This is a genomic window from Streptomyces sp. NPDC006435 (assembly GCF_040612315.1).
GTDB lineage: Bacteria > Actinomycetota > Actinomycetes > Streptomycetales > Streptomycetaceae > Streptomyces.
The window spans coordinates 1-57671 of record NZ_JBEXPY010000019.1; the positions used below are offsets into that span (position 1 = coordinate 1).

At 73.8% G+C, this 57671-nt stretch carries 44 protein-coding genes (1 of these 44 running past the window's edge); 17 read left to right on the forward strand and 27 right to left on the reverse strand.

What is annotated here, in order from left to right:
• Positions 1–134 precede the first annotated feature (134 nt).
• The 5 genes from ABZZ04_RS19605 to ABZZ04_RS19625 form a co-directional block, all read right to left on the reverse strand.
• The gene (locus tag ABZZ04_RS19605) at positions 135–365 is read right to left on the reverse strand and encodes a phosphopantetheine-binding protein (RefSeq protein ID WP_356933463.1); all 231 of its coding nucleotides are present in this window, start codon (positions 363–365) and stop codon (positions 135–137) included.
• A gap of 3 nt (positions 366–368) precedes the next feature.
• Positions 369–1001: an isochorismatase family protein gene (locus tag ABZZ04_RS19610; protein WP_356933464.1), complete on the reverse strand. Its 633-nt coding sequence runs from the start codon at positions 999–1001 to the stop codon at positions 369–371.
• A gap of 13 nt (positions 1002–1014) precedes the next feature.
• Positions 1015–2757 (reverse strand): (2,3-dihydroxybenzoyl)adenylate synthase, encoded by a 1743-nt coding sequence (locus ABZZ04_RS19615; protein ID WP_356933465.1) that lies wholly within the window; start codon positions 2755–2757, stop codon positions 1015–1017.
• Positions 2754–3959, reverse strand: coding sequence for an isochorismate synthase (locus ABZZ04_RS19620; protein ID WP_356933466.1), 1206 nt, complete (start codon positions 3957–3959; stop codon positions 2754–2756). The genes ABZZ04_RS19615 and ABZZ04_RS19620 overlap by 4 nt, the downstream gene beginning before the upstream one ends.
• Before the next feature lie 97 nt (positions 3960–4056).
• A complete protein-coding gene (locus tag ABZZ04_RS19625) occupies positions 4057–4908 on the reverse strand; it encodes a 2,3-dihydro-2,3-dihydroxybenzoate dehydrogenase (protein ID WP_356933467.1) in 852 nt (283 codons plus the stop codon).
• 143 nt (positions 4909–5051) lie between these two features.
• Here ABZZ04_RS19625 and fhuB point away from each other — a divergent pair, with 143 nt between their 5' ends.
• The 3 genes from fhuB (at position 5052) to ABZZ04_RS19640 (ending at position 9097) form a co-directional block, all read left to right on the forward strand.
• Positions 5052–7355 (forward strand): Fe(3+)-hydroxamate ABC transporter permease FhuB, encoded by a 2304-nt coding sequence (fhuB, locus tag ABZZ04_RS19630; protein WP_356933468.1) that lies wholly within the window; start codon positions 5052–5054, stop codon positions 7353–7355.
• 61 nt (positions 7356–7416) lie between these two features.
• Positions 7417–8661 (forward strand): enterochelin esterase, encoded by a 1245-nt coding sequence (gene fes, locus ABZZ04_RS19635; protein WP_356933469.1) that lies wholly within the window; start codon positions 7417–7419, stop codon positions 8659–8661.
• A 34-nt stretch (positions 8662–8695) separates the two neighbouring features.
• Positions 8696–9097 (forward strand): SgcJ/EcaC family oxidoreductase, encoded by a 402-nt coding sequence (locus ABZZ04_RS19640; protein WP_356933470.1) that lies wholly within the window; start codon positions 8696–8698, stop codon positions 9095–9097.
• Positions 9098–9156: 59 nt separating this feature from the next.
• Here ABZZ04_RS19640 and ABZZ04_RS19645 read toward each other — a convergent pair whose 3' ends face one another.
• The 3 genes from ABZZ04_RS19645 to ABZZ04_RS19655 are packed head-to-tail and all read right to left on the reverse strand — an operon-like array spanning position 9157 to position 18061.
• Positions 9157–10635: a DHA2 family efflux MFS transporter permease subunit gene (locus ABZZ04_RS19645; RefSeq protein ID WP_356933471.1), complete on the reverse strand. Its 1479-nt coding sequence runs from the start codon at positions 10633–10635 to the stop codon at positions 9157–9159.
• A complete protein-coding gene (locus tag ABZZ04_RS19650; RefSeq protein ID WP_356933472.1) occupies positions 10632–10844 on the reverse strand; it encodes an MbtH family protein in 213 nt (70 codons plus the stop codon). The genes ABZZ04_RS19645 and ABZZ04_RS19650 overlap by 4 nt, the downstream gene beginning before the upstream one ends.
• Positions 10845–10852: 8 nt before the next feature.
• Positions 10853–18061: an amino acid adenylation domain-containing protein gene (locus tag ABZZ04_RS19655; protein WP_356933473.1), complete on the reverse strand. Its 7209-nt coding sequence runs from the start codon at positions 18059–18061 to the stop codon at positions 10853–10855.
• Positions 18062–18210: 149 nt separating this feature from the next.
• Here ABZZ04_RS19655 and ABZZ04_RS19660 point away from each other — a divergent pair, with 149 nt between their 5' ends.
• Positions 18211–19383: a M20 family metallopeptidase gene (locus tag ABZZ04_RS19660; RefSeq protein ID WP_356933474.1), complete on the forward strand. Its 1173-nt coding sequence runs from the start codon at positions 18211–18213 to the stop codon at positions 19381–19383.
• Between the two features lie 63 nt (positions 19384–19446).
• Here the strand turns inward: ABZZ04_RS19660 and ABZZ04_RS19665 are convergent, their stop codons facing one another.
• A complete protein-coding gene (locus ABZZ04_RS19665) occupies positions 19447–20448 on the reverse strand; it encodes an ABC transporter substrate-binding protein (protein ID WP_356933475.1) in 1002 nt (333 codons plus the stop codon).
• 154 nt (positions 20449–20602) lie between these two features.
• Here ABZZ04_RS19665 and ABZZ04_RS19670 point away from each other — a divergent pair, with 154 nt between their 5' ends.
• Together ABZZ04_RS19670 and ABZZ04_RS19675 are read left to right on the forward strand one after the other, a co-directional pair.
• On the forward strand, positions 20603–21394 hold the full coding sequence (locus tag ABZZ04_RS19670; protein ID WP_356933476.1) for an ABC transporter ATP-binding protein: 792 nt from the start codon (positions 20603–20605) through the stop codon (positions 21392–21394).
• A 139-nt stretch (positions 21395–21533) separates the two neighbouring features.
• Complete coding sequence (locus tag ABZZ04_RS19675; RefSeq protein ID WP_356933477.1) at positions 21534–22118, forward strand: TerD family protein; 585 nt, start codon at positions 21534–21536, stop codon at positions 22116–22118.
• A gap of 34 nt (positions 22119–22152) precedes the next feature.
• Here the strand turns inward: ABZZ04_RS19675 and mgtA are convergent, their stop codons facing one another.
• Positions 22153–24837, reverse strand: coding sequence for a magnesium-translocating P-type ATPase (gene mgtA / locus ABZZ04_RS19680; protein ID WP_356933478.1), 2685 nt, complete (start codon positions 24835–24837; stop codon positions 22153–22155).
• Positions 24830–25183, reverse strand: coding sequence for a metalloregulator ArsR/SmtB family transcription factor (locus ABZZ04_RS19685; protein ID WP_356933479.1), 354 nt, complete (start codon positions 25181–25183; stop codon positions 24830–24832). The genes mgtA and ABZZ04_RS19685 overlap by 8 nt, the downstream gene beginning before the upstream one ends.
• Before the next feature lie 222 nt (positions 25184–25405).
• Between ABZZ04_RS19685 and ABZZ04_RS19690 the strand changes: the two genes are divergently transcribed.
• Both ABZZ04_RS19690 and ABZZ04_RS19695 read left to right on the forward strand, forming a co-directional pair.
• Entirely contained in the window at positions 25406–25672 is a 267-nt protein-coding gene (locus tag ABZZ04_RS19690) for a GlsB/YeaQ/YmgE family stress response membrane protein (RefSeq protein ID WP_283855987.1), read from the forward strand.
• 325 nt (positions 25673–25997) lie between these two features.
• The gene (locus tag ABZZ04_RS19695) at positions 25998–26423 is read left to right on the forward strand and encodes an ATP-binding protein (protein WP_356933480.1); all 426 of its coding nucleotides are present in this window, start codon (positions 25998–26000) and stop codon (positions 26421–26423) included.
• A 147-nt stretch (positions 26424–26570) separates the two neighbouring features.
• Here the strand turns inward: ABZZ04_RS19695 and ABZZ04_RS19700 are convergent, their stop codons facing one another.
• Positions 26571–27422 carry an MHYT domain-containing protein gene (locus tag ABZZ04_RS19700; protein ID WP_356933481.1) on the reverse strand — a complete coding sequence of 284 codons (852 nt, stop codon included), beginning with the start codon at positions 27420–27422 and terminating at the stop codon, positions 26571–26573.
• A gap of 418 nt (positions 27423–27840) precedes the next feature.
• Between ABZZ04_RS19700 and ABZZ04_RS19705 the strand changes: the two genes are divergently transcribed.
• Positions 27841–28596 carry an alpha/beta fold hydrolase gene (locus tag ABZZ04_RS19705; RefSeq protein ID WP_356933482.1) on the forward strand — a complete coding sequence of 252 codons (756 nt, stop codon included), beginning with the start codon at positions 27841–27843 and terminating at the stop codon, positions 28594–28596.
• On the opposite strand, the gene ABZZ04_RS19710 is transcribed toward ABZZ04_RS19705, so the two are convergent.
• From ABZZ04_RS19710 to ABZZ04_RS19720, 3 genes are all read right to left on the reverse strand, one after another.
• Complete coding sequence (locus ABZZ04_RS19710; RefSeq protein WP_356933483.1) at positions 28544–29335, reverse strand: peptidoglycan-binding domain-containing protein; 792 nt, start codon at positions 29333–29335, stop codon at positions 28544–28546. The genes ABZZ04_RS19705 and ABZZ04_RS19710 overlap by 53 nt on opposite strands.
• A gap of 80 nt (positions 29336–29415) precedes the next feature.
• On the reverse strand, positions 29416–30813 hold the full coding sequence (locus ABZZ04_RS19715) for a ferredoxin reductase family protein (protein WP_356933484.1): 1398 nt from the start codon (positions 30811–30813) through the stop codon (positions 29416–29418).
• 525 nt (positions 30814–31338) lie between these two features.
• Entirely contained in the window at positions 31339–31896 is a 558-nt protein-coding gene (locus ABZZ04_RS19720; RefSeq protein ID WP_356933485.1) for a hypothetical protein, read from the reverse strand.
• A gap of 77 nt (positions 31897–31973) precedes the next feature.
• Between ABZZ04_RS19720 and ABZZ04_RS19725 the strand changes: the two genes are divergently transcribed.
• Complete coding sequence (locus ABZZ04_RS19725; protein WP_356933486.1) at positions 31974–32666, forward strand: response regulator transcription factor; 693 nt, start codon at positions 31974–31976, stop codon at positions 32664–32666.
• Positions 32663–34081, forward strand: a complete 1419-nt coding sequence (locus tag ABZZ04_RS19730; protein WP_356933487.1) for a HAMP domain-containing sensor histidine kinase — start codon at positions 32663–32665, stop codon at positions 34079–34081. Before ABZZ04_RS19725 ends, ABZZ04_RS19730 begins: the two co-directional genes overlap by 4 nt.
• 38 nt (positions 34082–34119) lie before the next feature.
• On the opposite strand, the gene ABZZ04_RS19735 is transcribed toward ABZZ04_RS19730, so the two are convergent.
• The 3 genes from ABZZ04_RS19735 to ABZZ04_RS19745 all read right to left on the reverse strand — a co-directional run bounded on the left by ABZZ04_RS19735 (position 34120) and on the right by ABZZ04_RS19745 (position 37961).
• A complete protein-coding gene (locus tag ABZZ04_RS19735) occupies positions 34120–34290 on the reverse strand; it encodes a hypothetical protein (protein ID WP_356933488.1) in 171 nt (56 codons plus the stop codon).
• 240 nt (positions 34291–34530) lie between these two features.
• Positions 34531–36789, reverse strand: a complete 2259-nt coding sequence (locus tag ABZZ04_RS19740) for a PAS domain-containing protein (protein WP_356933489.1) — start codon at positions 36787–36789, stop codon at positions 34531–34533.
• Between the two features lie 179 nt (positions 36790–36968).
• Positions 36969–37961: a lytic polysaccharide monooxygenase gene (locus ABZZ04_RS19745; RefSeq protein WP_356933490.1), complete on the reverse strand. Its 993-nt coding sequence runs from the start codon at positions 37959–37961 to the stop codon at positions 36969–36971.
• Positions 37962–38318: 357 nt separating this feature from the next.
• Between ABZZ04_RS19745 and ABZZ04_RS19750 the strand changes: the two genes are divergently transcribed.
• Entirely contained in the window at positions 38319–39374 is a 1056-nt protein-coding gene (locus ABZZ04_RS19750) for a biotin/lipoate A/B protein ligase family protein (RefSeq protein ID WP_356933570.1), read from the forward strand.
• A gap of 185 nt (positions 39375–39559) precedes the next feature.
• Here the strand turns inward: ABZZ04_RS19750 and ABZZ04_RS19755 are convergent, their stop codons facing one another.
• Entirely contained in the window at positions 39560–42157 is a 2598-nt protein-coding gene (locus ABZZ04_RS19755; RefSeq protein WP_356933491.1) for a SpoIIE family protein phosphatase, read from the reverse strand.
• A gap of 148 nt (positions 42158–42305) precedes the next feature.
• Positions 42306–43787, reverse strand: a complete 1482-nt coding sequence (locus tag ABZZ04_RS19760; protein ID WP_356933492.1) for an amidase — start codon at positions 43785–43787, stop codon at positions 42306–42308.
• A 279-nt stretch (positions 43788–44066) separates the two neighbouring features.
• Between ABZZ04_RS19760 and ABZZ04_RS19765 the strand changes: the two genes are divergently transcribed.
• Both ABZZ04_RS19765 and ABZZ04_RS19770 read left to right on the forward strand, forming a co-directional pair.
• A complete protein-coding gene (locus tag ABZZ04_RS19765) occupies positions 44067–44729 on the forward strand; it encodes a hypothetical protein (RefSeq protein WP_356933493.1) in 663 nt (220 codons plus the stop codon).
• On the forward strand, positions 44726–45832 hold the full coding sequence (locus ABZZ04_RS19770) for a nucleotidyl transferase AbiEii/AbiGii toxin family protein (protein WP_356933494.1): 1107 nt from the start codon (positions 44726–44728) through the stop codon (positions 45830–45832). Before ABZZ04_RS19765 ends, ABZZ04_RS19770 begins: the two co-directional genes overlap by 4 nt.
• Here ABZZ04_RS19770 and ABZZ04_RS19775 read toward each other — a convergent pair.
• Positions 45816–46169: a hypothetical protein gene (locus ABZZ04_RS19775; RefSeq protein WP_356933495.1), complete on the reverse strand. Its 354-nt coding sequence runs from the start codon at positions 46167–46169 to the stop codon at positions 45816–45818. The two genes, ABZZ04_RS19770 and ABZZ04_RS19775, sit on opposite strands and share 17 nt — an antisense overlap.
• Positions 46170–46440: 271 nt before the next feature.
• On the opposite strand from ABZZ04_RS19775, the gene ABZZ04_RS19780 reads away from it, so the two are divergent.
• Together ABZZ04_RS19780 and ABZZ04_RS19785 are read left to right on the forward strand one after the other, a co-directional pair.
• Positions 46441–47214: a hypothetical protein gene (locus ABZZ04_RS19780; RefSeq protein WP_356933496.1), complete on the forward strand. Its 774-nt coding sequence runs from the start codon at positions 46441–46443 to the stop codon at positions 47212–47214.
• Positions 47215–47385: 171 nt separating this feature from the next.
• Complete coding sequence (locus ABZZ04_RS19785; protein WP_356933571.1) at positions 47386–48699, forward strand: MFS transporter; 1314 nt, start codon at positions 47386–47388, stop codon at positions 48697–48699.
• Positions 48700–48732: 33 nt separating this feature from the next.
• On the opposite strand, the gene ABZZ04_RS19790 is transcribed toward ABZZ04_RS19785, so the two are convergent.
• From ABZZ04_RS19790 to ABZZ04_RS19805, 4 genes are all read right to left on the reverse strand, one after another.
• A complete protein-coding gene (locus tag ABZZ04_RS19790) occupies positions 48733–50283 on the reverse strand; it encodes an NCS1 family nucleobase:cation symporter-1 (protein WP_356933497.1) in 1551 nt (516 codons plus the stop codon).
• 198 nt (positions 50284–50481) lie between these two features.
• A complete protein-coding gene (locus tag ABZZ04_RS19795) occupies positions 50482–51501 on the reverse strand; it encodes a TIGR03842 family LLM class F420-dependent oxidoreductase (RefSeq protein WP_356933498.1) in 1020 nt (339 codons plus the stop codon).
• A 148-nt stretch (positions 51502–51649) separates the two neighbouring features.
• Positions 51650–53041, reverse strand: coding sequence for a dihydropyrimidinase (gene hydA, locus ABZZ04_RS19800; RefSeq protein WP_356933499.1), 1392 nt, complete (start codon positions 53039–53041; stop codon positions 51650–51652).
• Positions 53042–53177: 136 nt separating this feature from the next.
• Positions 53178–53333, reverse strand: a complete 156-nt coding sequence (locus ABZZ04_RS19805) for a hypothetical protein (RefSeq protein WP_356933500.1) — start codon at positions 53331–53333, stop codon at positions 53178–53180.
• Positions 53334–53725: 392 nt separating this feature from the next.
• Between ABZZ04_RS19805 and ABZZ04_RS19810 the strand changes: the two genes are divergently transcribed.
• Complete coding sequence (locus ABZZ04_RS19810; protein ID WP_356933501.1) at positions 53726–55612, forward strand: alkaline phosphatase family protein; 1887 nt, start codon at positions 53726–53728, stop codon at positions 55610–55612.
• Positions 55613–55773: 161 nt separating this feature from the next.
• Here the strand turns inward: ABZZ04_RS19810 and ABZZ04_RS19815 are convergent, their stop codons facing one another.
• Both ABZZ04_RS19815 and ABZZ04_RS19820 read right to left on the reverse strand, forming a co-directional pair.
• On the reverse strand, positions 55774–57057 hold the full coding sequence (locus ABZZ04_RS19815) for an aspartate aminotransferase family protein (RefSeq protein ID WP_356933502.1): 1284 nt from the start codon (positions 57055–57057) through the stop codon (positions 55774–55776).
• Positions 57054–57671 carry the 3' portion of a nitrilase-related carbon-nitrogen hydrolase gene (locus ABZZ04_RS19820; RefSeq protein ID WP_356933503.1) on the reverse strand. The gene runs 225 nt beyond the window's last position, so 618 of the gene's 843 nt are visible here — the last part of the coding sequence; the start codon falls outside the window, past its right edge; it ends in the stop codon at positions 57054–57056. Before ABZZ04_RS19820 ends, ABZZ04_RS19815 begins: the two co-directional genes overlap by 4 nt.

Consider the following 57671-nt stretch of genomic DNA (forward strand, 5'->3'; position numbering starts at 1 on the left):
TCCCGGGTAGGCCCCCGGGGCCCCCCCCCACCCTCGGCCCGTCGGGCGTCCCCCCCGCCCCCCGGTGGGCGCGCTGGTGGGGCCGGCCCGACGGCTGTTCGGGGATGTGGCGCTTCCCGGGCGGGGAGGGCCGATCAGGCGGTGGCCTTCAGGAGTTCGGCCCAGGCCTCCACGGCCGGGCGCTCGGTGAGGTCCGCGACGGCTATGTCGATGCCGTGCGCCTCGCGCCAGCGGCCGACCAGGGCCATCAGGCGGATGGAGTCGAGTCCGTAGTCGACGAGGTTCTCGTCGTCGGGGATGTCGTCGACGGGCTCGCCCAGGATGTCGGCGATGTCCTCGCGCATCTGCTGCAGGGTCAGTGCCACGGGTCAGATCCCTTCCAGGACGGTGTCGGCGGTGGTGACGACGGCGCACCGGCCGGCGGCCCAGCGCAGGGCCATGGCGTGTTCCTCGGCCGAGAAGTCCGCCACGGCGTCGGCGACGACGAAGGCCTGGATGTCGCGCATCCAGGCGTCGCAGGCGGTCATCAGCACGCCGATGTGGGCGTAGACGCCGGTGACGACGAGCTGGTCACGGCCGAGGGCGGTCAGCCGGTCCGCCAGGTCGGTGCGGGCGAAGCCGCTGTACTTCCACTTGGTCACGACCACGTCGTCCGGGCCGGGCGCGACGGCTTCGGCGATCGCCGCGGCCGTGGGGTCGTCCGGCAGGCCGGAGCCCCAGAAGTCCTGCTGCAGGCCGCGTTCCTCCCGGGTCTGCCCGCCCGGCTGGGCGGTGTAGAGGACGGGGATGCCGAGTTGCGCCGCACGCTCCTTCAGGGCGGCGACGCCCGCCAGGAGTTCCGGGACGGGGGACGCCTCGACGTCGTAGGCGGAGAGGAAGTGGTTCTGCAGGTCGTGCACGAGGAGGACCGCGCGGGCCGGGTCGACCTTCCAGTCGACCCGGTTCGCCGGCAGATCCGCGGCGGCGGGCATGGGGTACGGGGTGATCCTGGGCAGGGCCATGTGGGTGTCTCGTTCAGTCCTGTGCGGGGGCGGACGGCCGGGGAGCGGCCGGTTCGGGGGCGGTGGCGGGGGGTTCGGGGGCGGTGGCGGGGGGTTCGGGGGACGGGGCGTCCGTGCCCGCCGTGCGGGCGGCCGGCTCCGCACCTGCGTGGGCGGCGGCCCGGAGGTCCTTCTTGGAGATCTTGCCGACCCCGGTCTGCGGGAACGCGGTCACGAACTCGACGCGGTCGGGCACCTTGTAGGCGGCCAGGCCCCGTTCGCGGACGAAGCGTTTGACGGCCACCGGCTTCAGCGGCTCGGCGCCGGCGCGCAGGATGACGTAGGCGCAGGTTCGTTCGCCGAGGTAGGGGTCCGGTTCCCCGACCACGTTGGCGTCGTGGACGGCGGGGTGGGCGAGGATGTGGTTCTCGACCTCCTCCGCGGCGATCTTCTCGCCTCCCCGGTTGATCTGGTCCTTGGCCCGGCCCTCCACGACCAGGTGGCCGGTTCCGGTGCGGCGGACGATGTCGCCGGTGCGGTAGAAGCCGTCCGGGGTGAAGGCGCGGGCGTTGTGCTGGGGCGCGTTCCAGTAACCGCGGATGGTGTAGGGCCCGCGGGTCAGCAGGTGGCCGGAACTGCCCGGGGGCAGGTCCTCGTCCGCGTCGTCGACGATGCGGATCTCGTCGTCCGGGGAGATGGGGCGGCCCTGGGTGGTGACGACGGTCTCCTCGGGGTCGTCGAGGCGGGTGTAGTTGACCAGCCCCTCCGCCATGCCGAACACCTGCTGGAGCGTGCAGCCGAGGGCCGGGCGGACCCGCCGTGCGGCCTGCTCGCTGAACTTGGCGCCGCCGACCAGCAGGACGTCCAGGCTGCTCAGGTCGTACGGGGTGGTGGGCGCCGCCTCGGTCCAGATCAGGGCGAGCGGCGGGACGAGACCGGTGATGGTGACGCGTTCCCGTTCGATCAGCGGGAAGGCCGTCTCGGGGCTGGGGCGGGGGCAGAGCACGACCCGGGCTCCCGCGTACAGCGCGCCGAGCGTGCCGGGCGAGGACAGCGGGAAGTTGTGGGCGGCGGGCAGGGCGCACAGGTAGACGCTGTGCTCGTCCACCGCGCAGATCTCGTTGGAGCCGCGCAGCGAGTAGATGTAGTCGTCGTGGGTGCGCGGGATCAGTTTGGGGATGCCGGTGCTGCCGCCGGAGAGCTGGAGGAAGGCCAGGTCCCCGGGTTCGGGCCCGTCGAGCGGCACGGGGTCGGTGTGCACCGCGTCCAGCGGCTCGAAGGGGCCCGCGTCCGGCCCCGCGACGAACACATGGCGCAGGGTGGGGACTTCGGCCCGGACCTTCGCCGCCAGCTCCCGGTAGTCGTAGCCGTCGTGCTCCCCGGCGATCACGTAGGCGGCGGCCCCGGTGAACTCGCAGAAGTAGCCGATCTCCGACTCGCGGTGCGCGGGCAGCGCGAAGACCGGCAGTGCGCCGATCCGGAAGAGGGCGAAGATCACCTCGAAGAACTCGGCGATGTTGGGGAGTTGCACGACCACCCGGTCGCCCCTGCCGATGCCCCGGGCGAGCAGCCCGGCGGCGAGCCGGTCGGCCCGGACGTCGAGTTCGCCGTAGGTCCGGCGGGTGCCGGCGGCCGGGTCGACGATCGCGACGCGGTCGGGGTGGGCGGCGGCGCGCCCGCGCAGCACGGCGCCGAAGGTCTCGCCGCGCCAGTGGCCCGCCGCGCGGTAGCGCTCGGCGTACTCGGCGGGCCAGGTCGGGGTGGGGTGGACGATCACAGCCGGGCCCCCACGGCGCCGAGGAAGGTGCGGAACTTCGCGGCGGTCTCGGCGGTCTCCGCCTCGGGATCGGAGGCGGCCACCACACCGGCACCGGCGTACAGGCGCAGCGAGGTGGGTTCCGCCTCGGCGCAGCGGATGGTGACGACCCATTCGCCGTCGCCGTCGGCGTCCCCCCAGCCGACCATGCCGGTGAAGAAGCCCCGGTCGAAGCCCTCGCTCTCCCGGATCACCCGGCGGGCGGTGTCGGTGGGGGTGCCGCAGACGGCGGGGGTCGGGTGCAGCGCGCAGGCCAGTTCGAGGGCGGCGGTGTCCGGGGAGCGGAGCCGGCCCGTGACGGTGGTGGACAGGTGCCACATGGTGGCGGTGCGCACCAGGGTGGGCCGGACGGGGACCGTCAGGTCGGTGCAGTACCGGGCGAGGCTCTCCTCCACCGCGTTGACCACGACGGCGTGTTCGTGCAGGTCCTTGGCGGATTCCAGGAGGGCGGCGGCGCGTCGTACGTCCTCGGCGAGGTCGTCGCTGCGCGGTACGGAGCCGGCCAGCGGGTTGGCGACCACGCGGGAGCCGTGCCGGGACACCAGCAGTTCGGGGCTGGCGCCGAGCAGGGTGCGGTCGGGTCCGGTGGGCAGGGCGAAGGTGTAGCCGGAGGGGTCTCGGCGGGCCAGTCGCTGGAGCATGGCGGCGACGTCGAACGGGTCGGTGGCGTCGATCCGCAGGGTGCGGGCGAGCACGACCTTGCTGAACTCGCCCTTCCACATGCGCTCGACGGCGGCGGCGACGGATGCCGCGTACTGCTCGGGCGCCGGTTCCTGGTGGACCGTCATGTCGGTCCGGGAGGGCGGGTCCGCGGGCAGTGCGACCAGCGGGTCGGCGGTCAGCGGCGGCGCGGTGTGCAGGACGGCCGGCACGGCGAGCGCGGCGGGGGCGTCCTGGTCGAAGGGTATGGCGCCCATGACGAGGGGGGCGGTGTGCCCGGCGGAGCGGGCCGCGGCGAGGGTGGCGGCCACCCGCAGGGCCGGCGGGCGCTCGTCGTGCGGCACCTCGCTGTGCACTCCTTCGCCGAGCAGGGTGCGTGTCGGGGTGCCGAGGAAACGGGCGCCCGGGACATAGGAGTTGAGCAGGCCGGTGGCCACGCCCACGGCGGGGTGGTCCGGCTCGGCGAGGGTGTGGGACGCGGCGACTTGTGGTGCCGTCGACACGATGGCTCCGTTTCTCGCACGTCCGGCTGCGGGCGCGGGCGCGCGGTGCGGGGGGTTCGGGGGTGTTCGGTGCGCGGGATGTGCGCGGGGAGGACGGTCAGCGAAGGGTCGCGCCGCCGTCGACGTAGAGCTCCTGCATGGTGATGTGCCGGGCCGGGTCCGACACCAGGAACAGGACCGCCGCGGCGATGTCGGACGGGTCGGCGATCCGGCCGAGCGGGATGCCCGTGCGGTACGCGGCCGGGTCGCCGTCGATGACCCGGCGGGGCGCCTCGGGGTCCTGCCACAGCGCGCGTTGCATGGCGGTGTCGGTGGAACCGGGGGCGACCACGTTGCACCGGACGCCGGTGCGGGCGAGTTCCAGGCCGAGGCATTTGGTGTACATCGCCGAGGCGGCCTTGGACGCCGCGTAGGCGCCCATGTGCACCCGGGGCACGCCGGCGGCGTTGGAGCCGACGGTGACGATGCTGCCGCGGCCGCGGGCCGCCATGCCCGGGGCGACGGCCCGTGCGGTGTGGAAGACCCCGGTGGTGTTCACGGCGAAGGTGGCCGCCCAGTCCTCGTCGGACAGTTCGGCCGCCGGGCCGGGGCGCAGGATGCCCGCCACGTTGACCAGGATGTCCAGCGGGCCGTGCCGGGTGGTGACCGTGTCGACCACGGAGTGCACGGCCGCGGCGTCGGTGACGTCCATGGCGTACGGGGTGATGCCGCCGGGTTTCGACCCGCCGTCGACCACGGCGCGTTCGGCCGTGGCGTGTTCGGTCGCGAGCGCCTCGACGCCCTCGGCGCGGCGGTCGGTCGCCGCCACGTGGGCGCCCTGTGCGGCGAGCGCACGGGCGACGGCCGCGCCGATGCCCTGGCCCGCTCCGGTGACCAGGGCACGGCGGCCGGCGAGAGTTCCGCTCCCGCCCGGGGCGCCGTTGTGGCTCCCGGTGTTTCGTTCCGCCATGGGCACGGAAGCGTCGGATATGACTTCGGACACGACTGACCCCCACTTCGTAAGGCAAGCCTAACCTTATTCGAGCAAAGTTGACAGCCACCCGTCATTCGACCGGCGACCTCGGCTTTCTATGGTTAGGCTAACCTCACTTCATGCACATACGGCATTCCGAGGTCTCCCGCTCCGACGGACAAGAGGGCGGAAACACAGGGACGTTGACGGTGGGGGCCGAGCGGCCCTCCCCCACCGCCCCCGTGGCCGGAACGGAACGCCGTCCCGCAGCCGAGCCCTCCCGGCGCCGCACCGGAGCGGTGATCGCCGGTTTCGCGGCCGCCCTCGTCCTGCTGTGCGGCGTCTCGCTGTGCGTCGGCGCGGGCGAGGTCGGTCCGGGCGGGGCGCTGGACTATCTGCTGAATCGTCACGGTGCCCGCTCGGACAGCCGTCTGGCCCTGGTCATCGGAGATCTGCGGCTGCCCCGCACGCTCACCGCCGTCCTGGTCGGGGCGGCCCTGGGCGTGGCGGGCTGTCTGCTCCAGGCCGTGACCCGCAACCCGCTCGCCGAGACCGGCCTGCTGGGCGTCAACGCGGGCGCCTCGCTCGGTGTGGTGGCCGGCATCGCTCTGCTGGGGCTGAATTCCGGTTACGCCTACCTGGTGTGCGCCTTCGTCGGCGCGGTGGTCGCCAGCGGTCTGGTGCTGCTGATCGCGGGCCGGGGCAACGGCAGCTCCCCCATGCGGCTGGTGCTCGCCGGTTCCGCGCTGGGCGCCACCTTCGGCGGGCTGACCAGTGTGATCCTGGTCAACTCCGCCGAGACCTACGACCGGTTCCGGTTCTGGGTGCTGGGCTCCCTGGCCGGGGTGGACGGGTACGGGGAGCTCGGCCGGCTGCTGCCCGTGCTCGTCGTCGGTTTCGTGGTGGCGCTGCTGGTGACCCGGCCGCTGTCGGCCCTCGCCCTCGGCGACGACCTCGCCCGCGGCCTCGGCCACCGCCCCTCGGTGATCCGCACGACGGTCGCGGTGGCCGTGACCCTGCTCACCGCCGGCGCGGTCGCGCTGGCCGGGCCCATCTCCTTCCTCGGCCTCCTCGCCGGGTTCCTGGCCCGGGCACTGGCCGCCACCCGGCCCGCCGCCCGGGTGGTGCTGGCCGGGCTGATCGGTGCCGGTGTGCTGACGGTGGCGGACGTGGCGGCCCGGGTGGTGTCCCGGCCGTTCGAGGCGCCGGTGTCGGTGATCGTGGCGCTGATCGGCGCGCCGGTCCTCATCGGCATCGTGCGCTCGCGGCAGTTGACCGCGATGGGCATGACCGAACCGGCCGCCGACGGCGCCCCCTCGAAGCCGGGCCGGACCCTCGTACCGGCCGGACTCACCGGCGCCCTGCGGAAACTGCGGCCCGCCCGGACCGCCAAGAAGGCCGGGGCGCTCGCGTCGGGCACGGCGGTCCTGCGCCGCGGCCCGCTCTCCCTGCTGGTGCACCGGCGGCCCGCGCTCGCCGTGCTCGCCCTCGCCGCGCTGGCGGTGGTGGCCGTCGTGCTGTCCGCGTACGCGGGCCAGAGCGACATGGGCGTGGTCCGCACCTTCCGCGCGGTGTTCGGGCAGGGCGACCGCTTCGACGTCCTGCTGGTGCAGAAGTTCCGGCTCGGCCGGATCGTCGCCGGGCTGGCCGCGGGCGCGGCCCTGGGGCTCGCCGGCTGTCTGACCCAGACGCTGGCCCGCAACCGGCTCGCCACCCCCGAACTGCTCGGCGTGAACGACGGTGCCACCGCCGCCGTGCTGCTGTCGGTGACGCTCAGCGCCACCGGCACCTTCGGCGACTGGTGGGCCGGGCCGCTCGGGGCGCTGGCCGCCGTGCTCGTCGTCACCGCCGTCTCCGGCGGCCTCGGCACCCGCGGCTACCGGGTGCTCGTCGTCGGCCTCGCGATGTCGGCCCTGGCCTCCGCCGTCACCCAGGTGGTGCTGTCCCGCCGCTCCCTCAACTCCGCCGGTTCGCTGTACGTCTGGACCTCCGGCAGCCTCAACGGGCGCGGCTACTCGGTGGCGGTGCCCGTACTGATCGGGCTCGTCGTCCTCGTCCCGGCGGCCCTCGCGGTGGCGCGGCACCTGGCCGTGCTGCGCTTCGACGACGTGACCGCGACCTCGGTGGGCGTCCACCCGAACCGGGTGCGACTGGTGTGCATGCTGCTGGCCGTGGCCCTCGCCGGCCTGGCGGTCGGGGTGTGCGGCCCGGTGGCGTTCGTCGCGCTGGCCTCCCCCGTCATCGCCACCCGGCTCGCCGGTCCGCTGCGGGTGCCGCTGGTCGCCTCGATGCTGACCGGTGCGGTGCTGACGGTGGCCGCCGACACCGTGGGGCGGATCGTCTTCTCCGGCTCCGAACTGCCGGTGGGCGTGGTGACCACGGTGCTCGGCGGGCCCTTCCTGCTGTGGGTGCTGCTGGGCCGGTCCGCCGCCACCCGGGTGTGAGCCGCCACCGCCTCCGCACGAGCCGCACGACTCCCACGACCCGCACGAAAGGCAGACGAACGTGACCGCTCTCCCCAGCCCCGCCCTGCGGACCCTGCGCGACGGGGTCCGGGCCGGGGTGCCGGACGCCGAGGCGGAGTTCTGGCTCCGCGCCGGACGGACGGGCACCCCGCTGGTCGAACCCGACCCCGAGGGCGACCCGGCCCACCGCCTGGTCACCTTCGTCTGGCGGGACGACCCGGACCGGCCCGCCACGGACGTCCTGCTCCTGGTGCACACCGTCACCGACCGGGACCGGCACGCCGGTGACCTGACCCGGCATCTGATGCGGCGCGTCGAGGGCACCTCCGCATGGGCGCTCTCCCACCGGCTGCGCGCCGACCACCGCGCCTCGTACCAGTTCCTGCCCGGTCACGGCACCCGTGAGGAACTGCTGCGCACCGACCGGGTGTCCTGGCGGGCCGCGCTGGACCGGGCCCTGCCCGATCCGCTCGGCCCGGCGCCCCTCCTGCCGTCCCACGGCGGACGCCGGCCGGCCTCGGTGCTGTCGCTGCCCGACGCCCCGCCGCAACCGTACGTCGCCGACGACGGCCCCGTGCCGCGCGGGACGTCGACGGAGCACGAGGTCGACGGCCGCCGGGTGACCGTCCGGCTTCCGGCGGGGCACGGGGCCCCGGTGGCCCCGCGGGCGGTCGTCGTGCTGCTCGACGGCGAGATGTGGGGGCCGGTGCTGGACGCCGGCGGCATGCTGGACCGGATGCACGCCGCCGGATCGCTGCCGCCGACCGCGGCGCTGTTGGTGGACACGATGAGCGCCCGGATGGACGACCTGAGCTGCAACGGGGCGTTCGTGGACTGGCTGGCGGACACCCTGCTGCCGTGGGCGGAGGCGGAGTTCGGCGCGCCGGTGCGGCCGGGGCGGACCGTGGTGGCCGGGCAGAGCGCGGGCGGACTGACCGCCGCGTTCGCCGCGTTCCGGCGCCCCGACCGGTTCGGCCTCGCGGTGTCGCAGTCGGGGTCCTTCTGGTGGCCGGACGACGACCCCGACAGGGGCGCGGAGTGGCTCACCCGGCAGTACGCCTCCGGCCACCGGCGGCCGGTCCGGCTGTGGCTGGAGGTGGGCGTCCAGGAGTGGATGCTCCTCGCGGAGAACCGCCGGCTGCGCAACGTGCTGCGCGCCCGCGGCTACGACGTGACCTACCGGGAGTTCAACGGCGGCCACGACTACGCCTGTTGGCGCGGCGGCCTGGCCGACGCCCTGGTGGACCTGCTGGGCGGCCCGCGACGGGCGGGGAACGGCTGTTGACCTCAATCATGGTCGAGGTTGCAGGGTGGTCCGCATGACCACCGACACCGTGCCCGCCGCGGACATCGAAGCCATCGAACGGATCGTCGCCACCGTCGAGCGCACCCAGCGTGCCAAGGACGCGGACGGCTTCCTCGCCCTCTTCCACCCCGACGCCCTCTGGACGACCGCGCACGGCAAGGTCCTGGTCGGCCTCGACGAGATCGCCGCGTTCACGCGCGCCGTGCTGCCGGCAGCGGACTGGGACGGCCAGGTCACCTACGAGGTCGTGCACACGCGGTTCCTGCGGCCCGACGTGGCCGCCGTGAAGATCCGCCAGGTGTACCACGCGCCCGAGGGCGACTCGGAGGGCTCGCCGCTCTACGTCATGACCCGACGGGACGACGGCCATTGGCTGCTGCACGTCGGCCAGAACACCGAGGTGCGCACCGGCTGACGTGCCACGGGCGCCCCGCGATCGGCTCGCGGGGCGCCCGTGCGCGGGGCGGCGGGCCGTCAGGGGGCGGCCATCGGTTCCGGGCTCCCGGCTCCGCCGGATGCCCCGTCGTCCAGCTGCGGGGGCTGCGGTGCCGTGCGCGGAAGCCGCAGGGCGAGCAGGGCCGCCAGGGCCACCAGGGCGGCCGTGGCCCACACCGCCGTACGGAACGGACCGGCGTCCATCGTGGTCCCCGCACCGTGCGCGCCGCCGCCGACCAGGGCCGCGCACAGTGCGATGCCGAGGGCACCGCCCAGGGTGCGGACGATCTGGAAGAGACCCATCGCCTGGCCCATGTCGGGCGGCGCGACGGTCTCGAACCCGGCGATCTGCACGGTGAGCACGGCCGTTCCGAGCACCAGCCCGATCAGGAACATCAACGCCCGCACCGCCCAGCCGTTCTCCGCCGTGCCCGGCACCGCGAGCGCGCCGAACACCGCGGCGGCCAGCAGCAGTGCGGTCACCACCAGGCGGCGGGGGCCGAGCCGGGGCAGCAGCCGGTCCACCGTCTGCGAGGCCAGCATCAGGCCGATCGCCTCGGGGAAGACGCTCAGCCCGGCGTCCAGCGCGGAGCCGCCCAGGGCGGCCTGGAACAGCAGCGGGACGACGAACAGCACGCCCATCAGCCCGGCCGCGGTCAGGGCGGCCAGCGCGGCGGCCGTCCCGTAGTACCGGTCGCCGAACAGCCGCAGCCCCAGCAGGGGTGCCGGGGCCCGGCGTTGCTGGACGACGGTCGCCACCAGCAGTGCCGTGCCCAGCACCGCGCCCAGCACGACCGGGGGGTCGGACCAGCCGTGCGCCGGGCCGAAGCCGAGCGCGTAGGTGAGCAGGCCGAGGGCGGGCGTGGCGAGCCAGAAGCCCGCCCGGTCGAACGGGCCGGCGGTGCCCTCGACGTGCTCGCGCAGCCCGATCGCGCCGAGCAGTACGGCGGCCACGCCGACCGGCACGTTGACGAAGAACAGCCAGTGCCAGGAGAGGTGTTCGGTGAGCAGGCCGCCGAGCGGCGGACCGAGGGCGGGCATCAGGGCCGTCGGCACGATCAGCACCTTCGACAGTTTGACCCGCTCCGGCGGGGCGAACGCCCGGAACAGCAGCGTCATGCCCACCGGGGTCAGCAGTCCGCCCGCCAGGCCCTGCAACGCGCGCGCCACGACCAGTGCCGGCAGGTTCCAGGCCAGTCCGCACAGCGCGGAGGCCGCGGTGAAGACGGCCAGCGAGCCGAGGAAGACCCGTTTGGTGCCGTACCGGTCGCCGAGCCAGCCGGCCACCGGCAGGGCGAGCGCCAGGGCGACCAGGAACGCCGTCTCGACGGTGTTGGCCGCCGAGACGGGCCGGTCGAAGTCCTCGGCGATGGTGTAGAGGGCCGGGTTGACGATGGTCGAGTCCAGGCCGTTCATGCACATCGCGGCCACGTAGACCAGGACCACGGCGAGCCGGGGGCGGATGCGCGGCGTCGGCAGCAGTCCGCCCCGACCGGTACGGGATTCGGGTGCGGTCACCGGGACAGCAGCCCGGTGTCGTGCGCGGTGATCCGGTCCAGCGCCTCCTGGCGCGGGCACGGCCCGTGGACCGCCGTCCAGCCGGCCGGCACGTCGGCGAACTCGGGCCACAGCGAGTACTGGCGCTGTTCGTTGACGAGGACGAGGAAGGCGTCGGCCCCGCCGTCGGCGTCGAAGGGGTTGACGGGTGCGTCGCTGTTCACGGCCATCGGGGGTGTCACTTCTCCAGGTCGGTCAGGCGGTCGGCGACCACGCGGGCGATGTGCGCGATCGGTTCGGGCAGGGTCATGTCCTTGTGCGAGCAGGCGACGTCCGTGTTGTCGATGCGCCCGTTCACGTACGGCGTCCAGGTGTCCGGGGTGAGGGTGTCGTCGATGGTGTCGACGGTCGCGCGGAAGAACAGCACGTCGGCGTCGAGGCGCCGGTGGTCGAAGCCCCGGACGAGGTGGTTGGTGTTGAGGTAGATCCCGGCCAGCGACTCCAGCGTGCCGGTGGTCAGCGCGGCCAGCGGGCTGCCCTCGCGCTGGAGCACCTCGATCACGTGGTCGGTGGTGAGCGGCTTGCCCTCCATCGCGTCGGGGCCGTGACCGCCCATCGCCAGCAGGGACTCCATGGCCTCTGCGTGGTCGGGCACGGGCAGGTCGCGGAAGCCCTCGGCCGGGTAGGCGTCGAGGATCGCGAGCAGTTCGACCTCCTCCCCCAGGTCCTGGAGCCGGGTGGCCATGGCGTGCGCGATGATGCCGCCGGTGGACCAGCCGAGCAGGCGGTACGGTCCCGCGGGCTGCACCTCCCGCATCCGGGTCACGTAGTGCGCGGCCAGTTCCTCCAGGGAGGCGGGCAGCGGCTCGTCGGCGGTGGCCGGGCCGACGCCCTGCGCCTGGAGGCCGTAGATCGGCACGTCGGCGGGCAGGTGGCGGATGAGTCCGGCGTAGCACCAGCTCAGTCCGCCCGCCGGGTGGACGCAGTACAGGGGCGCGCGGTCGCCGTCGCGGGCGGGCCTGAGCGGCAGCAGGACGTCCAGCGGGTCGTCGTGGCCCGCGCCGTCCGGGGCCGCGTCCAGGGCGGCGACCAGGGCTGCGACCGTGGGCGACCGGAAGACGGTGCCGATGGAGACCTCGGTGCCCAGGGCCGCCGTGACACGGGCGGCGAGCCGGACGGCGAGCAGCGAATGGCCGCCCAGGTCGAAGAAGTTGTCGTCGACGCCGACCCGGTCCGCGCCGAGCACCTCGGCGAACAGCGCGCACAGCTGCTCCTCGCGCGGACCGCGCGGGGCGCGGCCCCGGGCGTCGCCGACGGGACGGCCGGGCGCGGGCAGCGCCTTGCGGTCCAGCTTGCCGTTGCTGGTCAGCGGCAGCCGCTCCAGTTCGATCACGGCGGACGGCACCATGTGCACGGGCAGTTCGCGGGCCGCGTGCTCGCGCAGCCGGGCCGTCAGGTCCGGGTCGGCCCCGGCGGCGGGTACGGCGTAGGCGACGAGCCGCTTGTCGCCGGGGACGTCCTCGCGGACGACCACGGCCACGTCGGCGACCCCCGGGCGGGCGGCCAGGACGGCCTCGATCTCGCCGAGTTCGATGCGGAAGCCGCGGATCTTCACCTGGTGGTCGGCGCGGCCGAAGTACTCCAGGGTGCCGTCGGCGCGCCGGCGGGCCAGGTCCCCGGAGCGGTACATGCGGGTGCCGCTCTCGCCGAACAGGTGGGCGTGGGGGTCGGCGACGAAGCGGGTCGCGGTGAGGTCGGGCCTGCCGAGGTAGCCGGCCGCCACGCCCTGCCCGGCGACGTACATCTCCCCCGTGACACCGGGCGGTACCGGCTGGAGCCGTTCGTCGAGGACGTAGACGCGCAGGTCGGGGATGTTGACGCCGATGGTGGAGGAGGTGGCACCGGCAGCGGTGGTCCGGTCGAGGGGGAAGTGGGTGACGTGCACGGTGGTCTCGGTGATGCCGTACATGTTCACCAGGACCGGCGCGTCGTCGGCGTGCCGGGCGTACCAGTCGTCGAGGCGGCCCAGTTCCAGTGCCTCCCCGCCGAACACCACGTAGCGCAGGGCGAGTTCGTGTCCGGGGTGTTCCCGGTCGGCGGCGGCGAGCTGGTAGAAGGCGGAGGGCGTCTGGTTGAGGACGGTCACCCGCTGCGCGGCGAGCAGCCGCAGGAAGGCGTGCGGGTCACGGCTGGTCAGGTGCGGTACGACGACGACCTTCCCGCCGTGCAGGAGGGCGCCCCACAGCTCCCAGACGGAGAAGTCGAAGGCGTAGGAGTGGAACAGCGTCCACGCGTCGTCCGGGCCGAAGCCGAACCAGTGGTCGGTGGCGGTGAACAGCCGGGTGACGTTGTGGTGGGTGACCACGACGCCCTTGGGGCGGCCGGTGGAACCGGAGGTGTAGATGATGTACGCCGGGTCGTGGGGGGTCAGCGGGCGGACCCGTTCCGCCTGGGTGAGCGGGCCGGTGGCGTGTGCGGCGGTGTCGCCGTCGACGGTGACGACCGGCAGGTCGTGGCCGGGCAGCCGGGGTGCGGTGGCGGTGTCGGTGACGACGGCCGCGGGGCGGGCGTCGTCCAGCATGTACGCCAGCCGGTCGGCCGGGTAGTCGGGGTCCAGCGGCAGGTAGGCGGCGCCGGCGAGGGAGACCGCGAGCAGGCCGGTGACCAGTTCGGCGGAGCGCGGCAGGGCGAGGGCGACGACGGAGCCGGGGCCGATGGAGCGGGCGGCGAGCAGCCGGGCCAGGCGGTGGGCGCGGGCGGAGAGTTCGGCGTAGGTGAGGGTGGTGTCCTCGTGGCTGACGGCGATCCGGTCGGGGTACCGGCGGGCGGCCTCCTCGTAGCGGTCGGCGAGGGTGGCCGGGGCGGCGGGGGCGGTGGGCAGCGGCTGGGCGTTGCCGTCGACCAGGGCGCGGCGGCGCTCGTCCCCGCTCAGCAGCGGCAGCAGGCCGAGGGGGGTGTCGGGGGCCTCGGCGGCGGCGGTGAGCAGCCGGGCGAGGCGGTCGGCGAGGGCCTGGGCGGTGGGGCGGTCGAACAGGTCGGTGCGGAATTCCAGGAAGCCGCCGATGCCGCCGCCGGTCAGTTCGCCTGCGTTGAGGGTGAGGTCGAACTTGGCGGTGCCGGAGGTCATGGTGGACAGCCGGGCGGTGGTGCCGGGGCCGAGCGGGAAGGCGGCGTCCGGGACCGACTGCCAGGCCAGCATGGTCTGGAAGAGGGGGTGGCGGGCGAGGGAGCGGGCCGGGTTGAGCGCCTCGACGAGGTGGTCGAAGGGCAGTGCGTCGTGCTCGAACGCGGCCAGGGTGCCGGTCCGCACCCGTGCCAGCAGTTCCCGGAAGGTGGGGTCGCCGGAGGTGTCGGTGCGGAGCACGACGGTGTTGGTGAAGAAGCCGACGAGGGCGGCGGTGGCGTCGTCGTCGCGTCCGGCGACGGGGGTGCCGAGCGGGATGTCGGTGCCGCAGCCGTGCCGGGTGAGCAGGGCGGCCAGCCCCGCCTGGACGGCCATGAAGACGCTGGTGCCGGTGGTGCGGGCGAGGGCGGCGAGGGCCGTGTGCGCGGCGGTGTCCAGGGCGAACGGGACGGTGTCGCCGTCGGTGGAGGAGACCGGCGGGCGGGGCCGGTCGGTGGGCAGGTCGAGCTGGTCGGGCAGACCGGCCAGGGCCCGCTTCCAGTGGTCGAGCTGGGCGGTGGCGAGCGGGGTGGGCCGGTCGGGGGTGCCGAGCCGGCGCCGCTGCCATGCGGTGTGGTCGGCGTACTGCACGGCCAGGGGGGCGAACTGCGGTGCGTGTCCGGCGAGTCGGGCCCGGTAGGCGGTGGCGAGGTCGTCGGCCAGCGGGGTGGTGGAGGCGCCGTCGCCGGCGATGTGGTGCAGCACCAGCATCAGGGTGTGCCGGTCGTCGGCCTCGGTGAACAGGGTGGCGCGCAGCGGGATCTCGTGGGCCAGGTCGAAGGCGTGGCGGGCGGCGGCCGTCAGGTCCTCGCCGTCGGCGGCACGGTGCGTGCGGGGCCGGGCCGCCGGGTCGTCGGGGGCCAGGATGTGCTGCCGGGGCAGGCTGTCCGGGCCGTCCCCGGGGACCGGGTAGACCGTCCGCAGGGTTTCATGACGTGCCGTCAGGTCGGCGAGGGCGGCGGTGAGCGCGTCCTCGTCCAGGGTTCCCTCGACGGTGAGGACGAGCGGGATGTTGTACGTCGGGGAGGGCCCCTCCAGCCGGTGCAGGAACCACAGCCGCTGCTGGGCCGGGGACAGCGGCAGTTCGCCGGTGCGGGGCACCGGGGCCGGTGGTGTGTCGTCGGCGGGGGCGCCGGTGTGGCGGGTGCGGACCAGGGCGGCGAGGGCGGCCGGGGTGGGTTCGCGGAACACGTCGGCGACGGAGACGGGCACGTCGAAGGCCTCCCGCAGCCGGGCGGCGAGCCGGGCCGCGAGCAGCGAGTGGCCGCCCAGGTCGAAGAAGGAGGCGTCGGGCGCGGCCTGTGCCTCCTGGCCGAGCAGGTCGGCGAAGAGTCCGCGGACGACGTCGGTGTGCGGGTCGGCGGGGTGGGTGCCGGCGGCCGGGGCGGTGGTGGTGGCGAGCGGTGCGGGGTCGGGCAGCGCGCGGTGGTCGAGCTTGTCGTTGGCGGTGCGCGGCAGCGCGTCGAGCAGGGTGACCGCGGCCGGGACCATGTGCGCGGGCAGTTCGGCGGCGAGGTGGTCGCGCAGGGCGGCCGGGTCGGCGGCGGCGCCGGGGCGCGGGACGGCGTAGGCGAGCAGCCGCTTGCCGCCGGCCGCCTCGCGGGCGATGACGGCGGCCGCGGCGACGGCCGGGTGGGCGGCCAGGACGGCCTGGATCTCGCCGAGTTCGATGCGGAAGCCGCGGATCTTGACCTGGTCGTCGGTGCGGCCGAGGAATTCGACGGTGCCGTCGGGGCGGCGGCGCACCAGGTCCCCGGTGCGGTACATCCGGCCGCCGGCGTCGCCGTGCAGGGCGCCGTAGGGGTCGGCGACGAAGCGCTCGGCCGTCAGGTCGGGGCGGCCGAGGTAGCCACGCGCCAGGCAGGCGCCGGCGACGTACAGCTCGCCGGGCACGCCGTCGGGGGCGGGGCGCAGGGCGGTGTCGAGCACGTAGAGGCGGGTCGCGCGGACCGGGCTGCCGTCGGATCCGGGGCCGGTCCAGTGGCAGGCGTCGACGGTGGTCTCGGTGGGGCCGTACAGGTTGAGCGGGTGGACGCCGTCGGTGGTGGCGAGGCGGTGCCACAGCGGTGCGGGGACGGGTTCGCCGCCGACGACGAGGACGGCGGGCCGGTGGTGGCCGTCGGCGAGCAGTCCCTCGGCGAGGAGCGCCTCGGCGTACGAGGGGGTGACGTCCAGGTAGTCGACGAGGTGGGTGTCGACGTGGGCGGTGAGGGCGGCCGGGTCGCGGTAGGTGGCGTCGTCGAGCAGGTGCAGTTCGTGGCCGTGGACCATCCACAGCACCGGGTCCCAGGAGGCGTCGAAGGCGAAGGAGGCGCTGTGGGCGACCTTGAGCCGGGTGCGGCCGGTGCGGGCGACGGCGGGGGCGATGTGGTCGGTGCCGTGTCCGGCGTACAGGTTGGCGAGGGAGGCGTGGGTGACGACCACGCCCTTGGGGCGGCCGGTGGAGCCGGAGGTGTGGATGATGTAGGCCGCGTCGGTGGGCGCGGGGGTGGCGGCGGGGCGGTCGGCGGGTGCGTCGCGAAGGGCCCGGACGGTCCCGGGGGCGTCGATGTCGATGACGGGCAGGCCGTGTCCGGGCAGCCCGGCCAGTGCCTCGGTGGTGCCCAGGACGCAGGCCGGGCGGGCGTCCTCCAGCACGGCGAGGGTGCGGGCGGGCGGGTGGCCGAGGTCGAGGGGCTGGCAGACGCCGCCCGCCTTGAGGACCGCGAGCAGGGCGGTGATCATGCCGGTGGAGCGGGGCAGGGCGAGCGCGACGGGGGTCTCGGGGCCGACGCCGTGCGCGGCGAGGTGGTGGGAGAGCCGGTCGGCGGCGGCGTCCAGTTCGGCGAAGGTGAGGGTGTCCGTGCCGCAGCGGACGGCGGTCTCGTCGGGGGTGCGGGCGGCCTGTGCGGCGAACTCCTCGGGGACGGTGGTGGTGCGGGGCTCCTCGGAGCGGCCCGCGGTCGCCCGGCGTATCCCGTCCTCGTCGAGCAGGTCGAGGGTGGCGACGGGGCGGTGCGGGTCGGTGAGCAGCAGCGCGGTCAGGTTGTCGAGGCAGCGCAGGAGCGTGGTGCCGTGCCGTTCGGTGTCGGCGGCGGTGTAGCGGTCCGGGGCGGCCTCCAGCACCAGGGTGATGGTGTCGTCCGGGCCGGGCCAGGCGCCGACCGCGAGGTCCTCGACCGGGCCCGCGGCGAGGTTGCGGACGGTGCCGGACGGTCCGCCGAGGTCGAGCGGGGCGCCGTCGTGGGGCTTGATGTTGACCATCGGTCCGGTCAGCGGTGCGGTGGGGGCGGTCAGGCCCAGGTCGCGGCGCAGGTCGGCCTGCGGGTAGCGCTGGTGGCGGCGGACCCGGCGGATCTCCAGCACGACGCGGCGCAGCAGTTCGGCCGCGGTGTCCTCGGGGCGGACGGCGAGGCGCAGCGGGAGGACGTTCACGGTCATCGCCGGGGTGCGCAGCGCGGCGGGGGTGCGGCGGTTGGTCACGGGCAGGCCGAGGACGACGTCGCGGGTGCCGGTGAGCCGGTGCAGGTGGACGGCGGTGGCGGCGACGACCAGTTCGGCCCAGGTGGCCCGGACGGTCTCGGCGGCGCGGGCGACCGTGCCGGCGGGCAGCCGGGCGGCGTGCCGTCGCGGCCGGGCGGCCGGGGCGGCGTCCCGGTCGGGTCCGGCGGGCGGGGCGAGCGTGACGGGGACGGCGCCGGCCATCCGTCCGCTCCAGAACTCCCGGTCGGCGGCGTACTGTTCGCCGTTCAGGTACGCCTGTTCCTCCGCGACGAGTTCGCGCAGCGGGGCGAACCGGCACTCCGGGGCCTCCTGTTCGCCGGCCGCGTACAGCTCGGCGACCCGGTTGCCGATGAGCGTCAGGGCGTAGGCGTCGACGGCCATGTGGTGGATGCGCTGGTACCACCGGTACGAGGTGTCGCCGACGCGCAGCAGGGCCTGGGTCATCAGGCCGTCCGGTGCGTCGAGGCCGACGGGCCGGGACAGGTCGGTGTCGATCCAGCGCCCGGCCTCCTCCTCGGGTGCCCCGTGGCCGCGCAGGTCGATCCGGTGCAGCCGGAGGGTGTGGGCGGGGTCGGGGTACTGGGCGGGGGCGCCGTCCGTCTCGGTGATCCGCAGCCGCATGGTGTCGGCCTCGGCGACGGTGCGGCGCAGCGCGCGTTCGAAGCGTTCCTCGTCGAGGGCTCCGTCGATCTCCACGACGTCCGCGGTGTGGAACTCGGTGCCGCCCGGGGCGAGCTGTTGGGCGTAGTGGATGCCGCTCTGCGCGGTGAGCAGGGGGAACGACTCCGGACGCTCGTTCATCTGGGGACAACTCCTCGGTTGTGAAAGCCTTGCCGCGCAGTGGGCCGCCAATGACTTAGGCAAGCCTAAGCTAAATACTCGCACGGCATGTCCGCGTGTGAACTTCACGACGCGGGGCAGTGCGACCGCACCCACCGGAAGAGGAACCGATGACCGACCCGTACGACGACGCCGCGCCCGCCCTCCGGGACGTCAAGTCCCGCATACGCAAGGGGATCGAGCAGGAGGGCGACGCCCTGCTCGACCTCAGCCGCCGCATCCACGGCCACCCCGAGACGGCGTTCGACGAGCACCGGGCGGCCGCCTGGTGCGCCGAACTGCTGGGCGCGCGGGGCTTCGCGGTGACCGCCCCGGTGTACGGGCTGGACACCGCGTTCGAGGCCACCGCGGGCAGCGGCCCGCTCACGGTCGCGGTGGTCTGCGAGTACGACGCCCTGCCGGACCTCGGGCACGCCTGCGGCCACAACCTCATCGCCGCCGCCGGGGTCGGCGCCGCGCTGGGCCTCGCCCCGCTGGCGGACGAACTCGGCCTATGTGTACGGGTGCTGGGCACCCCGGCGGAGGAACGCGGCGCGGGCAAGGCGCTGATGCTCCGCGAGGGCGCGTTCGACGGCGTCGACGCCGCCATGATGGTGCACCCGTGCCCGTTCGAGGTCGCCGACTTCCGGTCGTTCGCGCTGGGCACCCTGTCGGTGACGTACACCGGCCGGTCCGCGCACCCGAGCCTGAATCCGCACGAGGGCCGCAACGCCGCCGACGCGCTGACCGTGGCCCAGGTGGCCATCGGCCTGCTGCGCCATCAACTGCCGCCGCAGTGGCGGGTGCACGGCATCACCACGGAGGCCGGCAGCTCCCCCAACGCGATCCCGGACCGGACGCGCGCCGAGTACGAGCTGCGCGCGCTGGCGGCCGAGGACCTGACGGAGCTGCGCGACCGGGTGGAGGCGTGCTTCCGGGCGGGCGCGCTGGCGACCGGGTGCGAGGTGACCCTGGAGCGCCCCGAGCCCGACTACCTGGACTTCCGGGGCGATCCGGAACTGATCCGGCTGTGGACGGCCAACGCCCGCGCGCTCGGCCGTCCGGAGCCCGTGGAGCGGACCCCGTTCGCCTGCACGGACATGGGCAACGTCTCGCACGCGGTGCCCGCCATCCACCCGGTGCTCGACATCAGCGGCGGGGCCTGCGGCCCGCACGAGGCCGCCTTCGCCGAGGCCGCACTCTCGCCCGCGGCCGAACGGGCGCTGCTGGACGGGGCGACGGCGATGGCGTGGACGGCCGCGGACCTCGCCGGGGCGCGCCGGGACGGCGAGCGCACCGCCTGAGACGTGCCGGACGCGGGCCGGCCGTACGTCGAGCACGGCCGGCCCGCACCGGGTGACGCGACGTCAGGAGGCGTTCAGGGCCTTGGTGATGTCCTTGACGACCTCGTCGGCGGCGAGCGGGCCGCCGCGGGTCGACCAGACGGAGCCGTTCACCGTCACCACGTGGCCCTCCTTGACCGCGTTCAGCTCCTTGTACGCGGCCTTGGACTGCACCTCCTTCAGCGCCTGCTCGCCGTCGGAGGTGAGGGTCGACAGGAACAGCCAGTCGCCGTCGATCTCGTTGATCTTCTCCAGGCTCAGCGACGGCGTGTGCGCGTTGCCGTCCTTGTTCTGCGTCTTGGGCCGCTTCAGGCCCATCTCCAGCGCGATGCCGCTGGCGAACTGCTTGTTCTCCATCCAGCTGGGCCCGTCCGGGTTCCAGCGGACGATGGAGACCTCGGCGCCCTTGTTCCCGCCGAGCTTCTCGCCTGCGGCCTTCGCGGCGCTCTCGTGCTCGGAGATGACCTCGTTGGCCACGTCGAGCTTGTTCAGGGCGTTGCCGATGCCGCGCAGCGACAGCTTCCAGTCGTCGGTCGGCGCCATGGTGACGAGGGTGGCGGGGGTGATCTCGCGCAGCTGCTTGAGCACCTGCTCGTCCTGCATGTCACCGGCGAGGATCAGGTCGGGCTTGGCGGCGACGACCTTGTCCATGACCGGCTGGAGCAGGTTGCCGACGATGTCGATGCCCTCGACCTTGTCGGCGAGGTAGGCCGGCGGCTTGTTCAGGCCCTGGCCGTTGGTGATGCCGACCGGCTTCACGCCGAGCGCGAGCACCGCGTCGAGCTCCTCCTGAGTGAGGGTCACGATCCGCTTGGGATCGGCCGGGACCTCGACGGCGCGGCCGGTGGCGTCCTTCACGGTACGGGTGGCCGATGCCGCGGAGTCCTTGCCCGATGCCCCCTTGGTGTCCTTGTCGCCGGAGTCCGCACCGCAGCCGGTCACGAGGAGCGCGGCCGCACCGATCGCGGCGGCGACCCGGGCCGCGCGACGCGGCAGGATCAGGGAGGAACGGCTGGACAGGGTCATGGGAACTCCACGGTTCACGGAAACGTACGAACTGCGCGGAGGGCAGGCCGATGGCTCACAGCCGCCTCAACACCCCCCGCCGCGATGACTAAGGTTAGCCTTACCTCATGCTCACCGGGCAAGGGGCCCTCGTCATTTCGAAAGGGCGGTCCAGATGGAACTGCGCACCGAGCAGCTCATTGCCGGATATTCCGGGCGTACGGTTGTCGACCGCGTCGACGTGACGGCACCTTCGGGCCATGTGGTCGCGATCGTCGGGCCGAACGGCTGCGGGAAATCGACGTTGTTGCGCTCGATGGCCCGGCTGCACGCCCCGGAGTCGGGCCGGGTGCTGGTCGACGGCGAGGACCTGTGGCGGATGCGGCAGCGGGAGGCCGCGCACCGCATCGCCCTGCTCCCCCAGGCCCCGCAGGCGCCGGAGGCGGTCACGGTGGCGGGCCTGGTCCGCTACGGGCGCCACCCGCACCAGGGCCTGTTCCGCCAGTGGTCCCGCGACGACGAGCGGGCGGTCGAGCGCGCCCTGTCCGCCACCGGGACCGCCGCGCTGGCCGACCGCCGGGTCGAGGAACTCTCCGGCGGCCAGCGGCAGCGGTGCTGGCTGGCCATGGCACTGGCCCAGGAGACCCCGGTCCTGCTGCTCGACGAGCCGACCAGCGCACTCGACATCGGGCACGCCGTCGAGGTCCTGGACCTGGTGCGGCAGATAGCCGCCGACGGCCGCACCGTCGTCATGGTCGTCCACGACCTCGCCGCCGCCGCCCGGTACGCCGACACGCTGATCGCCATGCGGGACGGCCGGGTCCTCGCCTGCGGCACCCCGCGCGAGACCATCGACGCCGAGCTGGTGAGGGAGTTGTACGGCGTGGAGGCCGAGATCCTGACGGCCTCGTCGGACGGATCGCCGGTGGTGGTACCGGTGGCGACCCCGGCCGCCGTCCCCGCCTGACCGGGCGGCGCCGCCCGCCCGCACCGGCGTCCGCGGCGGCGTGCACGACCGGCGGCGGGCGGACCGGGTGTGCGGGCCCCCGGGAGCTCCGGGCACACTCTGTATGTCGCGTTACCGCCAGCAAAGGGATGATCCACGCATGATTACGCTCAAGAAGGAAGACGGCCCGGCGGACCTGGACGGAGTGACCCATCTGTCCATAGGGGTGTCCTGGGACCCCACCGCGGGGAGCAGCGGCGGAGTGATGGGGATGCTGCGCCGCAAGTCCGGGACGGACCTGGACCTGATCGCCATCGCGATGCAGGGCGCGGACCCGGTGCGTCTGGCGGGCCTCGACTCCCTCGACCCGATGGGCAACGGCTCGCTGCTCCACAGCGGTGACAACCAGACCGGGCGCGGGGACGGCGACGACGAGACGGTGACGGTCGAGTTCGCGCGCCTGCCGGAGAACATCACGTCGATCGTGTTCGTCGCCGCCGCGTACAAGCGGGGCAGCTCCTTCCAGAAGGCGCGCAACATCAGCTTCAAGGTGTACGACGCGACGGGCGGCAGCTCCCAGCAGGTCGCCGACATCTGGCCGAGCCTGCTCACCACGGACAACGGCTGCGCGGTGGCCAAGGCCATGCGGGTCGGCAACGCCTGGAAACTCGAAGTGATCAACACGACGGGGAAGATCAAGCAGGGCAGCGAGCACGCGCTGATGCGCTTCGCCATCAGCAAGTAGCCCCGGCCGGCCCACGCGTCCGGCGGCGGACGGTCTACGGCCCCGCGTCGCGGTTCCCCCGGCGGACGGCGATCGCGAGGGCCGCCGCGTACAGACCGAGCACCGCCACGAGCAGCGGGTAGTAGAGGGCGGGCAGCGCCGTCATGCCCAGGGGCGGGCCGAGCGGGGAGAGCGGCAGCAGCAGCCCGGTGACGGCGAGTCCGGCGGCCGCCCTGCCGACCGGGCCGCCGCCGCGGCCCCCGGCGGTGCGTCGGCCGGTCCGCAGGAGAACCATCACCAGGGCCTGGGTGAGCAGGTTCTCGGTGAACCAGCCCGAGTGGAACACCGCCTCGTCGTCCGCGCCCCCGGGCCCGTACAGGGCGAGGGCGAGCACCCCGAAGGTGGCCAGGTCGGCGACGGCGTTGAGCGCCCCGAAACCGGTGATGAAGCGGAGCAGGTCCCGCGGGCGCAGCGCCGTCGGGCCCCTGAGCGCGGCGGGTGCGGGCCGGTCGTAGGAGAAGGTGAGCTGGGCGGCGTCGAAGCACAGGTTCTGGACGAGGGCCTGGGCCGGGAGCATCGGCAGGAAGGGCAGCAGGAGCCCGGCGAAGAGCATGGCGATGACGTTGCCGAGGTTCGAGGACAGCGTGATGCGCAGGTACGTCGCGATGGTGACGCCGCTGTGCCGACCCGCCGTGATCGCGTGGTCGATCGCGGTCAGGTCCTTGCCGCGGCCGGCGAGGATCACGTCGGCGCTCTCGCGGACCATGTCGACGGCGTCGCGCGGGCAGATCCCGACGTCGGCCGCGTGCAGCGCGGGCAGGTCGTTGACGCCGTCCCCGAGGAATCCCGCGGTGCGGCCCGCGGCCCGCAGCGTGGTGACGATGCGGGCCTTGTGCTCGGGGGTGCAGCGGGCGAAGACGGTGGTGCGGTCGGCGAGTTCGGCCAGTTCCGGGCCGGTGAGCCCGTCGATGCGGTCGGCCGTGCACACCTCCCCCGGGTCCAGCCCCAGGTCCCGGCAGGCGCGGGCCGCGGTGCCCGGGTGGTCGCCGGTGAGCACCTTGACGGCGACGCCGCGGTCGGCGAGGACGCGCAGGGCGCCGGCGGCGGAGGGGACGAGTTCCTCGCGCAGGGCGACGAAGCCGACGAAGGTCAGGCCGCGTTCGTCGGCGGGGGTGTACGGGCGGTGCCTGGCGGGGCGTTCGGCGGTGGCGACCGCCAGGAGCCGCAGCCCGTCGTCCGCCCGGCCCGCCGCGAGCCGGAGCAGCCGCCGGCGCCGGTCGTCGTCGAGGGCGCACCGCTCCAGCACGCTCTCGACGGCGCCCTTGACGACGAGCGTGTCCGTGCCGAGCCGGCCCGGTACGCGCACCACTGCGGTGGAGAGGCGGCGGGCCGGGTCGAAGGGCACGGCCGCGATCCCGTCGTGGGCCTGCGCGTCCTGCACGTCGGCCGCGTCGAGGACCGCCTCGTCCAGGGCGTCGGGGACGGGCAGGTCGGCGAGTTGCAGCGTCCACCAGGCGTTCACGGCGGCCCAGCGCAGGACCTCGGGATCGTCCCGCCCCTCGGCGTCCAGTCCGCGCACCACGACGGGGCGGTCCCGGGTGAGCGTGCCCGTCTTGTCCAGGCACAGCACGTCGACCGCGCCCAGGTCGTGCAGCGCGGGCAGCCGTCTGACGATCACTCCGTGGGCGCGGGCGAGGAGCGAGGCGCCGCGGGCCAGACAGGTGGTGACGACGACCGGCAGCATCTCCGGGGTGAGCCCCACCGCCACCGCCACCGCGAAGGGCAGCGTCTCCAGGCCCCGGCCGCGCAGGGCGGCGTTCGCCATCAGCACCAGCGGCGGCGTCACCAGCATGAACCGGATGAGGGTCCAGGAGATCCCGTGCACGGAACGGTCGAAGGCGCTCGGGCCGCGCGGGTGCACGAAGTCGTGCGCGGCGGCGAACCGGGTGCGCGCCCCGGTCGCCACGACCACCGCGGTGCCGCTGCCCGACATGACGCTGCTGCCCTGGAAGCACGACTGCGGCTCGCCGAACGGCCCGTGCTCCGGCGCCCCGCTCCCGGACCCGCCCGGCGCACCGCTCCCCGGCCGGCCCGGCGCGTCGACGGGGTACTTGGCGACCGGGGCCGACTCGCCGGTCAGCGCCGCCTGGTTCACGCTCAGGCTGTTCGCGCGCAGCAGCCGTACGTCGGCGGGGACGAGGTCCCCGGGCCCGAGCCGGACCACGTCCCCGGGCACCAGCTGGTCGACCGGGATCTCGCGCGGCACCGGGGCCGCGTCCGGCCCCGTGCGGCGCACCACCGTGGCGGTGGTCGCCACCAGTTCCCGCAGTCCCGCCATCGACCGGTCGGCCCGGTGCTCCCCGGCCGACCGCAGCGCGCAGCTCACCACCACGAGCACGGTGATCACACAGGCCGGGCCCCAGGACGCGACGGCCACGGACACCAGTCCCAGGCAGAGCAGCACCGCGGTGAACGGGTCGCGGAGGCTGTGCAGGAACCGGCCGGGCCACGACACCGTCCGCCGGGCGGGCAGGGTGTTCTCGCCGTACCCGGCCAGGCGTGCCTCGGCCTCCTCGTCCATCAGGCCGTGGGGTCCGCTGTCCAGTGTGCGCAGCACCTGGAGCGAGGTGGGGCCCGCCGGGGTGCCGCCGGCCCCGGGGGCATCGGCCGGTGCCGGAAGGGCCCGCGACGGGAACGGCACCACCAGGCCCCGCCCCTCGGTCGCGGAGGTCTCAGGCACCGGTCCGGCGGAGTGTGCGCGAGGGCGTAGCGGCGGCGCGTGCGGCCAGCCGGCCGACCATCATCCGCACCACGGCCACCACGTCGGGGTCGTCCACGAAGTACACCATCCGCCGGCCGTCGCGGCTGGAGCGGACGAGCCCCGCGAGCTTCAGTTTCGTCAGGTGCTGGCTGACGGCGGGCAGCGCACCGCCCACCCGCTCCGCGAGTCCGGTCACGTCGCTCTCGCCCTGGGCCAGCGCCCACACGATGTGCAGCCGCGCCGGGGACGCCAGCAGTCCGAAGGACGCGGCAGCCTCCGCGAGCACCTCGGCGGGCGGGTCCTCGAAGCCGTCGACGTCCGTCACCACCGTCGTCCCCTTCTCTTCCCGGATCGTTTGCGGGCCCAAGTCTAGGCAGTGCCCGACGGCCGCCGTCCGGCCGCACGGGGACGCGGGACCGCCGCGGAGCAACCACCCCCGCCCGCCCCGCGTCCTCACCATCGTCCGTACAGTTGCGCAACCATGCAATGCACTCGCCGGCCGGGGCCGTTCCCGCCCCGGTGCGGCCCGATGAGGGGAATGACGAACGTGGGCATCATCAGCTGGATCATCCTCGGCCTCGTCGCCGGAGTCATCGCCAAGATCCTGCTTCCCGGCCGCGATCCCGGCGGCCTGATCGGGACCACCCTCATCGGTGTCGCCGGTGCCTTCGTCGGCGGCTGGCTCTCGGCGCACTTCTTCGACCGGCCGGTGGAGAAGGAGTTCTTCGACCTGACCACCTGGGGAGCGGCGATAGGCGGCTCCCTCGTCCTGCTCATCGGTTACCGCCTCCTCTTCGGCAACTCGCGGAACTGACCGGGGAGCGCACTTCCCCGGGCCGGTGCCCCACCGGCCCGCGCCCCGTGGACGCGCCGCCCGGCCCGGCGCGGCGCCCCGGGGCCGCGTTCTCGAACATCCGATCATGCACTCCGGTGCCGTGACCGACCGCTCGGCCGCCGTCGTTACCTCTGCGGAGTTCCCGCAACGGGCGACTTCGCCGGAGCGACGACGGGTGGTGCGGACGGATGCGTGCAACAGGTGCGGAGGTGCGGCCGACGTGCCGGGTCGGTACGCGGCGCGAGGCGTCGTGCGTGTCGCACCGCCCGGGAGCGGCCGGCGGCACCGGGCCGGAACGCGCGTGATGCTGCGTCTGCCCGCGCACCCGGACCACCTCTCCTGGGCCCTGCCGTCGATCCGCGGATCGGTGCAGGCGGCCCGGGACCGTTCCGGCCAGTGGCTGCACCGGGCCGGCATCGCACCGGACTCCACCCTCTTCGACGCGGCCCTCCAGGTGGTGGCCGAGCTCGTCTCCAACGCCGTGCAGCACGCCGACCTCTCACCGGACGTGCAGGTCTCCCTGGCGCTGGAGGGATACCTCCTCACGATCTCCGTCGGGGACCAGGACCCGCGTCCGGTTTCCCTGGAGGGCCTCGCGCCCCGGCAGGGCCTCGCGATGGTGTCCGGCCTCGCGCGCGACTACTCCGGCGACGTACGGACCGAGCCCGCCTGCGACGGGCCCGGCAAGAGCGTCATCGTCCGGTTCGCGCTGCTCGGCGCGATCGAATGAGCCGGGGCCCGGCCCCGGCCGGGTTCCCGCCGTGCCCGGCCGGGTCAACAGGGGAGGGGCCGTCCCGCGCGCATGACGCACGGTACGGCCCCGGCCCGGCCGGGCGCGGCCCCCTCCGGTACCACCGGAAGGAGCCGCGCTCCCCTCCTACGGCCTGCCCACCCGCTGCCTTCCGGACGTACGCCTCCCGGCCGTACGCCTTCCGGCCCTCCCCGCGGGCCCCCCGGAGGACGGGGACGCGTCCGGGTCCTCCCACTCCTCCCCCAGCATCAGGACGGGGTCGAACATCACCACCGCCGCGGCCACCACCAGGAACACGGCCGGTCCCAGCAGCATCGGCACGAGCAGTTCCGTGCCGGTCATCCCGCCGCCGCCGTGCGACCCGTGGCCCTCCCCGAGTTCCACGTTCAGCGCGGCCATGCCCGTGTAGTGCATCGCGGCGACCGCGACCCCGAAGATCAGGCTCGCCCGGAGGCTCGCACGGAACCCGTACGCGGACATCGCGGACCACAGTGCCGCCGTCGCCGCGACCACCGCGATCACCACGGACAGCACCACCAGGGGCACGGAGTAGCTGATCCCCGACCCCACGTGCATCGCGGCCATGCCCAGGTAGTGCATGCCCGCGATGCCCAGTCCCATCAGCAGCCCGGCCGTCAGCAGCGCCGGCCGGCGCGCCCCCAGGTAGCTGACGGCGAAGATGCCGATGCCCACGACGACGACCGCCACCACCAGGCTCGCCGCGGTGAGCGTGCCGTCGTAGGTGACGGAGGATTCCGCCACGCTGAAGCCGAGCATCGCGATGAAGTGCATCGTCCAGATGCCGACGCCGATCGACGTGGACCCGAGCGCGAGCCATCCCGCCTTCGCGACGCCCTTGCTGTGCATCGACCGGTTCGTGCACCGGAGCCCGAGGGCCCCACCCAGCCAGGCGACGAGGAACCCGGCGACCGGAGTCACGAGACCCTGACTGAAACCATCCACGGTCGCGGACGCCATCGCTCCGCTCCTCCCTTGCCCGACCCGTGCGCGAACTCCCCTTCGAAGCCCCGCCCGACGACGATAAGCGGACGCGATGGCCGAAAACCCACCCTCATGCATAACTGAATCATCACGAAAGACAGTGGTTGATCTTGAATCCGCCTTCATGTGATATCGCGCACGGAAAAAGCGCCCATTCCGATCGACGGTGATTCCGTTTCGAGATCTGACGGGAAGTCACCGGCCGGGCGCCTCCGCGCCGCGTCCACCGGCCGACGGCGCGGACCGGCGGTTCGGCGGTTCGGCGGTTCGGCGGTTCGGCGGTTCGGCGGTTCGGCGGTTCGGCGGTTCGGCGGTTCGGCGGTTCGGCGGTTCGGCGGTTCGGCCGGCGGTGAACTCCCGCTTCCCGCAGGGCTCGTGCGCGTACCCTCCGGACATGGCTGATCACCGCTCGGTCGACGTGGGAGGGGTCCGGCTGGCCTACCGGGTGTCGGGCCCGCCGGACGCCGCCCCGCTCGTCCTGCTGCACGCCCTGGGGGAGAACGCCGGCGACTGGGACGCGGTGGCGCCCGTCCTCGCCCGCGACCACCGGGTGCACGCCCTCGATCTCCGCGGCCACGGCCGGAGCGACCGGCCGGGCGACTACTCCCTCGAACTCATGCGGGCCGACGTGTCCGGGTTCCTGGAGGCGCTGGGGCTCGACCGGGTGGACCTGGTCGGGCACTCCATGGGCGGTGTCGTGGCCTACCTGCTCGCGGGGCGGCACCCTCGGCGGGTGGGCCGGCTCGTCCTGGAGGACGTCCCGGTCCCGCTCCCCCGGGAGCCGACCGTCCCGACCCGGCCGGACGACGACCTGGACTTCGACTGGGCGGTGGTGCCGGCCGTCAGGGGGCAGATCGACCGGCCCGACCCCCGGTGGCCGGGGCTGCTCGGCCGGATCACCGCCGAGACCCTCGTGGTGGCCGGGGGCCCGCTCAGTCATGTGCCCCAGGACGGGGTGGCCGAGCTGGCCCGTCGCGTCCCCGGCGGCCGGCTGGTCACCATTCCGGTCGGGCACCTGGTCCACCACGCGGCGCCCGAGGAGTTCACCGGGACGGTCGCGGCGTTCCTCCGGGGCGCACCGGCGCCGGTCGGTCCCGTCAGCGCTCCGGGCCGGGCCCGTCCGTCTCCGCCCGGAGCGCCTCCCGGGTAGCGGCCCCGTAGACGCCGCGCGGATCGTCGATGCCCCGTATCCGCTGGAAGCGGAGCACGGCGTCCTCGACGGCAACCGAGAAGACACCGTCGTACGGGCCGTTGTACAGGGCGAGCCGGGCCAGTCGCCACTGGAGTTCGGTCACCTGCGGCCCGCTGCTGCCGAGCGCCGGCGCCCCGTCGTCGGGCAGTCGCGAGCGCTCCGGTGCCGCTCCGGCCGACGGGGTGCCGGCGCCGCTCGTCCCGGGGCCGGGCGTGCGACTCGGAACGGGCGGGGGCGTCCCGGGGGCGGCGGGCGCGATCGTGCTCCGGGTGGGCGCCGGGGCCGTGAACCGGGCGGGCGCGTCCTCGTCGGCCCCGGCCACGCGGCGCTCCTCGGCCGACGGTGTCGTCAGGGGCACCGCGATCCGGCGGGTGGTCGGCGGGCGGTCGGGACCGGAGGCCGCGGACACCCCCATGAGGACGGCCGAGGAACCGGCCACCGTCGCCGCCACGAAGGCGAGCACCCGGCCGAACGCCCCCGCCCCGGCCCGGGTCCCGCGCCCGCGGGGTCCCGGCTCCTCCTCCGCGTCGGGCGACCGTACGGGAGCGGGGGCGGGCACGGGGTCGGCGAAGAGGTCCAGGATCTCCTGCTCGATCGTGTCCTCGGTGCTGTCCGGCGGCGCCACCCGTCCGAGTACGGAATTCGCCTCGGGGTGCCCGGTGCCGTCGTGGTGCCACGGGTGCTGCTGTGCGGTCATGTGCCGGTCCTCCAGGCACGTCGGTGGTGTGGGCGTCGTGTCCTGTGCCGTGTCCCGCACGGGACGGGCGCGGGCGGGGGTCATGCGGAGCGGCGGTGGGGCGGGGCCCCGGGCGCGGTCCGTCGGCGCGACGCCCCGCGGGAGCCGTCGAAGGAGAAGTCCTCGGTGTGGATCCGTTTCCCCGGGACCCCGGCCCGGACGAGTGCGGTGACGGCCGCCCCGGTCATGGCCGACGGTCCGCACACGTAGACGTCGCGCCTGACGAGACCGGGGACCAGACCGCGCAGCGCCTGCGGGGCGAGCGGGTTGAAGGAGGCGTCGGACGGGCCGAGCAGGTAGTGGAGGTCCGCCCCGCGGTACGCGGCGATGGCTTCCAGTTCCTCGCGGAACACCAACTGTTCCTCGCTGCCCGCGCGGTAGAGCAGGGTGATGTCGCCCGGCCCTCCCGGCAGCGTCTCGAAGAGCGTCCGTATCGGTGTGATGCCGACGCCTCCCGCCAGGAGCAGGACCTTGCGCCTGGTGCGTCTGCGCGCGGTCATCGCGCCGAACGGCCCGGTGGCCAGGACCCGGGTGCCGGGCTTGAGCCTCCGGATCCGCCGGGTGTGGTTCCCGACCGCCTTGACGGTGATGCGGATCGTGTCGTCCCGCACGGGTGCGGAGAGGGAGAAGGGCAGGGCGGAGTGCCAGATCCTGCGCTGCAGGAAGCGCCACCGGAAGAACTGCCCGGATTCCGCTTCGAGGGCGTCCAGCCCGGTGCCCCGCATCAGCACGGAGACCACTCCGGGCCCCTCGGTCCGCACCTCCAGGACGCGCAGGTCGTGGCGCATCGCCTGGCGGACCGGGACGACGAGCCGGTACTGGACCAGCAGTGCCGCGACCACGGCATGGAGCGCCACCCACACGCAGAGCACGAAGCCGTTGTCCCCTATGTCCGGTCCGGTCATCTGGTGGGCGACGCCGAGCCCGGCCCCCACGTAGGTGAGCAGGTGCACCGCCCGCCAGATCTCGTGCGGGACACGGCCTCGTACACCGCGCGCCGACACTGCGCCGACCGCGCAGAGCAGCACCGTCCCGACGCAGGCGAGCGCGATGCCCGTCGAGCCCAGCATGTCCAGCGCGGAGGTCAGCAGGTCGCTCCCGCTGCGCGTCGCGTATCCGCACAGGGCGAGCACCCCGTGCGCCAGGCACGACAGGATCACCCAGCGCCCGCCCCACGCGTGCAGCCGCGCGAGCCGGTCGGCGCCGACGCCGTGCTCCACCGCCGGTACCCGTGCCATCAGGAAGAACATGACGAGGACGCCGTACCCGGCGAGCAGGCCGGTGAGATGGGCGAAGGCCGCGAACAGTCCGTCGAGCCGGGCCGTGGGCTCCGTCCCGGCCGCCCAACGGGCCGTGACGGCAAGGGCCCCCGCGGCCAGACCCGCCTGGAGCGACGCCGGGGAGATCCGCGGCACGAACGCCGTCCGGGGAGCGCGCATCCGCCTCACGAACCGCTCCGACCACACCCGTACCGTCGGTGCCGGCGACTGGCGGTGCCGCGTCCGGGCTGCCGCCGTCCGCACGGTGCGGTGGGCGGCGTGCCTCGCGCCCGGCACCGCGCCGGGGGACGACGGTGCGGTGCCGAACACGTTCCGGGGCCGCGTGAGGATCCCCTTTCCCATCGGGCGAAAGGAGCTTTCTTCTGTTTCGGTACGGAGCCGGGATTCCACGGTCCGAACATAGCCGTCCGCCCGGGGCGGAAAGTCCGTCCACGGCGCCCGGGAAAGATCCTTAAGGTTCTCTTCAGTTTCGCTTCAAGGACGGCTAAGCCTTTTTCCCGAACGCGTGACGCCCCTGGCAATAAAGTGATGTGACGGCGGCTCGGAAGGTTTCGGGAAACGGAAGTTTCCGGAGCGCGGAAAGTCCGGGACCAAAAGCCCGGCACGGAAAACCCGGTGCGGAAGGTCCGGCGCGGAAAGCCCGGATCGGATCACCGGGACCGGCCCGCGTCCACGGGGCAGCGCTCAGCTGCCTTCCTCGATCTCGACGAGCGGAGCATGTTGATACCAGCTGCAGAAGACCGAGATCTCCCGGGAGTCCTTGGTGAAGGACACCCGGATCCACTGCGGGTGCTTCCAGGTCTGCATCCGCCAGCCCGATTCGGGGACGGCCGAGACCAGTTCCGCGTCGTTCTGCTTGATGTTGAAGACGACCCGGCCGCCGTCGACGGTGTAGCCCTTCACGTTCCCGGACCCGCCCGTCGGCCGGTCGGCGGCGGGCGGCGCGGAACTCGGCGCGGTGCTTCCCGGCCCGTCGGTCGGCGGCTTCGTCCCGGTCGCGTCGTCACCGCCGCCGCCGCTCGCGGACGGGCCGGGCGTCGGGGACTTCCGGGGGCGGTACGTGGCGGAGGGCCGGGGATCGGCGTTCTCGTGCTCGGCCTGCTCCACGTCCACGATCGGCAGGGCGCGCGGCGGGTCGTAGGCGGTCCCGGACATCACGGTGTGGACCCCCCACCAGGTCAGCGTGACCGCCGCCCCCGTGGAGAGCACCCACGCTATGCCGTTCACCAGTCCTCGTCGCATCCGGAACATCTTGCACCATGCGTCTTCCTGGCCGGTACAGCGGGGAACACTTCGTTGAATAGCATACGATTTCCCCCATGGCTGGTGTGCTCGTCGTCGAGGACGACCGTTTCGTACGCTCTGCCCTCATCCGGCACCTGACCGATGCCTCCCATGTCGTGTGGAACGTCGGTACGGCCCTCGAGGCGCTGCGCGAAGTCTCCCGTTCCCGGTTCGACGTGGTCATCCTGGACCTCGGGCTGCCCGACCTGGACGGCGCCAAGGCGTTGAAGATGCTGCGCGGCATCACCGACGTGCCCGTGATCATCGCGACCGCCCGGGACGACGAGGCCGAGATCATCCGGCTGCTCAACGACGGCGCCGACGACTACATCACCAAGCCGTTCTCCGTCGAGCACCTCTCGGCGCGCATCGCCGCGGTGCTGCGGCGCGCCGGCACGGGCCGCACCGGCGAGGCGCCGCCGTCGCAGGTGCTCCGGGTCGGCGGCCTCGCCATCGACCCGCTGCGCCGGCAGGCGACCCTGGACGGCGTCCAACTCGTCCTGACCCGAAGGGAGTTCGACCTGCTCGCGTTCCTCACCGAGCGGCCCGGGGTCGTCGTGTCCCGCAAGGAGCTCCTGGCCGAGGTGTGGCGGCAGCCGTACGGCGACGACCAGACCATCGACGTCCATCTGTCGTGGCTGCGCCGGAAGCTGGGCGAGTCCGCCGCCAGGCCGCGTTATCTGCACACCTTCCGCGGGGTGGGAGTGAAGCTGGAAGCCCCGCTGTGAGATGGGCCCTGGTCAGGATCTGTCTCGCGGTCACCACGATGGTCGTGGTGGCCTTCGCCGTCCCGCTCGGTCTGGTCATCCGGGAGATGGCGTCGGACCGGGCGTTCTCCGACGCCGAGCGGCAGGCGGCCGCGATCGGCCCCACGCTCTCCATCACCGCGGACCGGGAGCAGTTGACCCGGGCCGTCATGTCCACCGAGGCCGGTGCGCAGGGCCGGGTGACCGTGCACGTCCCGGGCGACGACACCCGCGCCGCACTGGAGATCGGCCGCTCCCGGGCGACGGACGGGGAGATCGCGGCCACCCGCGAACTGGGCCGTGAGTCGGTCGCGAAGGTGCCGGGCGGCTCGGCGCTCATGACGCCCTTCGCGTTGCGTTCCGGGAGGACCGCGATCGTCGAGGTGTTCGTGCCCGAGGACGAGGTCGGCAGTGGTGTGACCACCGCCTGGATCATGCTCGCCGGGGTGGGCGTCGCACTGGTCGCCGGTTCGATCGCGGTCGCGGACCGGCTGGGCGCGCGCATGACCCGGCCCGCCGCCCGACTGGCGAGCGCCGCCCATGAGCTGGGCGAGGGCAGACTCGACGTGCGGGTCCCCGAGAGCGGACCGGCGGAGCTCGAACAGGCCGCCGTCGCCTTCAACTCCATGGCGGACCAGTTGCTCCAGCTCCTCGCCAACGAGCGGGAGCTCGCGGCGGACCTCTCGCACCGGCTGCGCACTCCCCTGACCGTGCTGCGCCTGAACACCGCCTCGCTGGGCGGCGATCCGGCCGCGGACCAGACGCGGGCCGCCGTGGACCAGCTGGAGCACGAGGTGGACATGATCATCCGCACGGCGCGCGAGGCCAGGCCGCAGGCGACGGCCGCCGCCCCCGTGGCGGGCTGCGACGCGGCCATGGTGATCCGGGAACGGATGGAGTTCTGGTCCGCGCTGGCGGAGGACGAGGGGCGCGGGGTCCGGGTCGCCGGTGTCGACCGTCCGGTGCACGTCCCCGTCGCCCGCGCCGATCTGGTGGCCGCCCTCGACGCACTGTTCGGCAATGTGTTCCGGCACACCCCGGAGGGCACCGCCTTCTCGGTCGACGTGCACGGCGGCGGGTACTCGGTGATCGTGCTGGTCTCGGACGCGGGTCCGGGCATCGACGACCCGGAAGCGGCCCTCACCCGCGGCAACAGCGGTGCCCGGAGCGGTTCGACGGGGCTCGGTCTGGACATCGTGCGACGGCTGGCCGAGGACACGGGCGGCGACGTGCGCATCGGCCGCTCGGTGCTCGGCGGCGCGGAGATCCGCATCCGCATCCAGCTCGACGGCCGGCGCTCCGGGCAGGGGCAGCGGCGCCATCGCGGTTCGGGCCGGCGCGGGAGGCGCGCCGTTGCCGGGACCGTGCCGGGACGGTCCCGGTCCGGTCGCCGCTGACCCCGGTCCGGGCCGTCGGGTGCCGGGCGCACGGGACGTCAGGCGGACAGTCGGCCGGACGGGCGGGCGGCGCCCCTCGCCGTCCTGCGGGGGTGGACGTCGACAACCCGGTGGCCGGCGTCCCAGGCCCGCACGGCCGCGCGGGCCGCGTCCGCGAGCAGGCCGAGGGCGACCGGATCCTTCGGGCCCCGCACGGCGACGGCCCGCATCGCCCGGTGCTGGGCGATGCGAGCGGCGCGTATGTCGAATTCCAGGGTCGAGCCGTTTCGTCGGGCCGCGGGACGGGGCCGCGGGGAACACGTACGGGGGCGGGGTGGCGGGGGAACACGTACGGGACGGGCGGCGGGGAGACGGACGGGGGTGATCCGCCCGTGCCCGGTGCCGGTCCGGGCGGTCACCGCGCCCGCTTCACCACGGCTGTTCCGCACAGCCGTTTCACCACTGCCGTTTCACCAGGGTCCGCCGCCGGCCGGTCCGGAGTACTGCCCGGAGTACGGGACGGCGGGGAGCAGGTGCGCGGCCCCGCCGTCGCCGGGGAGGTCCGGGCCGCGCAGGGGCCGCCGGGGGCCGGCCGGTGCGGGCAGCAGATCGAGGTGCCCGGGCGCGCGGTCGCCGTGCCGCTCGTACTCCGTGACGGGGTAGGGGTCCTCGTCGTGCACGGGAAGGGCCGTCGGGACGAGTACGGGTGGGGCCGGCAGCATCGGGATCGGTCCGGAATCGCCCATGGTCGTGTCCGTCCACCGCTGTGCCGGTGTGAACGCGTGCCGCGGCGCGGGGAGTTCGCCCTCGTGCCGTTCGGCGGGGGCGGCCGCCGCGACGGGCCCGATGCCCGTCGGGGGCACCCTGTCCCCCGGCGCGGCGTATTCCCCGGTCCCCTCGGCGCCGGTCGGACCGACGGTCTCGGCGGGTCGGCCCCGGCGTCGTCCGCTCGGCTCGCCGGGCACCGTGACCGCGTCCCAGCGGTCCTCGGTCTCCGACGCGGCGGGGAGCGGGGTCCTGCCCCTGCGGCGGCCGGTCGGGCCGGGGTGCTCCGTGCCGGGTCCGGGGGTCTCGGCACGGGTGCGCTGGTGTCTGCCGCCGCGGGTGCCCGTCGTCCTCCCGGGGAGCGTGCCCGTGCGCGGGCCGGGGATCCCGGCCGCCGGCGCGGGGGCCGTCTCCCGTGTGCCGAGCGGTACTTCGAGGACGTAGACCCCTTCGTCCTCCCCCGTCCCCCCGTGCGCCTGCACCACTCCGCCGTGCGCGGCGACGATCCCCCGCACGATGGGCTGGTGGACGGGGTCCCCTCCGGCGTACGGGCCGCGGACCTCGATCCGTGCGGTGTTCCCCCGCTGTGCGAGGGCGACGACGATCGCCGGGACGGCGCTCCCGGAATCCGTGGTGCGGGCCAGCCGGTTCCGGCCCGCCGAGTCGACTCCCGCGACGTCCGCGAGGAGGTGGGCGAGTGCCGTCGTGAGCCGTTCCGCGTCCGCCTCCGCCCCGATCGGCGCCGTGTGCACGGTGAACCGGGCCCGGTTGGCGCCGATGAGTTCGGCGGCCGCGGCGACGCCGGCTTCCACGACACCGTCCAACCGCACCTGTTCCATGCGCAGTTCCTCGGCGCCCGTGTCGAGTCGCTGGCTGCCCAGGACGTTGTCGAGCAGGGCCACCATCCGGGCGTGCCCGGCCGCCAGCCGGTGCATGGCCTGGCCGGCCTCCGGCCAGAGGTGGCCCGCGTTGTCGGCGGCCAGGGTGGCGAGTTCGGTGTGCATCTCCGTCAACGGTCCGCGTACCGCCTCCTCCAGGGCGGCCGTCAGCTGTTCGTTCCGGACGGACAGGCTCGCCCGGTCCTCCCGGTGCCGGTCCAGTTCGTCCGCGTGCCGCTCTTCACGTTCGGCGAGTTCGGCGCCGTGGGTCAGCACCAGCTGTTCGCAGGCGCTGCGGTCGGTGAACGTCATCACGGCGCCGACGAGCTGGCCGCCGTCGCGCACCGGAGCGGTGGTGATGTCGACGGGCACCCGGGTGCCCTCCTTCGTCCACAGCGCCTGCCCGCGCACCCGGTGCTTGCGACCCGAGCGGAGGGTGTCGGCGAGCGGCGACTCGTCGTACGGGAACGGGCCGCCGTCCGCCCGCGAGTGCAGCGCCAGGGAGTGCAGTTCCCGGCCGCCGAGCCGGCTGGCCCGATAGCCGAGGATCTGTGCGGCGGCGGGGTTGACCAGGACGATCCTCCCGTGGACGTCGGTGCCGACGACCCCCTCGGTCACGGCGCGCAGGATCATCTCCGTCTGCTGCTGCGAGCGGGTCAGTTCGGCCTCGGTGTCGAGGGTGCCGGTGAGGTCCCGCAGCACGAGCATGAGCAGTTCCTCGCCGGTGTGCGCCCGGTACGGGTCCCGGTGGCCGGTCCCGGTGTCCAGGTAGACGTTGGTGATCTCGGCGAGGAACTCGTGGCCGTCGGGGCGTCGCGCGGTCGTCCGGGCGGGCTTCGTGCGCCCCCACGCGTCGGCGTCCTCGGGCAGCAGCATCGAGCCGGGGAGCAGGCGCGATTCGAAGCCGGGCAGGATGTCGAGGAGCCCGCGGCCGACGAGGGCGGTGCCGGGGGTCTCGAACATGCCGAGGGCCACGGCGTTCGCGTCGACGACCGTGCCGTTGCTGTTGACGATCACGAGGCCGTCGGGGAGGGCGTCGAAGACGACGGCGAGACGGTCTGCCCCTCGGGGTGGTCTGTTGTTCACGACGACGCTTCTCTCCTGAACCACGGTGTCCTGCCTGCCCGTCCGCTCGCACCGGTGCCGGTGCCGGTGCCGGTGCCGCGCCCGCCGACACCGGTACGGGCGGGCGCGGGTGGGTGATTGCCTACGGTCCGCCCGTCGCCGGGGCCCTGCCGCGGGCCCCGGGCGCGGTCGGTACGGTCTCAGCGTCCGCCGGTCGCTCCGCGGCGGCGGCCCAGGGCGAAGACCGAGGCCGCTCCGATCGCCAGCACGGCGGCTCCGGCGACGGCGATGACCGGGGTGGTGCTGTCGCCGCCGGTCTCGGCGAGTTCGACTCCGGTCTTCTCGGCGGCGCTGTTCGCCTCGGGCGTGTTGCTCCCGCCCGTCGTGGTGCCGGGTGCCGCCGCGTCCGGCTTCCCGCTGCCCCCGTCCTTGCCGGCCGGGGCCGGCTTGTCCTGGCCGCCGTGGCCCCGGTGCGTGACGGAGGACTTGCCGGCCCCGGCCGCGATCTCCTCGTCGGTGGGGGCGGTCGCCTGCTGTGCGGGCCCCTTGGCGCCGCTGTCCTTGCCGAAGACCACGTCCGAGCAGGTGTAGAACGCCTCGGGGGAGTCGGAGCGCTGCCAGATCGAGTAGATGAGGTGGCGGCCGGACCTCGCGGGGACATCGCCCCGGAAGACGTAGTCGCCGTTCTCCATCCTCGGGTCGGCGACCTCCACGAAGGGCTTCGTCTCCAGGTCCGACCACTTCAGCGGCTTCGTCGGGTCGTAGGAGTCCTTCGTGATGTACAGCGCGAAGGAGCCCTTGTGCGGGGCGGTGCCCTTGTAGCGGAAGGTGTGGCCGCCCGCGGACATCTTCGTCGACGGCCAGTCCGCCCGCGGCAGGTCCAGGCCCCGGTACTTCTCGTTGGCCGCACTGCACAGCTTGCCGTCCGGGATGATCTGCTTCGACTTCCCGGCCGCGTTCGCGATGTTGACCGCGTTCCAGTCGTAGAAGGCCTGCTTCCCGCTCGCCGCGACGGCCGCCTTGCACGCCGCCGACCGCGGCGACTCCACACCCTCCGCGTAACAGGCGGAGACCCGGCTCACCGGATCCGTCATCGACCCGTGCGCCGCCGCCGGAGCACTCAGCGAAACGGTCAGGAAAAGTGCTGCGGAACCGGCTCCGGCGCATGCTGCGGCCTTGCGGTAAAACGTCATGGGACGAACTCCTCAACCCTGCGGTGGTGTTTGGGGACGGGGGTACCGGGCGGTCTCCCGGTACGGAGTCCTGCGGTCCGGCGATCAGCAACCTAACCCTCGAAACCCGGATATCCGGCGGGTGGAAGCCTTATCGGGCAATTCTTATGGATGCCTTAAGGCATTCCTCAGACTGCTATTACTTCGCCCGTTCCCCGCCGTGCGGCGGCCCGGCACGGAGGGATTTCCTCACGGCCGGGACGCCTCGTCCGGCCCCCTCCGGGGCGGGGGCGCGGACTAAACCGTGCGGCGGTGATGTTGTTCCTGGTCGGTACCGGTTTGCGAAGATGTGGGCCGGACGGAACGGGAGGCATGGCTGTGCACGGTGAGTACAAGGTCCCCGGCGGCAAGCTCGTCGTGGTGGATCTGGACGTCGAGGGCGGGGCGCTGCGCAACGTACGGGTGGCCGGGGACTTCTTCCTGGAACCGGACGAGGCGATCCTCGCGATCGACGAGGCGCTGGAGGGCGCCCCGGCCAACACCGACACCGCGGGCCTCGCCGCCCGTATCGACGCGGCGCTCCCCGCCTCGACCGTGATGCTCGGCCTCACCTCCGAGGGCGTCGCCGTAGCCGTGCGCCGGGCCCTCGCGCAGGCCACCGAGTGGAGCGACTACGACTGGCAGCTCATCCACGAGGCCCCGCAGTCCCCCGCGCTCCACATGGCGCTCGACGAGGTCATCACCGCCGAGGTCGCCGCGGGCCGCCGCCCGCCCACGCTCCGGGTCTGGGAGTGGGCCTCCCCCGCCGTGATCATCGGCAGCTTCCAGTCCCTGCGCAACGAGGTCGACCCGCAGGGTGCCGAACGCCACGGCGTCACGGTCGTGCGCCGGGTGTCCGGCGGCGGGGCCATGTTCGTGGAACCCGGCAACACCATCACGTACTCGCTCTCCGTCCCGGAGGCCCTGGTCTCCGGGCTCTCGTTCGCCGACAGCTACGCCTATCTCGACGACTGGGTGCTCGGTGCCCTGGCCGACATGGGCATCAAGGCCTGGTACCAGCCGCTCAACGACATCGCCACGGAGGCCGGGAAGATCGCGGGCGCGGCGCAGAAGCGGGTGGTCGGCGGGGACGGCGCCGTGCTCCACCACGTGACCATGTCGTACGACATCGACGCCGACAAGATGCTCGAAGTCCTGCGGATCGGCAAGGAGAAGCTGTCCGACAAGGGCACCAGGAGCGCGAAGAAGCGGGTGGACCCGCTGCGCCGCCAGACGGGACTGGCGCGCGAGGCCGTCATCGAGCGGATGATCGACTCCTTCCGCACCCGGCACGGGCTCACCCGGGGCGAGGTGACGGACGAGGAGATGGCGCGGGCCGAGGAGCTCGTACGGACGAAGTTCGGCACCGAGGAGTGGACCGCCCGGGTGCCGTGACGGAACGGAACGGAACGGAACGGAACGGGACGGGTACGGGTCCGGGGCAGGACGGAACGGGACGGGTCCGGGGCGGTTCGCCGGTACGGGCCCGTCCCGCCGCATGACGGACCGTCCGCCGCATGACGGGTCCGGGGGCCTTCGGCGACCGACGGTCTCAGCTCTCCGGCCCGGCAGGGGGGGAACTACCGCTCCGTCGCGGGGAGTTCCTCCTCGCCGGTGCCCGGTCCGTCTTCCCCCGCGCCCGATTCCTCCTCGTCGGACCGGAGTTCCCGTCCGGCGGGCGGGATCTCCTGCTCGGTCCAGATGATCTTTCCCTCGGGCGTGTAGCGGGTGCCCCAGCGGTGGGTGAGCTGGGCGACGAGGAAGAGGCCGCGACCGCCCTCGTCCGTGGTCCGGGCGTGCCTGAGACGGGGCGAGGTGCTGCTGGTGTCGGAGACCTCGCAGATCAGGACGGACTGGCGCAGCAGCCGGAGCCGGATGGGGCCGGTCGCGTAGCGCACCGCGTTGGTGACGAGCTCGCTGACGATCAGCTCGGTCGTCATCTGGAGCTCCTCCAGACCCCAGGTGCTCAGCAGGCGGGCGGTCCGGGCCCGGACACCGGCGACGGCGGCCGGGTCGGAGGGCACCTCCCAGGAGGCGACGTGGTCGGCGCCCAGTTCGTGCGTACGGGCGAGCAGCAGGGCGACGTCGTCGGGCTGGGGCACGGGGACCAGCTGTTCCACGACCGTCGCGCACAGCGCGTCGAGGGACAGTCCGCGCTGGGCCAGGGCCCCGCCGAGGCGGGACATGCCGAGGTCGGCGTCCTGCTCCCGGCCCTCGATGAGCCCGTCGGTGTAGAGGCCGATCAGGCTCCCCTCGGGCAGTTCGGCCTCCGCCGTCTCGAAGGGCATCCCGCCCAGGCCCAGCGGGGGTCCGGCGGGCAGTTCGAGGAAGGCGACGCGCCCGTCCGGGGAGACGACGACGGGCGGCGGGTGGCCGGCGCGCGCCATGGTGCAGAGCTGGGTGACCGGGTCGTAGACGGCGTACAGGCAGGTGGCGCCGAGCACCGGGGTGCCGCGCGTCCCGTTCTCGGGTTCCTCCTCGCTGAGGCGGAGCACGAGGTCGTCGAGGTGGGCCAGCAGTTCGTCGGGGGGCAGGTCCATGTCGGCGAGGGTGTGCACCGCGGTGCGCAGCCGGCCCATGGTCGCGGCCGCGGCGATGCCGTGTCCGACGACGTCGCCGACGACCAGGGCGACCCGGGCGCCGGACAGCGGGATGACGTCGAACCAGTCTCCCCCGACACCGTCCTTGGCGTCCGCCGGGAGGTAGGACGAGGCCACGTCCAGTGCCATGCCGCCGGGCAGGGTGTGCGGGAGCAGGCTGCGCTGGAGGGTCAGGGCCGCGGCGTGCTCGCGGGTGTAGCGGCGGGCGTTGTCCACGCACACCGCGGCCCGCGCCACCATTTCGCGGGCCGGGAGCACGTCGTCCGGTTCGAAGGGGGCGGGGTTCACCGACCGTACGAAGGTGACCAGGCCGAGCACCGTGTCCCGGGCCCGCATCGGTACGCAGATGAGGGAGTGCAGTTTGAACTCCCGGATGCTCGCCGCCCTGGCCGGCTGTTCGGCCGTCCAGGCGTGGCTGTCCGGGTCGAGGACCGGGACGAGGACGGGCTCGCCGTCGATGAGGAACCGGATGTCGTGGGGCGGGGGCATGAAGTCGACCCGGTCCCCGATCCGGCCCACCGCCTCCGGGCAGCCCTCGCGCACCGAACTCATCCCGGCCCGGCGCATCTTCGGCCGGAGCGAGGGGTCGACGGCGCGGGAGCGGGCGAGGTCCGCGCGGGACAGTCCCGGGCCCAGCGGCCACGGGGCGGGTTCGTCGGGGCTGGCGACCGGTTCCAGCAGGTCCACGATGACGAAGTCGGCGAAGCGCGACACCGCGAAGTCGGCCAGCTCCTGGGCCGTGCGCATCACGTCCAGGGTGGAGCCGATCGCGGCCCCGGCGTCGTTGACCAGGGCCAGGCGCTGCTGTGCCTTCCACCGGTCGGTGACGTCCAGGACCATGTAGCACATGCCGGTGACGTTGCCGTCGCCGTCGGTCAGCGGGAAGAACGACGTGGAGTAGGCGCGCTTGCGGCGCGGATCGGCCCAGCTCCAGCCCAGGTACTCGTAGTCGATGACGGGGACCCCGGTGTCCAGCACCCCGCGCATCAGCGTCTCGATGGCGTCGGCCTCCAGCCCCGGCAGCACCTCGCTCAGCCGGCGGCCCAGGCGCTGTTCGCGCGGGACGCCGCCGAAGCGTTCCAGGGTGTCGTTCATCCACAGGTAGCGCAGGCTCGGGTTCAGCACGGCCATGCCGATCGGGGAGCTGGTCAGGAAGGCGTCCAGCACGGACTGGCCGACCGTCCACTCCGGGCGCCGTTCGCGTCCCGAGACCAGGAAGCACTCCCGCCCGTCCAGGTGGAAGGAGGCCGAGACCCGCAGGTCCACCTCGATCCGGCGGCCGTCGCTCCGCCGCACCTCGGCGACGCCGCTCCATCCCACGCCGGCCCGGCACCGTTCGGCGATGCCCGCCACCCGGACCGGGTCCTCGGGCATGGCGAGCAGAAAGCCGGCGGACCGCCCGACCACGTCCACGGCGCGGTAGCCCAGCAGTTCCTGCGCGCTGTGCGTCCAGCCGACGATCGTGCCGGTGCCGGCGACCACCGCGGTCGCGTCGTTCGCCGCGTCGTGGGTGTGCCGGGGGGCGCTGGGCGGCACCGGTTCGGGGCAGGGCTCCGGCTGTGGGCCTGCACGCGCCATACGGTTCACCACCCATCCATTCCACATCCATGGTCCCGGTTTTCACGCTCCGGTGCGAGCGACCGCGACCGGGCGGCCGTGGCGGCCGGGCCCGCGCGGGCGGGTGCGCGGCCGGGCGGCGGGTGGATGCGGAGCGGGCGCGCGGTGGTCAGCCGGCCCCGGGGACGGCCGTGGCGGCGGGTGGCCGGAGCTCGTACCACCGCCGGTCCGCCTCCAGCTGCGCGGCGAGGGAGATCAGCCGTTCCTCGCTGCGGGACGGGCCGAGCAGCTGGGCGCCGACGGGCAGCCCGGCGCCGGTGAAGCCCGCCGGCACGTTGATGCCGGGCCAGCCCAGCACGTTCCAGGGCCAGGCGTACGGGCACGCCTCGGTCATCGCCAGGTCGGTGCGCCAGGCGCTGAGCCCGTCGAACCGGCCGATCGGGGGCGGCGGCAGCGCGGTCGTCGGGGTGAGCAGCACGTCGTAGCCGGTGCGGGAGTGGCCGGTGCCGGTGCGGGAGGTGCGGAAGAACGCGCCGATCCGGTGGTGCTGGCGCACCTCGCGTTCCCTGGCCGCCCGCACCACCCGGCCGCCGAGCCGGGCGCCGGTGCGCAGCGCGCTGCGGGTGCGCGGGTCGAGGAGCGCGGGGTCGGGGTGGCGGGCGGCGAGTTCGGCGATCCCGGCGGTGGCCCGGGGTACGAAGCCCAGGCCGATCAGTCCGTAGCGGGGCCGGGCCTCCTCGACGTCGTGACCGAGCCGGGCGAGGGTTTCGGCCAGTGCGGTGACGGCGCGGCGCACATCGGGGTGGGGTTCGGAGCCGGTGAAGGTGAACGGGGGGCGCCAGGCGATCGCCACCCGCAGTCTGCCGGGGTCGCGGCGGGCGGCGGCCGAGGCGTCGACGGGCGGCGGGCGGTGCGGGTCGTCGGGGTGGGTCCCGGCGACCGCGTCGAGCAGCAGCGCGGCGTCGGCGACGGTCCTGGCGAGCGGTCCGTTGACGGTCAGGCCCTGGAAGGCGTCGCTGTGCGGGTGGCCGGAGATCCGGCCGCGCTGGGGCTTGATGCCGACGAGATGGGTCCAGGCCGCCGGGATGCGGACGGAGCCGGCGCCGTCCGAGCCGAGCGCGGCGGGCACGAGACCGGCCGCGACGGCCGCCGCCGAGCCGCCGGACGATCCGCCGGGGGTGTGGCCGGTGTGCCACGGGTTGCGGGTGGCGCCGAACGCGGGCCCCTCGGTGAACGGCCACTGGCCGAGTTCGCAGGAGTTGGTCTTCCCGACGATCACGGCCCCGGCGGCGCGCAGTCTGCGTACGGCCTCGCTGTCGGCGGCGGCTACGGGCAGGTCGCCGCCGCAGCCGAAGTGGGTGGGCATCCCCGCGACGTCGGTGTCGTCCTTGACCGCGACCGGTACGCCGAGCAGGGGCAGCCGCTCCCCCGCCGCGAGCCGGCGGTCGGCCTCGGCGGCCTCGGCGAGCGCGGCATCGGCGCGCAGGTGCCGGAAGGCGTTGAGGACGGGTTGGCTCGCCTCGATGCGGCGCAGCGCCGCGGACACCTGCTCGGTCGAGGTGGTGGTGCCCTCGGCCAGCTCCCGTGCGCTGTCGGCCAGTCCGGCCGGACCGGCCGGCTCGGTGGTTCTCACGGCTTCCGTTGAGGACATGGGCTGACCGCCTTCCTCGTATCGGCAGAGGCGCGCGACGCGTCTGTGGTCCCGCTGTGGGCCCGACCGAACTTACCGGAGGGTAACGAGAAGTGAGCGGTCCGCTCAACCGTTCGGTGGAAAGTGGCCGGACGGTGCGCCGGGCGGCGCGTCGGGCGGCGCGGCCGTCGGCACATCGGTGAGGGGCCGGGGAGTGTCGGTGCCGCTTGTTACGTTCTGCCGGTGGGAACGGGCCGGGACGGTCCGGGCGTGGGTGGCGAGGGCACTGCTGGAGGGCGTGTGGAAGCGGAGTTCGAGGGCGAGTTCGAGACGCATCTGACGGTGCGGTTCGATCCCGGTGCCGACGATGCGGAGGAGTGCGCCCGGCTGGCGCGCTGGGCCCGGCGGCACGGCCTGAAGCTCACCCGTATCGTCCTGGACCGCGGCGCCGTGCCGGACCAGCCCATGCTGACCGAGCGGGGCCGGGGCTCGCTCTCCGGGCAGCGGGCCGCCGCGGGGCTCCGCGCGCAGGCGCTGCGCGCGGCGGGGTTCCCGGTCGTCCGGGTGAAGATCGAGGCCGCGCCGTGGAACGAGGACGTGCCCCGGACGGCCGGCGAGGCCGCCGCGCTGTCCCCGCACTGCCACTTCGAGCACCATGTCAAGCTGCTGCTCTCCGGCGGGGCCGACCTCCTCGCCGCACGGGCCGCGGCCGAGCGCCACGGCGCGCATCTGTCGCGCAACGCCCGCCGCGCCGACGGCCCGGGGCGTCACGAGCGGTTCGTCACGCAGCGCTGCCGCGCGGTGGGCCGGTCCGGGGCCCGGGCCCGGCTCGACGCGCTCCTGCGCGCGCTGGACGACGCCGGGCTCGAAGTACTGGAGACCGAGGAGGAGTTCGTGGTGCACGACGACCATCCGGCGGTGGACGCGGGCTGGATCGACGAGCGGGTCGGGGTGGCACCGTGAGCGCGGTCGACCGCCCCGTTCCCGGGGAGCCGGCGTTCGACGACCCGGAGCTCGCCCCGCGCTGGCGGGCCGCCCGGCGCGCCGTCCAGGACCACCTGCTGCGCGTGATCACCCGGTCTCCGTGGGGCGGCCAACTGGTCCTGCGCGGCAGTTTCCCGCTCCGGGCATGGGTGGGCGCGGCGGCGCGGGAGCCGGGCGACCTGGACTGGATGGTGTTCGAACCGTCGGCAAAGGACTTCGTCGACCGTCTCGACCCCTACCCGTACGTCTCCGGGACCGAGGCGGTCCAGCACTGGCCGGAAGCCGCGCACGGCGCGGCCGCTCCCGAGCTGTGGACGGACGAGGAGTCCCACGAGACCGCCGGTGCCCGGCCCCGGCTCGCGCCCGAGGGGCTGCACTGGATCGAGTCCGAGGACCTCGACGACTCCGAGGACTCCGAGGGGTCCGGGGAGTGCGCGGACTTCGGGGGCATGTACACGCCCCGCTCCACCCTCGCCGAGGTCGTCGCCGCCCTGACGGCCGGGCCGCCGCCGCCCGAGGGGATACGCATCGATCCGGACCGGGTGCGGGCGGACGACACCTGGACGTACCGGGAGTACGAGACGCCCGGTGTGCGGGTCGTCGTGCCCTGGCGGGCCGACGGGCTGCCGCCGGGCGAGCTGGGGATGGACTTCGCCCGGGACGAGCGGCTGCCCCGGGCCCCGGTGTGGACGGCCTGCCCGCGCGGTGACGGCGGCCCGCCGACGCCGGTGCGCACCGCGGACCCGGGGCTCTCGCTGGCCTGGAAGCTGTTGTGGCTCGCCGAGGACCAGGAGGCGGAGGGGCGGTCGGCGGCCAAGGACCTGTACGACGCAGTGCTGCTCGCGGAGCACTCCGGGACGCGGCTCCCGCTCCGCCTGCTGCGCACCGTGCTGGGCCCGCACGCGGAGGGGTTCACGCCCCGGACGGTGCTGGACTGGCCGGTGGACTGGGCCGCGTTCCACGCCGCCCACCCGTGGGTGGACGGCGGGCCCGACCGGCTGCGGGAGCGGCTCGCGGACGCGCTGCCGCGCCTGCTGGGTGACGACGCCGCTCCCGGAGCGCGCCCTACGGCTGGACGGTGATCTCCCCGATCCCGGTGCCCAGGCTGCCGCAGTGCGCGGTGGACTGGCCGGACTGGCCGGGGTTGAGCGTGACGTGTTCGCCGTCCACGTCCGGGGACCAGCCGCAGACCAGGTGCACCCAGAAGGTCTGCGTCGTGTTGCCGTTGTTCCGGCACAGCGCGAAGCCGGTGTAGTCGTCGATCTCGTGCTTTCCGGTCTCGCAGGACAGGCCCGGCGGTGTGGCCGGGGGCGTCAGGGCGGTGGCGGCGGTCACGGGCACCGCGAGTGCGGCGGCCGCTCCCGTCACGACGGCGCCCCGCAGCATCGCCCTGGACGCGCTTCCCATCGACAGCTTCATGTCTTCCCGTTCCTCCTCGTCGGTGGCGGTCCGGCGCCGGCGGACCGCCCGGGGCGGCCCCGGCGACGGCGGACCGGTACGCCGACAACCGTCCCCACCCTCCATGCCGCAAAACCGGGCAGAACATCACTCTGCGCACATGTCCACCGCGTCCTCCACCGCGCGTCCCCGCCGCCCTTCCCGCCGCGCGGCCGATCCGCCCCCGGCGTACTCTCGGAACCGTCGGGTCGCACACCTGAACGGGCCCGACGGGCCCTACGAGGGAGGCGACGTGACCGGTCGACGCATCCGCACGCGTCGGGCCGTCCGGGCGGCCGTCATCGCGCTGGGCATCACCGGCGGCGTCCTGGGCGGGGGTGTGGCGGGGGCCGACGACGGCATCGACGACCTCTCCGCGCAGCAGATCGCGGACCGCTCCCGCGACGCCCTGCTGAGCGCCCGTTCCCTGCACCTCAGCACGCGCGGCGACCTCGGCGACGGCGGCCCGCCGATGACGCTGGAACTCACCCTGGACCGGGACGGCAACTGCAACGGCTCGGTGGACCTCGGCCGGAGCCAGGGCTCGGTCCGGATCGTGAAGCGCGGCGACGACGTCTGGGTCAAGCCGGACGCGGACTTCTGGAAGAACCAGGTCCCGGGCGGCGGTCCGGCCTTCGCCGCGATCCTCGACGGGCGTTACATGAAGGGCTCGGCCGACGATCCGCGACTGCGCGGCCTGGCGGACGGCTGCGACCTGGACACGTTCCGCAAGCTGGTCGCCGACAACGCGGACAACGACCGGGGAACGCTGAACAAGGGCCACAAGACCACCCTCGCCGGGACTCCGGTGATCCCGCTGACCCGGATGAGGGACGACCGGACGCTGACGACGTACGTCGCGGCCACGGGCGAGCCGTACCCGCTGAGGATCACGGTGCGCGGCGACGGGGCCGACGCGGTCGTGGGCTTCTCGGCCTTCGACAAGCCGGTGCCCACGAGCACGCCGCCCCCGGACGAGACCTACGACATCGGCGCCCTGCTGGGCCGCACGACCGCGCCGGTGTGACCTCCCGGGCCTGCGGGCCCACGGACCCGCCTGCGCTCGGGCCGCGGGCACGGGCTCCGGGCGGGCCGGTGCGGCAGGAGCGGCCAGCCGGTGCGCGAGGTGCCGGACATTATTTTGTATGCGCTTTCATCGATGGGGGCGAGCCTGTACGTTGGTCCGGGCCGGGCGGGAATCGGCACCGATGCCCCGTCCCGTACCCCGGCCCCTCACCGTCTCCCAGCTCCCCGGAGAAGCACTCCCATGTACCGCGCCGTGCCCCGGCGCCGCCAGGCGCTGTTCCTGCTCTTCCTGCTCGCCGGGATCTCGATGTCGTCATGGGTGACGCGCACGCCCGAGATCCGGGACCGGCTGGGCGTGTCCACGGCGCAGATGGGCCTGGTGCTGTTCGGCCTGTCGCTCGGCTCGATGCTGGGCATCGTCTCCTCGGGCCGGCTGGTCTCCCGGTACGGGACCCGGCCCGTCATCGCCGGAGGAACGGTGCTGCTCCTCATCGGGACGGCCACGATCTGCGCGGGCAGCGCCGCCGCGTCCGTCCCCGTGGTGACGGCGGGCCTCTGCGCGTTCGGGGCGGGGATGGGGACCAGCGACGTGGCCGTGAACGTCGACGGCACGGACGTCGAGCGGATCAGCGGCACGACGACCCTGCCCGCGCTGCACGGCTGCTTCAGCCTGGGCACCGTTCTCGGGGCCGGCACGGGCATGGCGGCCACCGCCGCCGGGGTGCCCGCGCACTGGCACCTGGCCGGAATCACCCTGCTCGCCGCCGGACTCTTCCTGTACGCGATGCGCGCCGTCCCGGCGGGCACCGGCCGCATCACGCCCGGCGGGGCGGGACGGGGCGACGACGGCGGACCGCATCCGGCGGTGTGGAAGGACGGGAAGCTCCTCCTCATCGGCGCGATCGTGCTGGCCATGGCGCTGGCCGAGGGCTCCGCCAACGACTGGCTGCCCCTGCTGATGGTCGACGGCCACGGCGTGGACGCCACGACCGGCTCCCTCGTCTACGCCGGGTTCGCCGCCGCCATGACCCTGGGCCGCTTCACCGGGGCGTTCTTCCTGGACCGCTTCGGCCGCACCGCCGTCGTACGCGCCAGTGCCACCGTCGGCGCACTCGGTCTGCTCGTCGTCATCGTCTCCGACAGCGCCGTCCTGGCCGGTGCCGCCGTGCTGTTGTGGGGCCTGGGCGCCTCGCTCGGCTTCCCGCTCGCACTGACCGCCGCGGGGGAATCCGGGCCCGGCCCGACGGCCCGGGTCGGTCTGGTCGCCACCATCGGCTACCTCGCCTTCCTCGTCGGGCCGCCCGGTCTCGGCTTCCTCGGCGACCACATCGGCCTGCGGGCCGCCATGTTCGTCGTCCTCGTCTGTGTCGCCTGCGCCGCCTTCGCGGCCCCGGCGGTCGAGCCGCGCCCCCGTGCCGCCGGCATGGCACCGGTGGCCGGGGGCGGGCGGCCGGCACCGGCTCCCCGGTCGCGGGCGGACGGCTGACACCGACCGCCCGCCGGACCGGTGCCCGTGCCCTCAGCCGCCGTCGGCCGTCCGCCGCCCCGCTCCCGCCGTCAGCGCCACGTACACGACCAGCGAGACACCGAGCCCGACGGCCCAGCCGTAGTCCGCGAGGGGCTTGAGGAACGGGACGAGGCCGTCGGTGGGGAACGGTCCGGCCTTGTTCCCCTCCGCGTCGAGCGTCGAGTAGGACCCGCCGACGGCGAGCACCCCGCCGGCGACGAAGGCGGCGACGGCCCGCCAGTTCCAGCCGCGCGTGTACCAGTACCGCCCTCCGGCCACGTACAGGTCGGCGAGGTGCAGCACGGTCCGGCGGATGATCCAGTAGTCCGCGATCAGGATGCCGGCCACCGTGCCGAGCAGCCCGCCGACCACGCCCAGCCAGGTGAAGATGTACAGCTCGGGCGTCGACGTCAGCTTCCACGGCATGATCAGCACACCCACGACGCCCGTGATGAGCGCGCCCGTACGGAAGTTGATGAGCTTCGGCGCCAGGTTCGCCAGGTCGTACGCGGGAGAGACCACATTGGCCGCGATGTTCACCGAGATCGTCGCGACGAACACGGTGACGAGGGCGAACAGCAGCCCGAAGACACTGTCCGTCTTGGCCGCGAGCTCGACCGGGTCCCAGATCGCCGCCCCGTACACCTTCTCCGAACCCGCCGTCACCAGCACCGACATGAGCGCGAACGCCGTCATCGTGGTCGGCAGGCCGAGGGTCTGGCCCCACACCTGGGCGCGTTGTCCCTTGCCGAAGCGGGTGAAGTCCGGGATGTTCAGCGACAGCGTCGACCAGAAGCCGATCATGCCCATCAGGCCCGGGAAGAAGACCTTCCAGAAGTCCGCGCCCCAGCCGACCTTCGACGGCTCGTGCAGCAGCGGGCCGAAGCCGCCCGCCTTGTTCGCGATCCAGACCAGCAGCACCGCCGCGCCGACGAGCACGAACGGCGCCGCCCAGTTCTCGAAGCGCCGCAGGGTCTCCATCCCCCGGTAGATGATGGCGAGTTCGAGCGCCCAGAACAGGACGAAGCAGAGCCACAGCGTCCACGGGTAGCCGCCGACCTTCCCCGCGTCGGCCCAGCCGCCGAAGATCTTCCCCAGCAGCAGGAAGATGCCCTGCCCGCCGATCCAGGTCTGGATGCCGAACCAGCAGCAGGCCACCGCGGCGCGCACCATGGCGGGCAGGTTCGCGCCGCGTATCCCGAAGGAGGCGCGGGCCAGGACCGGGAAGGGGATGCCGTACTTCGGCCCGGCGTGCCCGGTCAGCAGCATCGGCGCCAGCACGATCACGTTCGCCAGCGCGATCGTGAGGACCGCCTGCTTCCAGTCCATGCCGAGCGCGACCAGGCCGGAGGCCAGGGTCCAGGACGGGATGCAGTGGGCCATGCCGATCCACAGGGCCACGAAGTTGTACGTGGTCCAGCGCCGCTCGGCGACCGGGACGGGGCGCAGATCCTCGTTGGCGTAGCGGCTGCCGGAGGGGTAGGCGTCGGCGGGGAGTTCGACGCCCGCCCCTCCGGCCGGTATCGGGGAGGACGGGGACGGGGGTGGGACGGTGTTGGTCATGGGCAGTCCGTTCGATGGATGCCGCGGGCCCGGGGGCTCACGGGGGACGGGGGAACATGGCCGTGCGGGTGCCGTGAACTGCCTTGCCCGGTCGGGATGCGACCGGTGACGGGGATGTGACCGGTGGTCGGGGTGCGAGCGGTGTGCGCGGTGGCCGGGGCGGCCGGAGTGCGGGCAGCGGGCGGGGTGAGCCGCCCGTCATGCGTCGAGCGCGGGAATGACGTTTTGGCCGTACTCGTCGATCACCGACTCCTTCGCGTCGTGCATCGCGTACAGCGCGAACTGGTCGACGCCCAGGTCCCGCAGCGCGCGCAGCTTCTCGAGATGGGCCTCGACCGGACCGATCAGGCAGAAGCGGTCCACGATCTCGTCCGGCACGAACTTCGTGTCGGGGTTCCCGGAGCGGCCGTGGTGCGCGTAGTCGTACCCGTCGCGCGCCTTGATGTAGTCCGTCAGTTCCTGCGGCACCAGGCCCGAGTCCGAGCCGTACTTCTCCACCAGGTCCGCGACGTGGTTGCCGACCATGCCGCCGAACCAGCGGCACTGCTCCCGGGCGTGGGCGAGCGCCTCGGGCGAGTCGTCCGCCGTGACGTACGCGGGCGCGGCGACGCAGACCTTCACCTCCGACGGGTCGCGCCCGGCGGCGACGGCCGCGTCGCGCACCGCCTTCACCATGTACTCGGTGAGGAACGGGTCGGCGAGCTGGAGGATGAAGCCGTCGGCCTCCTCGCCGGTCATCTTCAGCGCCTTGGGCCCGTACGCCGCCATCCACACGGGGACCTCGGCGCCCTCCCGCACCCACGGGAACTTGATGACCGTGCCGCCGATGTCGGCCTCGTCGCCGCGGCCCAGGGCCCGGATCGTCCGCATCGCCCCGCTGATCCGGGCGAGCGTGTTCGGCTTGCGCCCGGCGACGCGCATCGCGGAGTCGCCCCGCCCGATGCCGCAGACGGTGCGGTTGCCGTACATGTCGTTGAGGGTGGCGAAGGTGGAGGCGGTCACCTCCCAGGTGCGGGTGCCCGGGTTGGTGACCATCGGGCCGACGACGAGGTTCTCGGTGTGTTCGAGGATCTGGCTGTAGATGACGAACGGCTCCTGCCACAGCACGGCGGAGTCGAAGGTCCAGCCGTGGCTGAAGCCGTTGCGTTCGGCGCGGCGCATCAGGCCGACGACGGCCGAGGCGGGCGGGTCGGTCTGCAGGACGAGTCCGAAGTCCATGTGAGGCCCCTCATTGGTCGAAGTCCGGACCGGTGGTCCGCGGTCGTGCCGCGGACCACCGGACGATCCACACGTACTGCTTTGCCTGCCGGGGCCGGGTGCCGCGGGCGGCGTACCGACCGCCGCGGCACCCGGCGTGCCGGACCGGTCAGTCCAGGTACTGGCAGAGACCGCGCGGGGTGTACACGCCGTGCCCGGCACGGCCCGTGAACTCCCGCTCGGTGATGACGGGTTCGCCGCGCGACAGGACCGTTTCCACCCGTCCCGTCAGCCGCTTGCCCTCGTACGCCGAGTAGTCGACGTTCATGTGGTGGGTCTCGGCGGAGATGGTCTGCTCGGCGGCCGGGTCGTAGATGACGATGTCGGCGTCCGTGCCCGGCGCGATGGTGCCCTTCCTCGGGTACAGGCCGAACATCCGGGCCGGTGCCGCGCAGGCGATCTCGATCCAGCGACGCCGCGAGATGTGCCCGTCCACCACCGCCTGGTGCAGCAGGTCCATCCGGTGCTCCACGCCCGGCATCCCGTTCGGGATCCTGGAGAAGTCGCCGCGGCCCATCTCCTTCTGGCCGGAGAAGCAGAACGGGCAGTGGTCGGTCGACACCACCTGGAGGTCGTCGGTGCGCAGGCCCCGCCAGAGCGCCGCCTGGTGCTCCTTGGGCCTCAGCGGTGTGCTGCACACGTACTTCGCGCCCTCGAAGTCGGGCTCGGCGAGGTTGTCCGTCGACAGGAACAGGTACTGCGGGCACGTCTCCCCGAAGACCGGCAGGCCCTCGTCCCGGGCGCGCGCCAGTTCGGCCACCGCCTCCTGCGCCGACACGTGCACCACGTACAACGGCGCGCCGGCGACCTGCGCCAGTTTGATCGCGCGGTGCGTCGCCTCCGACTCCAGCAGCGCCCTGCGGACCTCTCCGTGGTGACGCGGATCGGTCTCGCCGCGGGCCAGCGCCTGTTCCACCAGCACGTCGATCGCGATGCCGTTCTCCGCGTGCATCATGATCAGCCCGCCGTTCCCGCCGGCCCGCTGCATCGCCCGCAGGATCTGCCCGTCGTCCGAGTAGAAGACCCCGGGGTACGCCATGAACAGCTTGAACGAGCTCACACCCTCCTCGACGAGCCCGTCCATCTCCTTGAGCGTCGACTCGTTCACGTCCGCCACGATCATGTGGAACCCGTAGTCGATCGCGCAGTTGCCGTCGGCCTTCGCGTGCCAGGCGTCCAGCCCCGCCCGCAGCGCCGCACCCTTGGACTGCACCGCGAAGTCGACGACGGTGGTCGTGCCGCCCCACGCCGCGGCCCTCGTGCCCGTCTCGAACGTGTCCGACGCGAAGGTTCCGCCGAACGGCATCTCCATGTGCGTGTGCGCGTCGATCCCACCCGGGATCACGTACTTGTGCGACGCGTCGATGACCCGGTCGGCAGTCCACTGCTGGCTGCCCGGTGTCGCCAGCGCCACCACCCGGCCGTTCTCGATCAGCACGTCCGCGTGCAGCTCCTCGGCGGCCGTGATCACAAGGCCACCGGTAATCAGAGTCCGAGTCATACCTCACAAGTCCCTTCACATCGCGTCCGCCGGGGAACACGGCTGTCTCCGGCCGTGCCGCGGCGGACGGCCCGGCCGGTCGGAACACACGGGCGTCCGGGCGGCCGCCGGTCGGCGGCCCCGCCCGCCCGCGTGCTCACCCGGCCGTTCGGGGGCCGGTGCCGAGGGCGTCGGCGGCGCGGATGCCGTGTACCGCGGGGGGCACGGCGCGGGCGCCCCCGGTGCGTACGGCGGCACGGCTCGCGTCGGACGCGACGCCGGTGGGACCGCCATGGAAAACGGCGCGGCTCATGTACCCCTCCTCACTGTGGCGGAATGGGTCTACGCACGTAGATGAGGTGCGTGATGAAGAACGTAGAAGTGGGTTACCCACTGTGGCAATACCGCTGCCGCTAACCGCTGAAGACGTTTCTGTTTCATCCGCCCGACACTCCACCGGCCCACAGCGCGTCGCGGACCGGCACCGTTCGCGGGCCGACGCGGGCGCACCCGGGGGGCCGACCGCGGAGTCGCGGACCCGTCCGTGGGTAACGAATTGATGACGGGTCTGGTCCAGATGTCGAGTACGGTTCATGCGCCCGTCCCGTACGCGGCGTGATCCGATCACCACCGACGGCCAGCCTCGAACACACCACCGGACACCCCCCGTTGTCCGGTGCCCCTCGACCGATCCCGGAGGATCACGTGTCCCTGCCGCGCTCCGCGCGTACGGTGCTGGCCGCCGCAACCGTCGCCGCCGTCGCCCTGCCGCTCGCCACCACCGCCGCCCACGCCCAGAGCCCCGCGTCGCCGTCCACCGCCCCGTACGCCGGTCTGCCGTCCGGCACCAAGCAGGCGAAGACCCTGGTCATCGGCATCGACGGCGCCACCTTCGACGCCTTCTCGCGCGCCGACGTACCGCGCATCGAGCGGTTGATGGCCGACGGGCTGACCGCCCGGAGCAACCTGTACGCCAACCCGATGGCCCCGACCGTCTCCGGCGCCGGCTGGTCGTCCATCGCCACCGGCGTCTGGCCCGACAAGCACAACGTGAAGGACAACAACTTCACGAACCCGAACTACGACCGCTACCCGGACTACGCGACCCGGCTGGAGACCGCGGACCCGGCCACGTCCACCCTGGTCGTCGGCACCTGGAGCCCGATCCCCCAGACCGTCTTCGGGGCGAGGACCGACCTGCGGATAGCGGGCGGCAACGACGAGGGCACCACCGCCAGGGCCACCGACTACCTCGCGCACGGCAACCCCGACTCCACCTTCGTCCACCTCGACGAGGTCGACGGCGCCGGCCACGGCACCGGCTCCTCCAGCGCCGCCTACCTCAAGGCCCTGAACACCGCCGACGCCCAGGTCGGCCGGCTGCTGGACGCCGTGACCTCGCGGCCGACGTACGCGCAGGAGGACTGGCTCGTCGTCGTCACCGCCGACCACGGCCACACCCCCACCGGCGGGCACGGCGGCAACACCCCGCTGGAGCGCGGCACGTTCGTGATCGCCAAGGGCGGGGACATCGCCCCCGGCTCGGTCCGCGACGACGTCAAGATCACCGACATCGCGCCCACGGTCCTGCGCCACGAGGGCGTCGCCACCGACCCCGCCTGGGACCTGGACGGCACCTCGCTCGCCGAGCCGGAGACGGACGCCTTCGACACGCTGCGCCCCTCGCTGCGCGGGCCCGTCGACGAGACCGGGCTCCCGGCCGACGCCAAGGGGTGGACGAACACCGCCCCCGGGGGCTGGTCCATCGACAACTCGAAGATGCCGGCCGGCGGCGTCACCGAGTGGCGGGGCTGGGCCTTCGCCACCGACGAGTTCTGGACCAACGCCGAGCGCGGCCAGGGCCGCGAGACCAACGTCCGCGCCCGCGACGTCTTCGCGGTGGCCGACTCCGACGAGTGGGACGACAAGGCGCATGGCGCCGGGCAGTTCGACTCCACCCTGATCAGCCCCGCGTACGAGCTGAACGGCGCGGCGACGGCGACCGTCTCGTACGCGACGAACTACCGGGTCGACGGCCCGCAGACCGGCGACGTGTACGTCTCGTACGACGGCGGCGCCCCGCAGCCGGTGAAGTCGTACCGGGCGAACAGCAACACCGTGGAGCGCCTGGAGCTGGCCGTTCCGGCGGGCGCGCGGACGGCCCGGCTGAGCTTCCGCTACACCGGTACCAACAGCGCCTTCTGGACGGTGGACCGGGTCGCCCTCGGCCAGCCCGCCCCGCCCTCGCAGCTGGCCGTGGCCTCGCTGACGGCCGAGAGCAAGCTGCTCGGCCGGCCCGGTTCCGACGCGCCCTGGAAGATCACCGCGAACGGTGTGGTGCGCACCGCTCAGGGCGCGCCGGTGAAGGGCGCGGAGGTGACCGCCGAGCTGACGTCCGGCGGCACGGTGCGGAAGCTGACCGGCAGCACGAAGAAGGACGGCTCGGTCCGCTTCAAGGCCACGGTGGGCCGGGGCGTCGCCGAGGCGTCGCTGCGGATCACCGAGGTGCGCTACCGGGACCTCGCGTACCGCGGTGAGCTCGACCCGGTCCGCGGCCTGGACCTCACCCGCCCCACCGGCAACCGCGGCTGACCGGCCGGGCGGGCCCCGGAGCCACCGGCCGGGGCCCGTCCGCCGCCCGGTCCGCCGGAGCCGGCAGGCCGACCCGGTACGCATCGGACCGTCTGCCCCGACCGACCGGTCCGGTGCGCACCGATCCGCCCGCCCCGCCCCCGGACCGGCCGGCCCCGGTCTCAGGCCACCGACCGAAGTGCCTCGGCCAGGATCTCGGCCCCCTCCTCCGCCTCCGGGATGGTCAGCGAGAGCGGCGGCGCGATCCGCAGCACGCTGGTGTTGTGGCCGCCGCCCTTTCCGATGAGCAGACCGCCCTCCCGGGCCGCCTCCAGCACGGCCGCGGCCGCCTGCGGGTCCGCCTCGTCGGTGCCGGGCCGCACCAGCTCGATGCCGATCATCAGGCCCCGGCCGCGCACCTCCCGCACATGCTCCGAACCCGCGCCGATCGCCCGCAGCCGCTCGATCAGCAGCCCGCCGACCCGCCGGGCGTTGCCCTGGAGGTCGTGCTCCAGCAGGTACGAGAGGTTGGCCAGGCCCGCCGCCATGGTGACCGGGGAGCCGCCGAAGGTCGAGATGGAGTTGGCGTCCAGGCAGTTCATGACGTCGGCGCGGGCCACGACACCGCCGATCGACATGCCGTTCCCGACGCCCTTGGCGAAGGTGAGGATGTCCGGCGGCCCGTTGCGGCCGTGCGCCTGCCAGCCCCAGAAGTGCTCGCCGGAACGGCCCCAGCCGGTCTGCACCTCGTCGGAGATCCACAGGACGCCGTGCCGGTCGAGGACCCGGCGGAACTCCGCGTACAGCCCGTCGGGCGGCGAGGTGAACCCGCCGACGCCCTGGATGGGTTCGGCGATCAGCGCGGCCGGTGTCCGGGTGTGGCCGAGCAGGTCCTCCAGGTCCGCCACGCAGGCCGCGACGAACTCCGCGTCACCCAGGTGCGCGTACGGCCCCCGGGTGCGGACGCCACCGTGCACGTACAGCGTCTGCAACGGCGACAGGCTGGTGGGCGACCAGGCGTTGTTGCCGGTGATGGAGACCGCGGAGAAGGACCTGCCGTGGTAGCTGTTGCGCATCGCGAGGATCTGGTTCGACCTGCGGTACGCGGTGGCGAGCAGCAGGGCCGTGTCGTTGGCCTCGGTGCCGGAGGTGGTGAAGAAGACCCGGGCGTCGGGGATGCCGGAGAGCGCGGCGATGCGCTCGGCCAGCTCGACCATCGGCCGGTTGAGATAGAGCGTGGAGGAGTGGATGATCCGCCCCGCCTGCTCGGCGACCGCCTTGGTCACCTCGGGCAGGGCGTGGGCGGTCATGGTGGTGAGGATGCCGCCGAAGAAGTCGAGGTAGCGCCTGCCGTCGGCGTCCCAGACATGCCGGCCCTCGCCGTGGGTGATCTCCAGGGGCTTCTTGTAATAGAGCGCCAGCCAGTCGGGGCAGACGGCGAGATGGCGGTCGTACAGACTGCTCACGGCTCCACCAGTCCCTCGTACGCGTCGGGACGGCGGTCCCGGTAGAACGCCCACTGCTGCCTGACCTCGTCGATGAGGCCGAAGTCGAGGTCGCGGACGACCAGCTCCTCCTCCTTGTCGCTGGCGACCTCGCCGACGAACTGGCCGCGCGGGTCGACGAAGTAGCTGGTCCCGTAGAAGTCGTTGTCGCCGTACTCCTCCTGGCCCACGCGGTTGATCGCGGCGACGAAGTATTCGTTGGCCACGGCGGACGCGGGCTGTTCCAGCTGCCAGAGATAACCGGAGAGGCCGCGCGAGGTGGCCGACGGGTTGTACACCAACTGTGCTCCGTTGAGCCCGAGTTGACGCCAGCCCTCCGGGAAGTGGCGGTCGTAGCAGATGTAGACGCCGACCTTGCCGACGGCGGTGTCGAAGACCGGCCAGCCGACGTTCCCCGGCTTGAAGTAGTACTTCTCCCAGAAGCCCTTGACCTGCGGGATGTGGTGCTTGCGGTACTTGCCGAGATAGGAGCCGTCGGCATCGATCACGGCGGCGGTGTTGTAGTAGAAGCCCGCCTGCTCGACTTCGTAGACCGGCACGACGATCACCATGCCGGTCTCCCGGGCGAGGTCCTG

Coding starts and splice junctions, on each gene's coding strand:
- ABZZ04_RS19610 (WP_356933464.1), bottom strand. CDS start 1,001: ATGGCCCTGCCCAGGATCACCCCGTACCCCATGCCCGCCGCCGCGGAT.
- ABZZ04_RS19625 (WP_356933467.1), bottom strand. CDS start 4,908: ATGGCGGAACGAAACACCGGGAGCCACAACGGCGCCCCGGGCGGGAGC.
- fhuB (WP_356933468.1), top strand. CDS start 5,052: ATGCACATACGGCATTCCGAGGTCTCCCGCTCCGACGGACAAGAGGGC.
- ABZZ04_RS19640 (WP_356933470.1), top strand. CDS start 8,696: ATGACCACCGACACCGTGCCCGCCGCGGACATCGAAGCCATCGAACGG.
- ABZZ04_RS19650 (WP_356933472.1), bottom strand. CDS start 10,844: ATGGCCGTGAACAGCGACGCACCCGTCAACCCCTTCGACGCCGACGGC.
- ABZZ04_RS19655 (WP_356933473.1), bottom strand. CDS start 18,061: ATGAACGAGCGTCCGGAGTCGTTCCCCCTGCTCACCGCGCAGAGCGGC.
- ABZZ04_RS19660 (WP_356933474.1), top strand. CDS start 18,211: ATGACCGACCCGTACGACGACGCCGCGCCCGCCCTCCGGGACGTCAAG.
- ABZZ04_RS19665 (WP_356933475.1), bottom strand. CDS start 20,448: ATGACCCTGTCCAGCCGTTCCTCCCTGATCCTGCCGCGTCGCGCGGCC.
- ABZZ04_RS19670 (WP_356933476.1), top strand. CDS start 20,603: ATGGAACTGCGCACCGAGCAGCTCATTGCCGGATATTCCGGGCGTACG.
- ABZZ04_RS19675 (WP_356933477.1), top strand. CDS start 21,534: ATGATTACGCTCAAGAAGGAAGACGGCCCGGCGGACCTGGACGGAGTG.
- ABZZ04_RS19695 (WP_356933480.1), top strand. CDS start 25,998: ATGCTGCGTCTGCCCGCGCACCCGGACCACCTCTCCTGGGCCCTGCCG.
- ABZZ04_RS19700 (WP_356933481.1), bottom strand. CDS start 27,422: ATGGCGTCCGCGACCGTGGATGGTTTCAGTCAGGGTCTCGTGACTCCG.
- ABZZ04_RS19705 (WP_356933482.1), top strand. CDS start 27,841: ATGGCTGATCACCGCTCGGTCGACGTGGGAGGGGTCCGGCTGGCCTAC.
- ABZZ04_RS19710 (WP_356933483.1), bottom strand. CDS start 29,335: ATGACCGCACAGCAGCACCCGTGGCACCACGACGGCACCGGGCACCCC.
- ABZZ04_RS19715 (WP_356933484.1), bottom strand. CDS start 30,813: ATGCGCGCTCCCCGGACGGCGTTCGTGCCGCGGATCTCCCCGGCGTCG.
- ABZZ04_RS19720 (WP_356933485.1), bottom strand. CDS start 31,896: ATGCGACGAGGACTGGTGAACGGCATAGCGTGGGTGCTCTCCACGGGG.
- ABZZ04_RS19725 (WP_356933486.1), top strand. CDS start 31,974: ATGGCTGGTGTGCTCGTCGTCGAGGACGACCGTTTCGTACGCTCTGCC.
- ABZZ04_RS19735 (WP_356933488.1), bottom strand. CDS start 34,290: ATGCGGGCCGTCGCCGTGCGGGGCCCGAAGGATCCGGTCGCCCTCGGC.
- ABZZ04_RS19745 (WP_356933490.1), bottom strand. CDS start 37,961: ATGACGTTTTACCGCAAGGCCGCAGCATGCGCCGGAGCCGGTTCCGCA.
- ABZZ04_RS19755 (WP_356933491.1), bottom strand. CDS start 42,157: ATGGCGCGTGCAGGCCCACAGCCGGAGCCCTGCCCCGAACCGGTGCCG.
- ABZZ04_RS19760 (WP_356933492.1), bottom strand. CDS start 43,787: ATGTCCTCAACGGAAGCCGTGAGAACCACCGAGCCGGCCGGTCCGGCC.
- ABZZ04_RS19775 (WP_356933495.1), bottom strand. CDS start 46,169: ATGAAGCTGTCGATGGGAAGCGCGTCCAGGGCGATGCTGCGGGGCGCC.
- ABZZ04_RS19790 (WP_356933497.1), bottom strand. CDS start 50,283: ATGACCAACACCGTCCCACCCCCGTCCCCGTCCTCCCCGATACCGGCC.
- ABZZ04_RS19795 (WP_356933498.1), bottom strand. CDS start 51,501: ATGGACTTCGGACTCGTCCTGCAGACCGACCCGCCCGCCTCGGCCGTC.
- hydA (WP_356933499.1), bottom strand. CDS start 53,041: ATGACTCGGACTCTGATTACCGGTGGCCTTGTGATCACGGCCGCCGAG.
- ABZZ04_RS19805 (WP_356933500.1), bottom strand. CDS start 53,333: ATGAGCCGCGCCGTTTTCCATGGCGGTCCCACCGGCGTCGCGTCCGAC.